This window comes from Thalassobacillus hwangdonensis (assembly GCF_042675915.1).
Lineage (GTDB): Bacteria > Bacillota > Bacilli > Bacillales > Halobacillaceae > Thalassobacillus_A > Thalassobacillus_A hwangdonensis.
In genome coordinates, this window is record NZ_JBHTKL010000001.1 from 689,156 (window position 1) to 746,826 (window position 57,671).

The 57,671-nt window shown below is 43.8% G+C and carries 57 protein-coding genes, 1 tRNA gene and 1 pseudogene (2 of these 59 running past the window's edge); 45 read left to right on the forward strand and 14 right to left on the reverse strand.

Annotated elements, in window-relative coordinates; translation table 11 throughout:
- Positions 1 to 566, reverse strand: the 5' portion of a protein-coding gene (locus tag ACFQ2J_RS03615) for a DUF421 domain-containing protein (protein ID WP_386056657.1). Its footprint begins 25 nt before the window's first position; only the first 566 of its 591 coding nucleotides appear in the window; it begins with the start codon at positions 564 to 566; its stop codon lies beyond the left edge, outside the window.
- A 109-nt stretch (positions 567 to 675) separates the two neighbouring features.
- Positions 676 to 1,299: a transcriptional repressor LexA gene (gene lexA, locus ACFQ2J_RS03620; protein WP_386056659.1), complete on the reverse strand. Its 624-nt coding sequence runs from the start codon at positions 1,297 to 1,299 to the stop codon at positions 676 to 678.
- A 305-nt stretch (positions 1,300 to 1,604) separates the two neighbouring features.
- Between lexA and ACFQ2J_RS03625 the strand changes: the two genes are divergently transcribed.
- The 6 genes from ACFQ2J_RS03625 to ACFQ2J_RS03650 all read left to right on the forward strand — a co-directional run bounded on the left by ACFQ2J_RS03625 (position 1,605) and on the right by ACFQ2J_RS03650 (position 6,381).
- Positions 1,605 to 2,264 (forward strand): YneB family resolvase-like protein, encoded by a 660-nt coding sequence (locus ACFQ2J_RS03625; RefSeq protein WP_386056661.1) that lies wholly within the window; start codon positions 1,605 to 1,607, stop codon positions 2,262 to 2,264.
- Positions 2,265 to 2,337: 73 nt separating this feature from the next.
- Positions 2,338 to 2,571, forward strand: coding sequence for a DUF896 domain-containing protein (locus ACFQ2J_RS03630; RefSeq protein ID WP_386056663.1), 234 nt, complete (start codon positions 2,338 to 2,340; stop codon positions 2,569 to 2,571).
- A gap of 214 nt (positions 2,572 to 2,785) precedes the next feature.
- Entirely contained in the window at positions 2,786 to 4,786 is a 2,001-nt protein-coding gene (gene tkt, locus ACFQ2J_RS03635; RefSeq protein ID WP_386056665.1) for a transketolase, read from the forward strand.
- Between the two features lie 193 nt (positions 4,787 to 4,979).
- The gene (gene sirA / locus ACFQ2J_RS03640; RefSeq protein WP_386056667.1) at positions 4,980 to 5,405 is read left to right on the forward strand and encodes a sporulation inhibitor of replication protein SirA; all 426 of its coding nucleotides are present in this window, start codon (positions 4,980 to 4,982) and stop codon (positions 5,403 to 5,405) included.
- A gap of 75 nt (positions 5,406 to 5,480) precedes the next feature.
- Positions 5,481 to 5,705 carry a YneF family protein gene (locus tag ACFQ2J_RS03645; RefSeq protein WP_386056669.1) on the forward strand — a complete coding sequence of 75 codons (225 nt, stop codon included), beginning with the start codon at positions 5,481 to 5,483 and terminating at the stop codon, positions 5,703 to 5,705.
- Between the two features lie 193 nt (positions 5,706 to 5,898).
- Positions 5,899 to 6,381, forward strand: coding sequence for a hypothetical protein (locus tag ACFQ2J_RS03650; RefSeq protein ID WP_386056671.1), 483 nt, complete (start codon positions 5,899 to 5,901; stop codon positions 6,379 to 6,381).
- Between the two features lie 96 nt (positions 6,382 to 6,477).
- Here the strand turns inward: ACFQ2J_RS03650 and ACFQ2J_RS03655 are convergent, their stop codons facing one another.
- A complete protein-coding gene (locus tag ACFQ2J_RS03655) occupies positions 6,478 to 6,696 on the reverse strand; it encodes a hypothetical protein (RefSeq protein WP_386056673.1) in 219 nt (72 codons plus the stop codon).
- Positions 6,697 to 6,931: 235 nt separating this feature from the next.
- On the opposite strand from ACFQ2J_RS03655, the gene ACFQ2J_RS03660 reads away from it, so the two are divergent.
- The 4 genes from ACFQ2J_RS03660 (at position 6,932) to ACFQ2J_RS03675 (ending at position 9,016) form a co-directional block, all read left to right on the forward strand.
- Positions 6,932 to 7,636: a cytochrome c biogenesis CcdA family protein gene (locus tag ACFQ2J_RS03660; RefSeq protein ID WP_386056675.1), complete on the forward strand. Its 705-nt coding sequence runs from the start codon at positions 6,932 to 6,934 to the stop codon at positions 7,634 to 7,636.
- A gap of 69 nt (positions 7,637 to 7,705) precedes the next feature.
- Positions 7,706 to 8,134 (forward strand): Na(+)/H(+) antiporter subunit B, encoded by a 429-nt coding sequence (locus tag ACFQ2J_RS03665; RefSeq protein ID WP_386056677.1) that lies wholly within the window; start codon positions 7,706 to 7,708, stop codon positions 8,132 to 8,134.
- Between the two features lie 21 nt (positions 8,135 to 8,155).
- Positions 8,156 to 8,515, forward strand: a complete 360-nt coding sequence (locus tag ACFQ2J_RS03670) for a response regulator (protein WP_386056679.1) — start codon at positions 8,156 to 8,158, stop codon at positions 8,513 to 8,515.
- Positions 8,516 to 8,545: 30 nt separating this feature from the next.
- Positions 8,546 to 9,016 (forward strand): CcdC family protein, encoded by a 471-nt coding sequence (locus tag ACFQ2J_RS03675; RefSeq protein ID WP_386056681.1) that lies wholly within the window; start codon positions 8,546 to 8,548, stop codon positions 9,014 to 9,016.
- A 46-nt stretch (positions 9,017 to 9,062) separates the two neighbouring features.
- Here ACFQ2J_RS03675 and ACFQ2J_RS03680 read toward each other — a convergent pair whose 3' ends face one another.
- Together ACFQ2J_RS03680 and ACFQ2J_RS03685 are read right to left on the reverse strand one after the other, a co-directional pair.
- Entirely contained in the window at positions 9,063 to 9,494 is a 432-nt protein-coding gene (locus tag ACFQ2J_RS03680) for a DUF2621 domain-containing protein (protein WP_386056683.1), read from the reverse strand.
- Between the two features lie 114 nt (positions 9,495 to 9,608).
- Positions 9,609 to 9,705: transfer RNA gene (locus tag ACFQ2J_RS03685), tRNA-Sec, on the reverse strand.
- Between the two features lie 119 nt (positions 9,706 to 9,824).
- Between ACFQ2J_RS03685 and ACFQ2J_RS03690 the strand changes: the two genes are divergently transcribed.
- The 5 genes from ACFQ2J_RS03690 (at position 9,825) to ACFQ2J_RS03710 (ending at position 16,283) form a co-directional block, all read left to right on the forward strand.
- Positions 9,825 to 10,928, forward strand: coding sequence for an ATP-binding protein (locus ACFQ2J_RS03690; protein ID WP_386056685.1), 1,104 nt, complete (start codon positions 9,825 to 9,827; stop codon positions 10,926 to 10,928).
- Positions 10,929 to 11,092: 164 nt separating this feature from the next.
- Positions 11,093 to 12,997, forward strand: a complete 1,905-nt coding sequence (gene selB / locus ACFQ2J_RS03695) for a selenocysteine-specific translation elongation factor (RefSeq protein WP_386056687.1) — start codon at positions 11,093 to 11,095, stop codon at positions 12,995 to 12,997.
- A gap of 274 nt (positions 12,998 to 13,271) precedes the next feature.
- Positions 13,272 to 14,018, forward strand: a complete 747-nt coding sequence (locus ACFQ2J_RS03700) for a metal ABC transporter ATP-binding protein (protein WP_386056689.1) — start codon at positions 13,272 to 13,274, stop codon at positions 14,016 to 14,018.
- Entirely contained in the window at positions 14,018 to 14,875 is an 858-nt protein-coding gene (locus ACFQ2J_RS03705) for a metal ABC transporter permease (RefSeq protein ID WP_386056691.1), read from the forward strand. Before ACFQ2J_RS03700 ends, ACFQ2J_RS03705 begins: the two co-directional genes overlap by 1 nt.
- Before the next feature lie 511 nt (positions 14,876 to 15,386).
- Positions 15,387 to 16,283 carry a metal ABC transporter substrate-binding protein gene (locus ACFQ2J_RS03710; RefSeq protein WP_386058337.1) on the forward strand — a complete coding sequence of 299 codons (897 nt, stop codon included), beginning with the start codon at positions 15,387 to 15,389 and terminating at the stop codon, positions 16,281 to 16,283.
- A gap of 55 nt (positions 16,284 to 16,338) precedes the next feature.
- Here the strand turns inward: ACFQ2J_RS03710 and selD are convergent, their stop codons facing one another.
- Complete coding sequence (gene selD, locus ACFQ2J_RS03715; RefSeq protein ID WP_386056693.1) at positions 16,339 to 17,391, reverse strand: selenide, water dikinase SelD; 1,053 nt, start codon at positions 17,389 to 17,391, stop codon at positions 16,339 to 16,341.
- Positions 17,392 to 17,565: 174 nt separating this feature from the next.
- On the opposite strand from selD, the pseudogene ACFQ2J_RS03720 reads away from it, so the two are divergent.
- Both ACFQ2J_RS03720 and selA read left to right on the forward strand, forming a co-directional pair.
- Positions 17,566 to 17,748: pseudogene (locus ACFQ2J_RS03720) on the forward strand (Rdx family protein); the annotation flags it as partial.
- 76 nt (positions 17,749 to 17,824) lie between these two features.
- Complete coding sequence (selA, locus tag ACFQ2J_RS03725) at positions 17,825 to 19,219, forward strand: L-seryl-tRNA(Sec) selenium transferase (protein WP_386056695.1); 1,395 nt, start codon at positions 17,825 to 17,827, stop codon at positions 19,217 to 19,219.
- Here selA and ACFQ2J_RS03730 read toward each other — a convergent pair.
- Positions 19,207 to 19,344, reverse strand: a complete 138-nt coding sequence (locus ACFQ2J_RS03730) for a small acid-soluble spore protein P (RefSeq protein WP_386058340.1) — start codon at positions 19,342 to 19,344, stop codon at positions 19,207 to 19,209. The genes selA and ACFQ2J_RS03730 overlap by 13 nt on opposite strands.
- Positions 19,345 to 19,418: 74 nt before the next feature.
- Here ACFQ2J_RS03730 and ACFQ2J_RS03735 point away from each other — a divergent pair, with 74 nt between their 5' ends.
- A complete protein-coding gene (locus ACFQ2J_RS03735; RefSeq protein ID WP_386056697.1) occupies positions 19,419 to 19,676 on the forward strand; it encodes a hypothetical protein in 258 nt (85 codons plus the stop codon).
- A 97-nt stretch (positions 19,677 to 19,773) separates the two neighbouring features.
- On the opposite strand, the gene sspO is transcribed toward ACFQ2J_RS03735, so the two are convergent.
- Positions 19,774 to 19,923 carry a small acid-soluble spore protein O gene (gene sspO / locus ACFQ2J_RS03740; protein ID WP_386056699.1) on the reverse strand — a complete coding sequence of 50 codons (150 nt, stop codon included), beginning with the start codon at positions 19,921 to 19,923 and terminating at the stop codon, positions 19,774 to 19,776.
- A gap of 196 nt (positions 19,924 to 20,119) precedes the next feature.
- Between sspO and acnA the strand changes: the two genes are divergently transcribed.
- From acnA to ACFQ2J_RS03785, 9 genes are all read left to right on the forward strand, one after another.
- Positions 20,120 to 22,816 (forward strand): aconitate hydratase AcnA, encoded by a 2,697-nt coding sequence (gene acnA, locus ACFQ2J_RS03745; protein WP_386056701.1) that lies wholly within the window; start codon positions 20,120 to 20,122, stop codon positions 22,814 to 22,816.
- Positions 22,817 to 22,954: 138 nt separating this feature from the next.
- Complete coding sequence (locus ACFQ2J_RS03750) at positions 22,955 to 23,617, forward strand: hypothetical protein (RefSeq protein ID WP_386056703.1); 663 nt, start codon at positions 22,955 to 22,957, stop codon at positions 23,615 to 23,617.
- A 5-nt stretch (positions 23,618 to 23,622) separates the two neighbouring features.
- On the forward strand, positions 23,623 to 24,213 hold the full coding sequence (locus ACFQ2J_RS03755; protein WP_386056704.1) for a TlpA family protein disulfide reductase: 591 nt from the start codon (positions 23,623 to 23,625) through the stop codon (positions 24,211 to 24,213).
- A gap of 60 nt (positions 24,214 to 24,273) precedes the next feature.
- Positions 24,274 to 24,414: an FbpB family small basic protein gene (locus ACFQ2J_RS03760; protein WP_386056706.1), complete on the forward strand. Its 141-nt coding sequence runs from the start codon at positions 24,274 to 24,276 to the stop codon at positions 24,412 to 24,414.
- Between the two features lie 116 nt (positions 24,415 to 24,530).
- Positions 24,531 to 24,674, forward strand: a complete 144-nt coding sequence (locus ACFQ2J_RS03765; protein ID WP_386056708.1) for an acid-soluble spore protein N — start codon at positions 24,531 to 24,533, stop codon at positions 24,672 to 24,674.
- 14 nt (positions 24,675 to 24,688) lie between these two features.
- Positions 24,689 to 24,916, forward strand: a complete 228-nt coding sequence (gene tlp, locus ACFQ2J_RS03770; protein WP_386056710.1) for a small acid-soluble spore protein Tlp — start codon at positions 24,689 to 24,691, stop codon at positions 24,914 to 24,916.
- Positions 24,917 to 25,041: 125 nt separating this feature from the next.
- Positions 25,042 to 27,306, forward strand: coding sequence for an AAA family ATPase (locus ACFQ2J_RS03775; RefSeq protein WP_386056712.1), 2,265 nt, complete (start codon positions 25,042 to 25,044; stop codon positions 27,304 to 27,306).
- A 6-nt stretch (positions 27,307 to 27,312) separates the two neighbouring features.
- Positions 27,313 to 27,732, forward strand: coding sequence for an acyl-CoA thioesterase (locus ACFQ2J_RS03780; RefSeq protein ID WP_386056714.1), 420 nt, complete (start codon positions 27,313 to 27,315; stop codon positions 27,730 to 27,732).
- Between the two features lie 3 nt (positions 27,733 to 27,735).
- Positions 27,736 to 28,035 carry a hypothetical protein gene (locus tag ACFQ2J_RS03785; RefSeq protein ID WP_386056716.1) on the forward strand — a complete coding sequence of 100 codons (300 nt, stop codon included), beginning with the start codon at positions 27,736 to 27,738 and terminating at the stop codon, positions 28,033 to 28,035.
- A 261-nt stretch (positions 28,036 to 28,296) separates the two neighbouring features.
- On the opposite strand, the gene ACFQ2J_RS03790 is transcribed toward ACFQ2J_RS03785, so the two are convergent.
- The 3 genes from ACFQ2J_RS03790 to folE2 all read right to left on the reverse strand — a co-directional run bounded on the left by ACFQ2J_RS03790 (position 28,297) and on the right by folE2 (position 29,847).
- A complete protein-coding gene (locus tag ACFQ2J_RS03790; RefSeq protein WP_386056718.1) occupies positions 28,297 to 28,587 on the reverse strand; it encodes a HesB/YadR/YfhF family protein in 291 nt (96 codons plus the stop codon).
- A gap of 91 nt (positions 28,588 to 28,678) precedes the next feature.
- Positions 28,679 to 28,906, reverse strand: coding sequence for a membrane protein insertion efficiency factor YidD (gene yidD / locus ACFQ2J_RS03795; RefSeq protein ID WP_386056720.1), 228 nt, complete (start codon positions 28,904 to 28,906; stop codon positions 28,679 to 28,681).
- Positions 28,907 to 28,917: 11 nt separating this feature from the next.
- Positions 28,918 to 29,847: a GTP cyclohydrolase FolE2 gene (gene folE2, locus ACFQ2J_RS03800; protein WP_386056721.1), complete on the reverse strand. Its 930-nt coding sequence runs from the start codon at positions 29,845 to 29,847 to the stop codon at positions 28,918 to 28,920.
- A 224-nt stretch (positions 29,848 to 30,071) separates the two neighbouring features.
- Between folE2 and ACFQ2J_RS03805 the strand changes: the two genes are divergently transcribed.
- The gene (locus ACFQ2J_RS03805; RefSeq protein WP_386056723.1) at positions 30,072 to 31,373 is read left to right on the forward strand and encodes a globin-coupled sensor protein; all 1,302 of its coding nucleotides are present in this window, start codon (positions 30,072 to 30,074) and stop codon (positions 31,371 to 31,373) included.
- Between the two features lie 39 nt (positions 31,374 to 31,412).
- Here ACFQ2J_RS03805 and plsY read toward each other — a convergent pair whose 3' ends face one another.
- Positions 31,413 to 31,997 carry a glycerol-3-phosphate 1-O-acyltransferase PlsY gene (plsY, locus tag ACFQ2J_RS03810; RefSeq protein WP_386056725.1) on the reverse strand — a complete coding sequence of 195 codons (585 nt, stop codon included), beginning with the start codon at positions 31,995 to 31,997 and terminating at the stop codon, positions 31,413 to 31,415.
- Positions 31,998 to 32,142: 145 nt separating this feature from the next.
- Between plsY and ACFQ2J_RS03815 the strand changes: the two genes are divergently transcribed.
- The 14 genes from ACFQ2J_RS03815 (at position 32,143) to ACFQ2J_RS03880 (ending at position 50,765) form a co-directional block, all read left to right on the forward strand.
- Positions 32,143 to 33,825, forward strand: a complete 1,683-nt coding sequence (locus tag ACFQ2J_RS03815) for a glycosyl hydrolase family 18 protein (protein ID WP_386056727.1) — start codon at positions 32,143 to 32,145, stop codon at positions 33,823 to 33,825.
- 94 nt (positions 33,826 to 33,919) lie between these two features.
- On the forward strand, positions 33,920 to 34,984 hold the full coding sequence (locus tag ACFQ2J_RS03820; protein WP_386056729.1) for an ABC transporter ATP-binding protein: 1,065 nt from the start codon (positions 33,920 to 33,922) through the stop codon (positions 34,982 to 34,984).
- Positions 34,984 to 36,507, forward strand: coding sequence for an ABC transporter permease/substrate-binding protein (locus ACFQ2J_RS03825; RefSeq protein WP_386056731.1), 1,524 nt, complete (start codon positions 34,984 to 34,986; stop codon positions 36,505 to 36,507). Before ACFQ2J_RS03820 ends, ACFQ2J_RS03825 begins: the two co-directional genes overlap by 1 nt.
- Positions 36,508 to 36,523: 16 nt before the next feature.
- Positions 36,524 to 36,940 (forward strand): CoA-binding protein, encoded by a 417-nt coding sequence (locus ACFQ2J_RS03830; protein WP_386056732.1) that lies wholly within the window; start codon positions 36,524 to 36,526, stop codon positions 36,938 to 36,940.
- A gap of 159 nt (positions 36,941 to 37,099) precedes the next feature.
- A complete protein-coding gene (gene parE, locus ACFQ2J_RS03835; RefSeq protein WP_386056733.1) occupies positions 37,100 to 39,097 on the forward strand; it encodes a DNA topoisomerase IV subunit B in 1,998 nt (665 codons plus the stop codon).
- 14 nt (positions 39,098 to 39,111) lie between these two features.
- A complete protein-coding gene (parC, locus tag ACFQ2J_RS03840; protein WP_386056735.1) occupies positions 39,112 to 41,562 on the forward strand; it encodes a DNA topoisomerase IV subunit A in 2,451 nt (816 codons plus the stop codon).
- 417 nt (positions 41,563 to 41,979) lie between these two features.
- Positions 41,980 to 42,615, forward strand: a complete 636-nt coding sequence (locus ACFQ2J_RS03845; RefSeq protein ID WP_386056737.1) for a TetR/AcrR family transcriptional regulator — start codon at positions 41,980 to 41,982, stop codon at positions 42,613 to 42,615.
- Between the two features lie 85 nt (positions 42,616 to 42,700).
- Positions 42,701 to 43,843, forward strand: coding sequence for an acyl-CoA dehydrogenase (locus tag ACFQ2J_RS03850; protein ID WP_386056739.1), 1,143 nt, complete (start codon positions 42,701 to 42,703; stop codon positions 43,841 to 43,843).
- Between the two features lie 36 nt (positions 43,844 to 43,879).
- Positions 43,880 to 45,520, forward strand: coding sequence for an AMP-binding protein (locus tag ACFQ2J_RS03855; protein WP_386056741.1), 1,641 nt, complete (start codon positions 43,880 to 43,882; stop codon positions 45,518 to 45,520).
- A gap of 17 nt (positions 45,521 to 45,537) precedes the next feature.
- Positions 45,538 to 46,893, forward strand: coding sequence for an acetyl-CoA carboxylase biotin carboxylase subunit (locus ACFQ2J_RS03860; protein WP_386056743.1), 1,356 nt, complete (start codon positions 45,538 to 45,540; stop codon positions 46,891 to 46,893).
- 12 nt (positions 46,894 to 46,905) lie between these two features.
- On the forward strand, positions 46,906 to 47,118 hold the full coding sequence (locus tag ACFQ2J_RS03865) for an acetyl-CoA carboxylase biotin carboxyl carrier protein subunit (RefSeq protein WP_386056745.1): 213 nt from the start codon (positions 46,906 to 46,908) through the stop codon (positions 47,116 to 47,118).
- 14 nt (positions 47,119 to 47,132) lie between these two features.
- Positions 47,133 to 48,038, forward strand: coding sequence for a hydroxymethylglutaryl-CoA lyase (locus ACFQ2J_RS03870; RefSeq protein WP_386056747.1), 906 nt, complete (start codon positions 47,133 to 47,135; stop codon positions 48,036 to 48,038).
- 96 nt (positions 48,039 to 48,134) lie between these two features.
- Positions 48,135 to 49,664, forward strand: coding sequence for an acyl-CoA carboxylase subunit beta (locus ACFQ2J_RS03875; RefSeq protein ID WP_386056748.1), 1,530 nt, complete (start codon positions 48,135 to 48,137; stop codon positions 49,662 to 49,664).
- 465 nt (positions 49,665 to 50,129) lie between these two features.
- A complete protein-coding gene (locus ACFQ2J_RS03880) occupies positions 50,130 to 50,765 on the forward strand; it encodes a hypothetical protein (protein ID WP_386056750.1) in 636 nt (211 codons plus the stop codon).
- 566 nt (positions 50,766 to 51,331) lie between these two features.
- Here the strand turns inward: ACFQ2J_RS03880 and ACFQ2J_RS03885 are convergent.
- Positions 51,332 to 53,290 carry an AMP-binding protein gene (locus tag ACFQ2J_RS03885; protein WP_386056752.1) on the reverse strand — a complete coding sequence of 653 codons (1,959 nt, stop codon included), beginning with the start codon at positions 53,288 to 53,290 and terminating at the stop codon, positions 51,332 to 51,334.
- A 220-nt stretch (positions 53,291 to 53,510) separates the two neighbouring features.
- Between ACFQ2J_RS03885 and ACFQ2J_RS03890 the strand changes: the two genes are divergently transcribed.
- Positions 53,511 to 54,659: an NAD-dependent epimerase/dehydratase family protein gene (locus ACFQ2J_RS03890; protein WP_386056754.1), complete on the forward strand. Its 1,149-nt coding sequence runs from the start codon at positions 53,511 to 53,513 to the stop codon at positions 54,657 to 54,659.
- Positions 54,660 to 54,671: 12 nt separating this feature from the next.
- Positions 54,672 to 55,829 carry a glycosyltransferase family 4 protein gene (locus ACFQ2J_RS03895; RefSeq protein WP_386056756.1) on the forward strand — a complete coding sequence of 386 codons (1,158 nt, stop codon included), beginning with the start codon at positions 54,672 to 54,674 and terminating at the stop codon, positions 55,827 to 55,829.
- A gap of 130 nt (positions 55,830 to 55,959) precedes the next feature.
- Here ACFQ2J_RS03895 and ACFQ2J_RS03900 read toward each other — a convergent pair whose 3' ends face one another.
- On the reverse strand, positions 55,960 to 56,838 hold the full coding sequence (locus ACFQ2J_RS03900; protein WP_386056757.1) for a LysR family transcriptional regulator: 879 nt from the start codon (positions 56,836 to 56,838) through the stop codon (positions 55,960 to 55,962).
- A gap of 103 nt (positions 56,839 to 56,941) precedes the next feature.
- On the opposite strand from ACFQ2J_RS03900, the gene ACFQ2J_RS03905 reads away from it, so the two are divergent.
- Positions 56,942 to 57,671: the 5' portion of a citrate/2-methylcitrate synthase gene (locus ACFQ2J_RS03905; RefSeq protein ID WP_386056759.1), read on the forward strand. 347 nt of this gene lie beyond the right edge of the window; only the first 730 of its 1,077 coding nucleotides appear in the window; the start codon lies at positions 56,942 to 56,944; its stop codon lies beyond the right edge, outside the window.

A 57,671-nucleotide genomic window follows, 5' to 3' on the forward strand; every position in this document is an offset into this window, starting at 1 on the left:
TGGTTATTTTCATAATTTATGATCTCTTCAAAGATATTAGCTCCGTTGCTGGAAGGCTGAGCATTACTTTGTTGCTGCTGATTCTGCACCATCATAAGTTTCTTGAATTCTCCGACTGTCAAAGGCCTGGCCTCAGGTATCAATTCATAGCCTAATTGCCCATTAGGCTCCAAAGTAGCGGTTTTGATATCTTTCATGTTGGAAATCCCTTGTTGTCGCAAGCGCATCTCCAATTGATCAACAGTAAAACGTAGTTTTTTCAAGTTATCAACATTAAGCTCGCCATTTTCAATTACGATCTTTGATTTTCCGGTGATGAATTTTTCAATAAAGTTGAACCGGACTTGTAAGTACTCCATAAGGATTAATGCCCCAACGAAAATGGAAGCAGCGATAATCGTCCGCCAGACACTGGTTTCAATAATCGGCTGGATGATTATTGATCCTATTGAGATCATGACAACGGTTTGAGCAAGTGTCATTTGAGAAATAGACTTTCTGCCGGCTATCCTAAGTAATAAAATTCCAGCGAATACCATGATGATCGATTGTAGTATGAAATTCATAATTGTCCTCCATATTGCATTTAATAAAAGTTAGTGTATCCAGCTGGGTTAAGAATATAAAACATGTAAAAAGCCCCCTGTCCGTATAGACAGGGGGCTTAGTTAAGATTTAATGAACAGTACGATATAAACCTACTACTTTTCCTAAGATGAATACTTCGTCGAGAATGATTGGATCCATAGTTGAATTCTCGGGCTGAAGTCTGAAATGGTTCTTCTCTTTGAAGAAACGCTTTACAGTGGCTTCCTCATCTTCTGTCATTGCAACGACGATCTCGCCATTCTGTGCAGTAGACTGCTGACGAACGATTACCATGTCACCATCTAGTATTCCAGCTTCAATCATACTCTCACCTTCGACTACGAGAACGAAGGTATTGTCTGATGCATCAGCCATCGTATCAGGTAATGGTACATATTCTTCGATGTTTTCAATTGCGGTGATCGGAGAGCCGGCAGTTACTTTACCAATTACAGGTGCATAAGTGGGTTCCGGTCTCGGAATACTTTGATCTTCTTCGAGGCTGAGTACTTCGATTGCTCTCGGTTTCGTAGGGTCACGTCTAATGAACCCCTTTTTTTCCAAGCGGGAAAGATGTCCATGCACCGTTGAACTAGAGGCGAGACCGACAGCCTGGCCGATTTCCCGAACGGATGGTGGATAACCCTTGGCCAATACTTCTTCTTTAATATATTCCAGAATTTCCTGTTGACGCTTGGATAATTTACTCATAATTGGACACCTCGTACATATGTTTTGTATTAAGGTCATTGTAACATGAACATTTTGCCAATACAAACATTCGTTCGAAAAAATACTTGACAGGAACCTATGTTCGTATTTATACTGAATTCAACAAATGCGAACAAAAGTTCTTATTCGGAGGGATTTCAATGTTTAATAGAATTTCAAAAGTGGACATGACATTCGGAGTACTTTTCGTTTTGAGCCTTACATTCCTATACGTATCCATAGCGATCAGCGGCTAATTCATAGTATGATGGTTTTCCAACGATACAGATAGAGAGGGACCCAACATGAACGTAATCATCTATTGCAGAGTCAGTACGGAAAAAGAAGCGCAGGTTACATCCCTGGAACGGCAGGAAGCAGAACTGACAGCGATGGCTGCTCAAGAAGGGATGGAAATCATACGGATCATTAAAGAAAAGGAAAGTGGCTACGACATCGAGCGGGAAGGTGTATTCGAAATGCTCGATCTTTTTTCAAGCGGGGAAGCGGATGCACTGCTCGTTCAGGATGAAACACGTCTTGGACGAGGAAACACGAAAATCGCGCTGTTCCATCAATTGCAGAAATCAGGCGTGAAAGTGCTGTCTTTGACAGATCAGGGGGAATTACAACTTTCAGAGTCTGATTCCATGGTTCTGCAAATCGTAGGAATTGTTGAAGAATACCAGAGGAAGATACATAACCTTAAGATAAGACGTGGGATGAAAAAAGCGATGGAGCAAGGGTATAATCCTGGAGAGAACCTTTCCAATCAGCATTTGGCACCAGGAAGAGAACGGAAGGCATTTCCGATCGAAGAGGTTGTTCGTTTAAGGAAAAACAACCTGACGTTTGAGGAAGTGGCAGCGACGCTCAGAGGATTGGGTTATGATGTATCCAGGGCAACAGTCCATCGCAGGTACAAGGAATACGCATCACTTGAAAAAGATGCAGACAAAAGTTAAAATAAGTGATAGACAAGGGTCAGGTGACACTTGTCTTTTTATTTACTACGTACCAAAAAGGAGTATGTTCCACATGCTATCTCAAAATAAATTGGACAGAATCAATGCGCTTGCAAAGAAATCCAAGAATGAAGGCTTGACTGAAGAAGAGAAAGAAGAACAGAAAGTATTGAGACAGGAATATCTCGGAAATGTAAGGAAATCGTTCAAAAATCAGCTGAAAGGTCTGAAAGTGGTTGATCCTGAGGGCAATGATGTTACTCCGGAAAAACTCAAGCAGATGCAGCGGAACGAAAAGAAGCATTAAGTAGTATGGAAAGTGAAAACGCGCTCATCCTATGAAGGAGGGGCGCTTTTTCATTGTTCAGGGAATAATGAGTCAGTCAGATCACCCTGACAAGTAACAATTCGAGCTGAAACTTCAGAATTTTTAAATTGTGATGACATCGCTTGTCTATTGGTTCGTTTCATTATAGGATAATAGGTGGTACATATACCTGTAGAAAGGGGTTTATTTAAACATGTCAACAATTGAACAGAAATCAATCAATACGATTCGTACACTTACAATCGATGCAGTTGAAAAAGCGAATTCAGGTCACCCTGGTATGCCGATGGGGGCTGCTCCGATGGCATATACATTGTGGACGGAATTCATGAATCACAATCCGAAGAATTCCAACTGGTTCAATCGGGACCGTTTCGTGCTTTCTGCAGGCCACGGCTCTATGCTTCTTTACAGCCTATTGCATTTATCCGGTTACAATGTGACGATGGATGATTTGAAGAATTTCCGTCAGTGGGATTCGAAAACACCTGGTCACCCTGAGTTCGGACATACCGATGGAGTAGAGGCAACTACCGGCCCACTTGGGCAAGGAATTGCGATGGCAACAGGTATGGCGATGGCAGAGCGTCACTTAGCTGCGAAATACAATACAGACGATCATGAAGTCGTCGATCACTATACCTTCACAATCTGTGGTGACGGTGATTTGATGGAAGGTGTCTCCCAGGAGTCCGCTTCCCTTGCAGCTCATCTTGGTCTAGGCAAGCTTATCGTCATGTATGATTCAAACGATATTTCGCTTGATGGTGATTTGGATCGCTCATTCTCTGAAAGTGTGGAGGATCGATATAAAGCCTACGGATGGCAGGTCATCAGAGTAGAAGATGGTAACGATATGAAGGAAATCCGTAACGCCATCAAAGAAGCGAAAGCAAATACAGATCAACCGACAATGATCGAAGTGAAGACTGTGATCGGTTACGGTTCTCCTAATAAATCCGGAAAATCCGCTTCTCACGGTGCTCCGCTTGGAACAGACGAAATCGTCGCGACTAAACAGCACTATAAGTGGGAACATGAGGAGTTCCACGTGCCTGAGGAAGTGTATCAGGACTTCAAAGATAAAGTTCAGGCGAACGGTGAAAAAGAAGAACAGGCATGGAAAGAATTATTCGATGCATACAAAACTGCGAATCCTGAACTGGCTGATGAGTTGGATCAAGCGATCAAAGGTGAACTTCCTTCCGGTTGGGAGAATTCTCTGCCTACATTTGAAGAAGGTGAGGACAGCCCAGCAACACGTGCTGCTTCTGGTGAAGCCATCAACGCACTTTCTGAAGCGATCCCTTACTTCTTCGGAGGAAGTGCAGACCTTGCTGGTTCGAATAAAACAGCTGTCAAAGGACAAGAAGACTTCTCTAAGGAAAACTATGCTGGTCGTAACATCTGGTTCGGTGTCCGTGAATTTGCGATGGCTTCCGCACTGAACGGAATGGCCCTTCACGGTGGATTGAAAGTTTATGGTGGCACATTCTTCGTATTCAGTGACTACCTGCGCCCTGCAATCCGTTTATCAGCATTGATGAACCTACCTGTGAACTATGTGTTTACACACGATTCAATAGCGGTTGGAGAAGACGGTCCTACACACGAACCGATCGAGCAATTACCTTCACTTCGCGCGATGCCGAACCTTTCCGTCATTCGTCCGGCAGATGGTAATGAAACTAGTGCAGCGTGGAGAGTCGCACTGGAATCTGATAAGACTCCTACTGCACTCGTACTGACTCGTCAAGGTCTACCGACGCTGAAAGGTACAGAAGAATTCGCCTACGATGGTGTGAAGAAAGGTGCATACGTAATCAGCCCTGCAAGTAAAGGGACTCCTGATGGGTTGCTCCTCGCAACAGGTTCTGAAGTGCAGCTTGCAATCAAAGCGCAGGCAGAACTGAAGTCCAAAGGCTATGATGTAAGCGTCGTAAGCATGCCATCATGGGATCGTTTCAATGCCCAGTCCGAAGAGTATAAAGAAAGTGTACTGCCGAAATCTGTTACGAAGCGTTTGGCGATTGAAATGGCATCCCCATTCGGTTGGGAACGTTACGTAGGATTGGATGGCAAGGTGATTGGTATTGATACGTTCGGAGCTTCTGCACCAGGGAACATTATCATGGAAAAGTATGGTTTTACAGTAGAAAATGTTGTGAACGAAGCAGAAAAGTTGTTCAACTGATTTACAGAATGAAAAAAACTGCGCTGCTGTCATTTTCAGCAGCGCAGTTTTTATGATTTTTTTTAATGTGAAAATGCTGTCGCTAACGGTTTCCGTTGAAATCGACAAAACTCGATGGAATATCCTACATGATTTGACAGACTAATCATGAAAGAATGTATATAATAGCCCTCAAATAGGAGGGAGATGTCCCATGCATTTATTTTATATATATTCTGTCAAAGATGAGGTCTCGATGGACTATTACTATAAAACGGAGCTATTGTTCCGCTTCTTCCAGGAATATCATAGGAACCCTTCGTCAAAATTATATCAGCTGCAATTCAAATTCATTACTAAACCATTTCCGGTCACTCAATTGACACGAGTGATGAACCGGCCGCATGTCCGTGCCATTTCGGATACGAAAAAACGTGCTCCGATCACAAAATGGGTCGATAAACATGCTATAATAGAAGTAACGAAAGAAATGTGTCTTATACAGTGTGACCATTTCATGGAAGCGGAGAAACTTTTGTTTCAGAACCTGCGCCTGATCGATCGGTATTTTTTCATTGCGGACTACAGAAATAAACAATTCGGTTGGATTTCTCCTCAGAAGAAAGAAATGCTTTTATGATCAAAGAGGCTATTGTGTTATTGAATCCATTTTACTATACTGTATGAGAGACAACATGAAGGAGGAAGACTTAGCATGACACTGGGTATTGTATGGGTCATCGTCATTGCCGTTCTGGCTTTGCTTGGTGGTGTGGCCCTAGGGTTTTTTATTGCGCGAAAATACATGATGAACTACTTGAAGAAAAACCCTCCGATCAACGAACAAATGCTTCGCACATTGATGATGCAGATGGGACAGAAGCCTTCCCAGAAGAAGATCAATCAGATGATGCGTGCCATGAACAATCAAACAAAATAACTGAGCCTTGGTACAGCAGGATTTTAAGCAACTTTGACCTGCCAAGGAAAACAACTACAAAGCAGACTGAACTCTTCAATTTTACTTGGAATATTCAGTAGAAGCTTACAAAAAGACCACTTTCTCTATTTATTGATGAATGAATCAATATTAAGGAGAAGGTGGTTTTTTTATTGGGAAGGGAATGAGATAAATGGATACTGTCATGCAATTACTCACGGACTTCATACCTGTAATAGCAGCACTTGGCGGAGCAATGGTTGGTGGTTATTTTTCGAGGAAGTCTCAAAATGATGCGATACAATTGCAGATCGAACGTGACAAGGAGATTGCTAAGAAGCAGGAAATGAATGAATTAATGTCCATCTATAATGATATTCTGAGAATAAATGGTGAAAAAATAATGGTGGCACACGTTGGAGGCGGGCACACAGAGTTGGATATAAAACTATATGAACAAGCAATCAGACCGTTGGTATATGAAAAATTTCATTTGATACATGAGAACGTTGCCAAGATAGTCGAGAAGATCGATCGCAAACTTGCAGAGTGTAATTTTCATGAAGAGATTACCCCTGAAAATCATCAATTTTTAGCTACTGCATATTGGGATTTGATCAACAAAATCAACGAACATTTAGCAGAATATAGAGAGTCGCGATTCAATTATAAGTAAGGTGATGAATATCAATATCCGAGAATCAAAAAACCTTCTGCCCGTAATAGGGAAGAAGGTCGATTTATTTAGTCACTATGTAAGCAGTGAATAGGATCATCGTTCGAATTGTGAGCCTCGTTCCTGGTACTTCTCTTCCATCAGGTATTTGATATTCGTCAGAAGTGTGAAGGAAAGGAAAAAGTTCATGGCCAGTACTGAGGCAAGGAGTCCATAGTCAGAAATGATGATCGGTCCTTTGATTGCTGTAATGATCGTTGTTTCCATTATGAATAATACTAAACTCATCACTGCTGAAATTCCGATACGTAGCATCTTTGAACCTCCTGTGAACTTCTTAGCAAGATTTTCTACCCCAAATATAATATAAATTCATAAAATGTTCAATTTTATTTTGAAGTACGAGCATAGAATATAACGAACAATAATGCCCATGTAATGCAGTTTTCAACCGTCTGTAGATGTGGAAGGCTTTTCAAAATCTATACTTCGTCTTTTTCCCTTTTGTCTGATAGAATAAACGGTGGAACTAGAAAGAGAGGTATGATTTATGTCTGATATCAATGTGTTCATCGCCTTCGGTGCTGGATTTCTTTCCTTCATATCACCCTGTGTTCTTCCGTTGTACCCAGCATTCCTTTCATATATAACCGGAATGAGTGTCAACGAACTGAAGCAGGATAATGGTATGCTGAATCGCAAAAGTATGCTACATACAATCATGTTCTTACTTGGCTTTTCGAGCATTTTCATCATGTTAGGGTTTACGGCGAGCTTTGTCTCTGAATTTTTGATGGACAATAGAGATGTGATAAGGCAACTTGGAGCGATCCTTATCATTTTCTTCGGATTGGTAATCATAGGTGTTTTGAATTTTCAATTCTTAATGAAGGACCGCAAAGTATCCTTCAAGAACAGACCTGCAGGGTTCATAGGTTCCTTCATCATTGGTATGGCATTTTCCATGGGCTGGACGCCATGTACCGGACCGATCCTTATGGTGGTGCTCAGCTTGGCAGCCACTGATCCGCAATCAGGGATGATCATGATGATCGCTTATTCCCTTGGATTCTCCGCTCCATTCCTTATCTTGTCCTTTTTCATCGGGAAAATGAATTGGATCAAGAAGCACAGTATGAAACTGGTCAAAGGTGGAGGGTATGTGATGATCTTTATGGGAATCGCTCTGTTTTTCGATTGGATGACGAAGCTCACCTCCTATCTTGCCGGACTGTTTAATTTTCAAGGATTCTAGAACAATGGAATTTTGAAGTGATTTGTATTATCATTATGGTATCTGAGGAATAAAAAGGAGCAATCTGACATGGTAAAGACTAACGATTTAATCCTGCGAACGACAACGACGTTGATTGCCTTTATCCTACTCGGCTTTTCAATGTATTTATTTTTTGCCGGCCATAATAAGCCAGGCGGTGGCTTCATCGGGGGATTGATGACTGCTGCTGCAATCGTGCTGATGTATATGGCTTATGGTATGGAAGCAGTACGTAAAATCATTCCGATCAATTTCCGTCATATGATCGCTGCCGGATTATTGATTGCTGTATTGACTGGAGCGGGCTCTTTCGTACTCGGTGAACCATTCTTGAGCCAAAGCTTCGCTTATTTCCAATTGCCTATCCTCGGCAAGACAGAATTAGCTACAGCTGTATTATTCGATCTCGGTGTGTATCTCACTGTAGTGGGAGTTACGATGACGATCATCCTGTCCATTGCGAATGATCGGAACTAATCGAAACAAGGGGGAGCAGGCATGGCAAAAATTCTAGTAGTGGATGATGCGAAATTCATGAGAATGACTTTGAAGAACATCCTTACTAATGGGGAACATGATGTAATCGGTGAAGCTTCGAATGGAAAAGAAGCGGTCGAGTTATATAAAGAACTGGCTCCTGATCTGGTAACGATGGATATTACGATGCCGGAAATGAATGGCATGGATGCATTGAATGAAATCGTAGCATCATCGGATGATGCACGTGTCATCATGTGTTCCGCCATGGGACAGCAAAAAATGGTAGTCGAAGCGATCGAACAGGGTGCGAAGGACTTTATTGTAAAGCCTTTTGATGAAGCTCGCGTTCTTGAAGCGGTCGCTCGTGTACTGCGTTAAGCATCAGGGTAAGGAAATGAGTGAAATGGTATGTTTTGGTTAATAGCAAGTACAGTGGTAGGAGCGATGATGGCGACTGGTATGATTTTCATACGGATGCGCGCGGCAAAGCGGCCTGCAAGCATCAGGAAAATCATCCTTCCTCCTCTATTCATGAGTACAGGAGCACTGATGTTTGTCCACCCTTTGTTCCGGGTGGAATGGCTGCAAGTGCTGGAAGCAATGAGTGTAGGTGTCCTGTTTTCATTTTTCCTAATAAAGACATCGAACTTTGTAGTAAGGTCAGGAAACATATACTTACAGCCATCGAAAGCTTTTATTTTCATACTTATCGGTCTTTTGGTATTCCGAATCATCTTCAAGCTGATCATCGGTCAGAATGTATCCTTCGGGGAAACGAGCGGCATGTTCTTTCTGCTTGCATTCGGCATGATTGTATCCTGGAGGATTGCGATGCTGCTCAAATATCTTAAGATTGAAAGAGAATTGCAGGAGTCGTGATTCCGAATCAAAAAGAGCGTTGCTGGTTATCCAGCAACGCTCTTTTTCATGCTTGTTCAAATAAAGATTGATAGGGGCGAAGATCGATGTTTTTCTCTTTTAACGTTTTGATCAGGAATTTGTGATCCCTTTTCGGAGTAGCGATGATATACCCTTCAATGATCGTATCACGGGTAATCTGCTTCTGCTTTTTGTTCAAAGCTACCTCACCGATTTTGCTGGCGATTTTCTGACGGGCGATGTCCCTGAACAGCTCGGGCACCGGGGATACCAGTTCTTCAAGGAACTGCTTTTCATCCTCTCCCCACATATGACGCGTCAATTCCAGGTAATGCTCTTCCCAGTCAAGAATCGATTTCCCATCTTCTTTAGGAAGCCGCTTCAGGAACTTGCGGAACATGAAGAAACCACCGATTGCAAGAAGGACGATCATGATGATCCCCCAACCGACGATAAATAATGAGAAGCTGCCTGACATAATACCACCTGTTTCATCATAGAATTATGAATAGATACCGATTCGCTGATATCTTATGTATTTCGACAAACATTTTGAATTTTTCGACGAATATAGTATGATAGTTGTAGATTTTGGCGGGACTGTGTGGGAATCGAACCCACCTGAGGCGACACGCGTCTCACGAACGGTTTTGAAGACCGCGGCCTGCACCAGCATAGCAACCAGCCCCAATATACTAATGACATATGTCATTATAAAAGCTATAAGCCGGAATGACAAGTAGTTGGATTAGAGGAAAAGTGTCAATCGTCAGCGACGGGTCAATATTGGGAAAATGGGAGGGTGGACATGGACAGTTATGAAATGGAAAACACAGAGTTGAACGGTGATGAGCATGCTGTTTCTTTTTCTGGGCCATTATCGGGTTTACCTGAAGAATCACTCTCATGGTTTGATCGATATGGTAAGGACTTGATTGTCGTACTGGATGAAGAAGGTGTAATCACGCATGTTTCGACGTCGGTGCTTCAGCTGCTGGATTATCACAGGGAAGAAATGGTTGGTACGACCATCACCGATCATCTTCATGATAAAGATTATGATAGAGTGGTAGGATTGCTCGAAGGAGCCCCTCAAAATGATCATAGTGCGAATATAATCGTTAAAGACAAGCATGGGCATTATAAATTGCTTAAAACTCACTTCTCAAAAAACAGCGATTCCAGCAAGGAAAATATTCTTTCTATCTCCCGCTTTATCATGGACCAGAATGAGATGGAACTGCAGATCGTCCGTTGTGAAAAAATGGCGATTGCGGGTCAACTTGCTGCAAGTGTAGCTCACGAGATACGCAATCCACTTACATCCATCAAAGGCTTTCTTCAATTGCTGCAGTCCGGTATGAACAAAAGTGAGGAATATTATAAGATCATGGAAGAAGAGCTTCAGAAAATGGAGAATGTGACATCGGAACTTCTTTATCTATCAAAACCGATGGCAGGAGATAAAGCAAATGAGTCTTTATATGAAATGGTAAGGGAAGTCATCCTTCTACTGAACACTTATGCCGCTGAGAAAGGGATCATGATTGTTCCTGATGTGGATCGGGAACTTCAGCTCAACTGCAATCGGTCCCAATTCAAGCAGATTCTCATAAATCTGGTGAAGAACTCGATTGAAGCAATGGAACAGCCTGGGGATATCCGGATCCATGCTAAAACCGATGGAGATCAAATCTATTTGGAAGTAGTCGATCAAGGACCGGGCATTCCCGACCACTTGATCCATAAAGTGAGTGAGCCTTTTTACACTACGAAGAAAAATGGCACAGGTCTTGGCTTGATGATCTGTAAGCAATTACTCGAAAAGCATGATGGAAATTTAGAAATCAGTCAAAATCATGGCAAGGGAAGTACGTTCAGGATTGTGCTTCCGGCCAGGGCAAATGTATGATGTGATCTCGAATGAACTGAGCGGAGCTCCGCTGTTCATTCGGGATATTTTTTTGAATTACACCTTAAAAGTATGTGTATAAGGTTGAATGTACATAGGAAGACGATTCATTCTGTTAAAATGAAGTTACTGATTGAACAGGATTATAGAGGAGGGGCAGTCAAGTGGAGGAACGTCATTACACGATCGGCCTTGCAGGTCATATCGACCATGGGAAAACCGCACTGACAAAAGCGTTGACCCAGATCGATACGGATCGGCTTAAAGAAGAAAAAGAGCGTAACATATCGATAGAACCCGGCTTCGCACCTTTACATTTAAAAGAGAAGGGGCTTAGAGTCTCTGTTATCGATGTGCCAGGCCATGAGAGGTTCATCCGTCAAATGATTGCCGGTGTAGCCGGTATCGATCTGGTGTTGGTCGTCATTGCAGGAGATGAAGGGATCATGCCGCAAACGAAGGAACATATGGACATCCTTTCTCTGCTAGGGGTCGAGAATGCGATGCTTGTCGTTTCAAAGAGTGATCTGATCGATGCAGAAATGAAAGAAATGGTCGAAGAAGATATAAGAAGCTATATTAAGGAGAAAAGTTATTCGGACGCACCTCTTTTTTTCGTGGACAGTGTGTCGGGAAGTGGCGTACAGGAATTGGAACACGCCATTGAACAGCGACTCAAGGATATACAGCCGAGAGATCCTGGCGGAGATTTCCGAATGCCGGTGGATCAGGTGTTTTCGATTAAAGGGCACGGCACGGTCGTACGGGGTACCATCTATGAAGGAAGGGTCAGAGATAGTGAAACTGTACACGTGTTACCTCCAGGAAAAGATGCACGGATCAGGCAAATTCAAGTACATCAGAAGCAAGCTTCCAGTGTGGTGGCAGGTCAGCGTGCAGCAATCAACCTGTCAGGCGTAGATGTGGGTGAGGTGAGAAGGGGGGATGTCCTTGTAAAAGGGAAATCTGCCATAGTAACTTCAACGATTGATGTAGTATTTAAGAATTTGAATGATTTGATTGCGCCAATTAAACAAAGGGGGCAAATCCGGCTGCACATCGGAACGGAAGAAGTGATGGGGCGGATTGTGTTTTTTGATCGTAATGAGATGGGTGATGAAGAAGATGAGGTTTATTGTCAGCTGCGACTAGAAAAAGAAATCGTCGCAAAAAAGGATGACAGGTTCATCATTCGGAGACCTACTCCTGTAGAAACGGTCGGTGGCGGAAAAATCATTGATCCAGCAGGTGCCAAATATAAGTACGGTCCTGATACGATTGAAATGCTCATGCAGAAAGCTGAAGGGACGAAAGAAGAATTGGTCCTTCAATCATTAGAAAAGAAATTATGGCAGAATCAGAACCAATTGCAGCAGCTCCTCGGAGCGGAAGGATTGAACATCGTAATTGAAGAAATGATTTCAACTGGACAGCTCGAGGCTGTGGCAGATGGATTTATGCGAGCAACAGACAAGGACAGGTTATTAGCTGAGGTATTGGATGCATTGGACGCATTTCATTTACAGCATCCATTAAGGACCGGCATGAATAAACCACAACTGTTACAGCAATTACCGGTTGATGCAGCGGTTGCGAATGTATTGATTGGGGCTTGGGTCCAGGAAGGGAAATTGAACGTCTACGGACCTTCAGTGGCCAAAAGTACGTTCACTCCTCATCTGCCTGATAACTGGAAGGTAAGGATGGAGAAAGTACTTGAGGTATGGAAGCAAGATGGATTGAAGGTGAGAGAATGGTATACCTATGGGGAAGAGCAGAACATACCAGAAGAATGGATGGAAGAGCTCAAATATTACCTCATCCACAATCGTACTGCGTGGGAAATAGATTCAAAACACTTGATATACAGACAAACAGTAAAGACTGCTTTTATGCAGCTCTATGATATAGAGCCGGAAGCATTTAAATTAGAACATGCAAAAGAAACTTTCGGTGTTTCTCGGAAGTATTTGATTCCTTTACTCGAAAAGAGTGATCGTGAGGGACTGACTGTAAGACAGGAGTCCTTAAGAAAATGGAGATTAACCCCTGATCAATATTTCAAATAAAAGTATTTGCATTCTGAACCTTTAGAGTCCCCGTTTGTATCCATCAAATAGATGGCTGCAGACAGGGGCTTTTTATTTTTACTGTGTAATCTTTAAAAATTAAATATAAAAATGTGTTGACATTGTTAGTCATTCGCATATAATTTGCACTAAGGAAACTTTTTTAAATTAAACTATATTCTTGTCTTTTGGGTAACATTTTTTGAATAGCTCACATAATCTGGCGTGTAATGATATTTCTATTCAACTATTTACAGTGAAGGAGGAAAAATTTATGAAGGAAACTGCAATATCCATAGAAAACCTTCATGTTTCCTATTATGGGAATGAAGCTGTCACAGGTGTCAGCTTGTCCGTCAACTGCGGAAACCTTGTTGGTATCATCGGACCGAACGGCGCAGGTAAATCGACCTTTTTGAAAGCAATGTTGAACCTCATACCAAAAGATAAAGGTGAGGTGAAGGTACTGGGAAGGTCGATTAAAGAAGTAAGAAAAAAAATCGCCTATGTACCACAGCGGAACGATATTGACTGGGACTTTCCAATAACGGTATTGGACGCGGTACTGTTAGGCACCTACCCTCATATGAAGCTCTTTCGCCGTCCTAAGAAAAAAGATAAACAATGGGCGTTAGAGTGTCTAGGTCGTGTGGGAATGGAGGAGTTCAGCAAAAGACAGATCGGCGAGTTATCCGGAGGCCAGCAGCAGCGTGTTTTCCTGGCACGAGCACTGGCTCAAAAAGCGGAATTGTTCTTTCTTGATGAACCTTTTGTCGGTGTGGACGTATCGAGCGAGGAAACGATCGTCAATATTTTGAAGGAGCTTTGCCAGCAAGGTAAGACAGTCATCGTCGTCCACCACGATTTAAGTAAAGCGAACGACTATTTCGACCAGCTGATTCTGCTGAATAAAGAATTGATCAGCTTTGGAGCGGTGGAGGAAGTCTTCAAAACAGATGTGATTGAAAAAGCGTACAAAGGACAGTTTGCGATCATGAAGAAGATGGGGGTGACGGTGTAATGGCTTTTATCGAAGCGGTGATGCAATATGGTTTTCTGCAAAAAGCACTGCTTACATCAATTATGGTCGGTATTATCTGTGGAGTGATTGGTTGTTTTATCATCCTTAGAGGGATGGCGCTGATGGGGGATGCGATTTCCCATGCAGTGCTGCCAGGTGTTGCGATTTCCTATATGTTCGGTATCAATTTCTTCTTTGGAGCTGTGTTCAGTGGTGTATTGACCGCAATTGCAATTGGATTTGTAAGCCAGAACAGCCGCATCAAGCACGATACGTCGATTGGTATCATGTTCACAGCTGCTTTTGCAGCCGGGATCATCATCATTACGATGCTGAAGAGCAGTACGGATTTATATCATATCCTGTTTGGTAACGTTCTTGCAGTCCGTTCTTCCGATATGTATATCACATTGGGGATAGGGTTGTTTGTACTGGCAGCTGTCTATTTGTTCTATAAGGAACTGCTGGTCACGTCGTTTGATGAAACGATGGCCGCAGCCTACGGATTACCAGTTCGTTTGATTCATTATTTTCTAATGACACTGCTTACCATGGTAACTGTTGCATCACTGCAAACAGTGGGAATTGTACTTGTCGTAGCCATGCTGATCACTCCTGCTGCAGCAGCTTATCTCCTAACGGAACGATTGTGGCTGATGATCTTCCTTGCTGCAGGTATTGGTGTGATTTCATCGATTGTCGGTCTATATTTCAGTTTCACTTACAATCTTGCTTCAGGAGCAACCATCGTTATGGCAGCGACAGCTATCTTCGTGCTCGTTTTCCTTTTCTCTCCGAAGCATGGATTGATTTGGAAAACACTGCGAGTCAGAAAAAAGCGTGCTTCTTTAGTTTAGCTCTTGTAGGCAAATCAGGAGAAAGGGTGGCGGGGAAACTACTCGCTTTCCTGTGGGGGAGCTGGCGAGCCTCCTCGGTCGTTTCACTTCCTGTGGGGTCTCGCCTAGGTCCTTCTCCCACGGGAGTCTCGCAGTTTCCCCGCCACCCTATGTGATATTGGTGAACTCCCTGGTTTTGCATGGTTTTCGAAATCTAATTTACGAGTACATTCAAAACAACTTCGCTTAGATTTAAGAAGAGTAAATCGCTGTTTCCGTAGCCTGACAAAAGCAAGTAGGTCAGGGAAATTGCGAGACTCCGGTGGGGTGAAAATGAGCGGTGAGATCCCGGAAGGCGAAGCCTGAGGAAGCTCACCACATTCCCACGGAAAGCGAGTAATTTCCCGGACCTCTTGAGGCTCTTAATCGCACGGAAACAACTTATCAAGACATATAAGTATAAAATTAAGATGGAGGGGAAAACGGTATGATTAAAAAGAAATTGTTATTATTTGCGGTTTCGATCATGGCCATGGTTCTCATGGTTGCATGTAGTGAGGATGACGCAGGAAATGAAGCTTCAGGTGAAGGGAAAGTACAAGTAGTAACCACCTATTCGATCGTGTATGACATCGTCAAAAACGTTGGGGGAGATCACGTGGAAATCCACAGTTTGGCTCCGATCGGTTCCAATCCGCATGAATATGATCCGCTTCCTGAAGATGTAAAGAAGACGACAGATGCAGATGCCGTATTTTATAACGGATTGAATCTTGAGGCTGGTAATGCATGGTTTGATAAACTGATGGAAACAGCCGGTAAAGACGGAAAGGATGCTCCTGTCTTCTTAATGAGTGAAGGTGTAGAAGCGATGTACCTGACCACGGAAGGTAATGAAGGGGAAGAAGACCCACACGCATGGCTTGATATCAGAAATGGTATCAAATATGCAGAAAATGCGCGGGATGGCTTAATTAAAGTCGATCCGGAAAATAAAGAAGTGTATGAAAAAAATTCTGAATCATATATTTCAGAACTGCAGAAGCTGCATGATGATGCAGTAGCACAATATAATGAAATCCCGGAAGAAAAACGAGTACTTGTTACAAGTGAAGGTGCGTTCAAATATTTCAGTGAAGCATATGGCTTCCAGGCAGAGTATATCTGGGAGATAAACCAGGAGAACCAGGGAACGCCTGATCAAATAACGAGAATCGTCGACATCATCAATGATAAGGGACTCAAAGGCTTGTTTGTGGAAACGAGTATCGATCCTCGCAGTATGGAAGCAGTATCCGATGAAACCGGTGTACCGATCCGAGGGACTGTATTTACTGACTCGCTTGCCAAACCAGGTGAAAATGGGGACACTTACATCTCCATGATGAAGTCCAACATTGAGACGATCAAAGAAGGTTTGATGGAATAAAATCGATTTTGTAATAGAAACAAATGAAAGCTCCCCGAAGAATGGGGAGCTTTTGTCATGTTACTTTTATCCAGTTATTTTTGAAAGGAATTACTTTTCCAATGATAGCTGCAGGGATTGCCTGAACTTTTTGCAATTGTGAAATGTACGCCTTCGCATCTTCTTCTGGTAACGAGACGAGCAGTCCACCTGAAGTGATTGCATCACACAAAATGTATTGGTCATTAAGAGTAACGGAATCATGATACGTAACTCTATCCTTCAACCACTGGTGATTGGCTTTTGAACCGCCTGGCAGAATTCCATCCTGAATAAGTGTGTCCGTACCATCGAGAACAGGAACTTTTTCGCTCTCGATTTGTAAGCTTACGTTGCTTCCCTCGGCCATTTCACTCGCATGTCCTAAAAGTCCGAAGCCGGTAACATCGGTTACAGCGTGGACATCGAAATGTGAAAGCAACTCAGATGCCTGTTTGTTCAGATGAGCCATGACGCCGATCACCCTGTCTACCGAACCAGAATCCAGAATGCCACGCTTGATAGCGGTGGTTTGGACTCCAACCCCGAGTGGTTTCGTAAGTACGAGTACATCTCCCGGTTCAGCAGCTGAATTCCGGTAGATCTTATCTGGGTGGGCGATTCCTGTGACTGCCATCCCGAATTTCGGCTCCTGGTCATCGATGGAATGGCCACCGATGATTTCACCACCAGCTTCCTCCATCTTATCCTGTGCGCCCTGGAGGATTTGAGCCAATACTTCTGAGCCGAGTTTTTTGATTGGATAACCCACAATGTTAAGCCCGGTTTTCACTTCGCCACCCATGGCATAAATATCACTCAATGCGTTGGCAGCGGCTATTTGTCCAAAGGAGTAAGGATCATCAACAATCGGAGTGAAATAATCGACGGATTGGATCATCGCAATCTCATCCGTCAGTTTATAGACACCCGCGTCATCATGCGTACCGGACCCTACAAGAACATGATTGCTGGGCTTTGATGTAATGATTTGTCGCAGCACGTGCGACAGGTCTTCAGGACCTATTTTGCATCCTCAGCCGGCTTTTGTAGATAAAGCAGTCAGACGGATCTTTTCTTCTTTACTCACGCTCGCCACCTCCTTTATGTGTAAATATAGTATAGCGTATCAAAGGATGTGAATGCTAAAAGTTGCTTTCTTACAGTTGGTTTTCTACAATTAAATTAACAGTGAAATAGAGGAGGAGCCCAAATGGCTATGAAAGTATCGATTGAATTTTGCATGCAGTGAAACTACGCACCTAAAGCTGCGAGTTGCGCAGAAAAGTTATTCAGCCATTTCCGTCATGAGATTGAATCGCTAGAGCTAGTATCGAGTTCAGGCGGAGCATTCGAAGTCATTGTAAATGAAGAAAAGATCTATTCGAAATTGGAGATCGGGAAATTTCCTGATGTGGATGAATTGATTCAGAAAATGAAAAATTGATTCACAAAATACCGTCTCCCCACCAAAGGGGACGGTATTTATATTATGTAAACTTATATGAAGTGAGTTGAAACCAATGCATCAGCTTTTACGATCCATTCCTGCTATCCACGGCATGTTAAATGATCCGCAGTTCAGAAATGTAAAAGAAACATATGGGTTAAGTGATCAAGTGCTTACCAGCCTGATTCAGCGAGCTGCAGATGCTCTAAGGCAGGATCTGATAGCAGGGATAAAACCTGTAAATTCATCTATGAAATCAGAAGTGCTGGAACGTACAAACGCCCTTGCCAAGAAATGGGGAAAGAATCAGCTCACACGTGTCATCAATGGTTCAGGAACGGTATTACATACGAACCTCGGGAGAGCCAGGTTGAGCGAGCGTGCGGTGGAACATGTCACAGAGATTGCAAGCTCGTACTCTAATTTAGAGTACAGTATCCATGAAGGAAAAAGGGGATCCCGCCACACCATCGCTGAGAATCTGATTCAGGAAATTACAGGCGCTGAAGCTGCAATGGTTGTGAACAATAATGCGGCAGCAGTGTATCTGATACTGAAAGGGCTTGCCAAAGGGATGGAAGTCATTGTTTCAAGAGGGGAGCTTGTTGAAATCGGCGGGAGTTTCCGTGTTTCCAGCATTATGGAAGAAAGTGGTGCACAACTAAAAGAGGTTGGTACTACAAATAAAACGCATCTTTATGATTATGAGGAAGCAATCAATGAGCATACCTCAATGATCATGAAGGTGCATACGAGTAATTTTTCAATTCGAGGATTTACTACCTCTCAATCACGGAAAGAATTAGTGCCAGTAACTGATGCGCATGAATTGATCTATTATGAAGACTTGGGCAGTGGGTCCTTGATTGATTATCAAAGTGCGGGGATCGGGGATGAGCCGACTGTCAAGCAAGTCATTGAAGCTGGAGCTGATCTCGTTTCATTCAGTGGGGATAAACTTCTTGGTGGTCCTCAGGCAGGAATCATTGCCGGGAAAAAGAAATGGATCGACAAATTGAAAAAACACCAGCTCGCCCGGGTGCTCCGTACGGATAAGATGACCCTTGCAGCGCTTGAAGCAACGTTACTGCACTATTTGAATCTTGAAGCGTTGGATGAACTTCCGGTGTATCGGGATATTAATATTTCTGCATCAGAGGTAAAAAGGAAAGCTGAACATTTCATGAAAAGAATGTCCCACTTGGGTACCATTACATTCACATTGAAAGCATGTACCTCCCGGATCGGGGGAGGTACCATGCCTGAAGTGGAGTTGGCAAGCTTCGGATTGCATTGTCAATTAGATAGCTACGCTCCACATGAATTAGAAAAAAAATTGAGGTTAAGTGAACCTGCAGTGGTCGGCCGCTTCCTTGAGGAAAAATTCTTTCTCGATTTCAGGACACTCACAGACAAAGACATCGATGACCTGGTCATCATTTTTGAAGCATTGGATCAAAGGTCATGAGAAGCGTGCTTTTTTTGACGTGAATGGTTTTGGTTTTTCACTTTTTTCGAACCCTTCATCGGCTGGTTCGGCTGTTTTTCTTTGTTTGATTTGGTCATGATTCTCTCTCCTTTCTTCCTTAGGATGTGTGCGGTTGAAGCTCGTATGTATGGAAATGTGTAGGAGTGTGCATGCTAGGAAGAAAAAAAGAGGTGGAAGCATGAGTTATTATCAGAATAAGCAAGAAGCGTTCCAGCACGCTTCCAATAAAATGAAACAAGTGGAAGATTCTGCTGCCCATGTTCTTGAATCGATCCACGAAGCAGATTATGGGACAGAGCTTGCTCACCTGCAAGAGGAAATCAACCAGGCATACCAGCAGGTTGAAAAAGCACTGACGGTATCCTCCGAGCATCAGGAAAAGCAATTGCAATCCTATAAAGCACAGCTGGATAAGATCAAAGGTCAACTGTCTTAATCACTTTTCCTATCTGCATAAAGGAAACGTCTTAAATGAATGCACAACATTCATTAATAAGACCCGGACAAATTTGTCCGGGTCGTTTTTTATCTTGTTACTGATTCTTCTTTTTCTTTTTGTTGAACATGCGTTCTTCCGCAGTCATCGGCTCACGTGGAGACTCCTCCTGGTATCCTGCGCCGCCACCTTGAGCATCTGCTGCATTCATACCAGGACGAACATGGTTCGCTTTTCTGTTTTGCATCGTGATTCCACCTCCTCCATGTTGATTAGTATGACAAAATTTGCACCGAAATATTTTACTTATAAATCGTTTTCATTTACAATATTAGTTGGTGATTTGCGAACTTTTGCAACAAAAGTGACAAATGACGCAATTGGGGAGTGGAGATGCTCGATGCATCGCCATTTATATTTCAGATGAGGGGGTAAAAGTAATTATGGCTTACAATGCAAAAAAGCAATTTGAACTTAATGGTAAAACTTACAATTACTATCAATTAAAAGCATTGGAAGATGCGGGACATGGTAAGATTTCTCGTCTACCGTTCTCCATCCGAATCCTGCTTGAATCCTTACTTCGTCAACACGATGGTCGTGTAATCAAGGATGAGCATGTAGAAAGCCTTGCAAAATGGGGCACGAAGGACAGCAAAGGGGAAGATGTACCTTTCAAACCTTCACGTGTTATCCTACAGGACTTCACAGGGGTACCTGCAGTCGTGGACCTTGCTTCACTTCGTAAAGCAATGGTAGACATGGGAGGAAGCCCTGACAGCATCAACCCGGAAGTTCCCGTCGATCTAGTAATCGACCACTCCGTACAGGTAGATGCATATGGCACAGAAGATGCACTTCGTGTGAACATGGAATTGGAATTCGAACGTAACATCGAACGTTATGAGTTCCTGAACTGGGCACAAAAAGCATTCGATAATTATCGTGCTGTACCACCTGCAACAGGTATCGTACACCAAGTAAACTTGGAATACTTAGCTAATGTGGTTCACGCTGTTGAAAATGAAAATGGCGAAACCGAAACATATCCGGATACCTTAGTTGGAACGGACTCTCATACAACGATGATCAACGGTCTTGGAATCCTGGGCTGGGGTGTCGGTGGAATCGAAGCTGAAGCAGGCATGCTAGGTCAGCCTTCTTATTTCCCAGCACCTGAAGTAATCGGTGTGAAGTTGAACGGAAGTCTTCCGAATGGTACAACTGCTACTGACTTGGCACTTAAAGTGACACAAGTCCTTCGTGAGAAGAAGGTAGTTGGAAAGTTTGTTGAGTTCTTCGGACCAGGCCTGAAAGATATGCCGCTTGCAGACCGTGCGACGATTTCCAACATGGCTCCTGAATATGGTGCTACATGCGGATTCTTCCCGGTAGATAACGAAGCCCTTGAATACTTGCGTCTGACTGGACGCAGTGAAGACCACATTTCACTTGTTGAAAACTATTGTAAGGCAAATGATCTTTGGTACTCACCGGATCAGGAAGATCCAGAATTCACAGAGCTTGTTGAAATTAATCTTGATGAACTGGAGCCTAACCTTTCCGGTCCAAAGCGCCCACAGGATTTGATTCCACTTTCTCAAATGAAAGAATCCTTCAATAAAGCATTGACTGCTCCTGCAGGCAATCATGGATTCGGACTTGATGAGAAGGAAATCGATAAAGAAGCGAAGATTGAGCACCCTAATGGTGAGACTTCACTTATGAAGACAGGTGCGCTTGCAATCGCAGCGATTACTTCCTGTACGAACACCTCCAACCCGTACGTAATGCTCGGGGCTGGACTGGTAGCTAAGAAAGCTGTTGAAAAAGGTCTTGAAGTACCAGCGTATGTGAAAACTTCATTAGCTCCAGGTTCCAAAGTTGTTACACGCTACCTTGAAGATTCAGGTTTGATGCCATACCTTGAAAAACTTGGCTTTAACCTTGTCGGATATGGTTGTACGACTTGTATCGGTAACTCAGGTCCATTGGCACCTGAAATTGAAGAAGGAATTGCCAAGAACGATTTGACTGTTTCTTCTGTATTGTCCGGTAACCGTAACTTTGAAGGTCGTATCCATCCATTGGTAAAAGCGAACTATCTAGCTTCTCCTCCATTGGTAGTTGCCTATGCACTGGCAGGAACAGTGGATGTTGATCTAAGAGATGAGCCATTAGGAAAAGATAAAGATGGTAAAGACATTTTCTTCAATGATATTTGGCCGACTATGGATGAAATCAAAGCGGAAATTGCTCGCGTCGTTACACCTGAAATCTTCCGCAAAGAGTATGAAAATGTATTCAACTCTAACGAAAAATGGAACGAAATCGATACGACAGATGAGCCGCTGTATGACTGGAATGAAGATTCCACATATATTCAGAACCCGCCGTTCTTTGAAGGTATGTCCAAAGATCCTGATACCGTTAAACCATTGAATAACATGCGTGTAATCGGTAAGTTCGGTGATTCTGTAACGACGGACCACATATCTCCAGCTGGTGCGATTCCGAAAGATATGCCGGCAGGTCAATATTTGCAGGACAAAAATGTATCACCACGTAACTTCAACTCATATGGTTCCCGTCGTGGTAACCACGAAGTGATGATGCGCGGAACATTCGCCAACATCCGTATCCGTAACGAGCTGGCTGCTGGTACAGAAGGTGGATTCACTACTTACTGGCCGACAGAAGAAGTCATGCCTATCTACACTGCTGCTATGAAATACCAGCAGGATAATACTGATCTGATGGTTATCGCTGGTAAGGATTACGGTATGGGTAGTTCCCGTGACTGGGCTGCTAAAGGTACTGACCTTCTTGGTATCAAAACAGTCATCGCGGAAAGCTTCGAGCGTATTCACCGTTCAAACCTTGTTATGATGGGCGTTCTACCGCTTCAGTTCAAAGAGGGAGACACTGTTGAATCTCTTGGTTTGACTGGACGCGAAACGTTCAACGTTGAAATCGGTGAAGACGTTAAGCCTCATGATCTAGTTAAAGTGACTTCAACAGATGAAGAAGGCAATAAGAAAGAATTTGAAGTTGTTGCTCGTTTCGATAGTGAAGTGGAAATCGATTACTATCGTCATGGCGGAATTCTTCAAATGGTACTTCGTAACAAGCTAAACTAAATTAAGTTTAAAGACCACATGGCTCTATGCGATGTGGTCTTTTTTATTGCAAACTCATACACCCATGCAGGTATCTTTACAATTTGAACGGCAGCAATTATGATGGTCATAGTATCAAAGCTGGAATGGAGAACTGAAATGAGAGATACACTGGCAATAGGTCCACTTAACATTTATGTACCGTACCTCATGGTAGCGGTAGTGCTGTTGATCGGGTATGGATATATATTTTTGCTTTTACATACACATAATAGGAAGAATAAGAAAATCTTAGCAGGTGAATGGGTGCAAATGATGCTTTTAACCATTCTCATATGGAAATTCAGCAACGCGCTTTTTCATCCGATCCAGGCGATCAATAACCCTGCAAGAATTCTCTACCTGAATGGCGGAACCTATGGATGGGTGCTCGGGTCAGTCATTGCAGGGCTGGTCTTTCTTAAAAATGGAAAGCACCACCACATTTCCATTCATGCGATGTCGCTTATTACCATAGCACCAACAATACTTGCCATCGGGTTTTATGGATTGTTGAAAGGCTGGGTAGTTCAATACCTTCCTTTGACAGCAATAATGTTGTATAGTTATCTTGTCTTTCTAAGTTTCGTTGTACTGTACAAGAAAGTCGATCATCATTGGCTTACTTCGCTGCGCATCCTCCAGTGGGCGTTGATCGGAACCGTGCTTTATTTTATTGCACTAGGACAAGCTACCTGGAACTTTGATGCTCTATGGATTGTAGCAGTGTTATCGATAAGCATCCTCATCATCGATTATAAACAGGCACATCAAAGGAAGTGAAACAAATGATAAGAAGATTGACCGCAACCGCGTTGTTGCTTGTGCTTTTCAGTGTTGTACTTTTCAATGTCAATGCTAAAGAGGAACAGGATGGACCGAACGAATACAATGTTTCCGGAAATACAGAACAGACAGGTACTGCAATCACGCCCCCTAATGCGGCTTCCGGGCTCCAGGTTGGAGATGTCGCCCCTGATTTCACACTGGAAAACCTGGAAGGGGAAGAAGTCACTTTGTCTGATTTGAAGGGAAAAAAAGTGTTTCTGAACTTCTGGGCTACATGGTGCCCACCTTGTAAAGTAGAGATGCCGGAGATGCAGGAATTCCATGAAAAGTACGGGGATGAAGTGGAAGTGATTGCGCTTAATGCCACTGCATCAGAAAAGAAACAAGAAGATGTTTTCAAGTTCATTGAACAAAACGGATATTCTTATCCGGTTCTTCTTGATCCGACTAATCAAGTGAACGACGAATACCAGACAATCACCATTCCTACTACGTATTTCATCGGTACAGATGGGAAGATCCAGCAACCGAGACATATCGGACCGATGACGTTCGATTTCATGGAAGATATGAAAGATAAGCTCGATTAGTATACAATTCTGTCAATTGGGAATCCTTAATAGTAAGTAGTAAAATAAGGAGCGATTCCCATGAGTAACAAAAGAAAACCAAGTTTCACCCAGCTGGTAACACAGAACAGAAAGCAAATCTTATCTGACCCTGCACTACTGGATCAGATCGAAACGAAAATCGAATTGCGTCATCAGCAGAAATTGAAATCTGTCCAGTGAAATGGATGAAAAAACCGCTTGGAGCGATCAACCTCCAAGCGGTTTTTCTTATACATAAGGCATATTTCCAACTGGATTGCAGATATTATCAATGACCGCGAAAAGGAGGGACTAGAGTGGGAAATCCGAAAAAGAATTCAAAACGGTTTACCCCTGATCACTCAGGGACGCAGTCACGTGAATCGGATGTCAATAAAGGCAAACAGATGGAAATGAAAACAGATAAAGCACCAAAACTTATTCAGACTAAGGGCAAATGACAGGAGGCATCATCATGAATGAACGAAATCAAGCAAAACCAGATGACCGTAGTGACAATGTAGACAAGCTGCAGGAAATGGTTCAGAATACTATTGAAAATATCGAAAAATCCCATGAAACGTATCAAATGGCGGATGAGAAAGATCGCCAGGATATCGAAAACAAAAATCGCAAACGTGAAGCATCCATCGATGCCATGCGTAATGAAATCAAAGACGAAGTACGTAATGAGCAGAAATAATGGTTTTAAAGAAGCGTCCCTTTTGTAAAGGGGCGTTTTCCTTTAGAGAGGTGCAAGTTCATCTACATCTAAGTATGTGTATGATAAAATGATAGCGTACATAGGAGAGGGAGTGAGGGTGTAAGATGAAACACGAATTGAAACTACAATTGCAGCAATGGACTTCCATCGACCAAGCACCTCCCATAACTGAAATGGAAGCATTGAAATACTTTGATGAAACAGACATGGAGACTGATGAAGTGTCAGCAACACTTTATGCAGTGTTGGCATGGTACCGGATCAAACGGAGGCCGGATCAGGACCAACTTGTCGAATTTTTTATTAAACAGGCATATGAATCGAAAGAAAATGATCCACTTATCTCTCAGTTGTTTGATGCTAAGCAGATGGCAAAATCGTATCACCAGATGAAAAAAGTACAGCCCGAGCAGTGGCTGATGCATGAAACCGATCATGATTCTGCGAAAATGAAAAAAGCAAAGACGGTGAGTGTTGAAATCGAAGAACTGCTACTGCATTGGGATCGTGAGCTTGCAGAGAAGACGCTTGTCGACGCATCGTCCAGATTGAAAGCTTATCAGCTCGTATATTACCATCTCAATGAGCTGAAATCCCTGTTGGCTGAAGCGATTGAAACGATTGAGAACAAAAGGATCCGTGTACCTGTGAAAACGATCAATGAGTCGATCCGCTCCTTGTCTGATGCGATGGATAGCCTTGCCGGACAACTGCCGTCTTTCTATGAGAAAGAAGCAAGCGGAAATGCGTTGGAGGCATTCGATCAGATGATCGGGCTTGAAGATGTCAAAGGTTACATCCAACGCTATTACCATTACTTGAAATACCAGCAGTCAAGGAAAGAACTTGGATTTTCCATGGTGGATGAGCCTGGGCTCCACATGATCATCACAGGAAACCCTGGAACTGGTAAGACGACGATAGCCAGATATTTAGCAAATATCTATCACGAGTTAGGTATATTGGAAACAAAAGACGTCATCGAAGTGAACCGGTCGCATCTTGTCGGAGGCTATGTCGGACAAAGCGAAGAGAATACGATGAATTACATCAAGCAGGCAATCGGTGGTGTACTGTTCATTGATGAAGCATACAGCTTGAAAAGGGAAGGGCAGACAGGCAATGATTATGGACAGGCTGTCATTGATACGCTCGTCTCTGCAATGACCAGTAAAGAATACGGTGGGAAATTTGCAGTCATCCTTGCGGGTTACCCGGAAGAAATGCGCCAATTCCTCTGGTCTAACCCTGGATTAAGAAGCAGGTTCCCGGAACAGAATCACATCGAACTCCCGGATTATAATATGGAAGAACTTGTGCAGATTGCAGAATCGACTGCGCTTTCGAATGATTATTTTTTCACAGACGAAGCACTGAACAAATTCGAGGATCTGATTGATCAGTATCGGGTCGATGATACCTTCGGAAACGCGAGGACCGTCAAGAACCTAGTGTTGAAAACAATCTTCAATAAAGGTGCATACGAAGCGGATAAACAGCAGGTTTCCTGGCTCGATCATATGCGCATTGATCGTCAAGATCTTCACCTTTTGGAAAAGAAGGACGATAACGAACAAACACACGTCGGGCGATTGGAGCAATTGATCGGACTGAATAATGTGAAACAAGAAGTCAAGAAGTTGTCTTCTTTTGTAAAGGTACAGCAGGAGAGAAAGGATAACGGGCTACCTCACGTACCGATCCAGTTACACTCTGTATTTACCGGAAACCCTGGAACAGGGAAAACGACAGTAGCAGAAATCTATGCAGGAATCTTGAAAGAGTGTGGGCTGCTGAAACGGGGGCATATGATCGTCTGCTCAAGGAGTGACCTAGTTGCCGGATACGTTGGGCAATCTGCTATCAAGACGAAGAAAAAAGTCAGGGAAGCCCTTGGCGGTGTGCTTTTCATCGATGAGGCTTACGCGTTGTATAACGGGGGGAGAGATGATTATGGAAAAGAAGTCATCGAAACTCTTGTCGATGAGATGACAAGACATGATGATAATCTAGTCATCATTATGGCCGGGTATGAGTCGGAAATGCGGGAATTGATCGAAAGTAATCCAGGCTTAAGCTCCCGTTTCAAAAAATATTTGCATTTTCCTGATTATGACGCTGAACAACTCATGGATATGAGTATCTTTCAGGCGGATCAATACAAGTATGAACTGGCGAAAGATGCAAAGGAGTTTTTATTATCCAAATACAAGGATCATGCAATCAGAGGGAATGGCCGGTTTGTCGGTAATCTGATCATGGAAGCCATCCAGTTCCATGCATTACGGACAGAAGGGACAGAACCGGACAATAGTGTATTGAAGGAAGAGGATGTCAATCAAGCTTGGCATGCAGTCAGAGGGGAGTAGTAATTAATGAAAACAAACACACCGATACGAGTACGATATCAGGAAACAGATCAGATGGGGGTTGTCTATCATGCCAACTATCTTGTCTGGTTCGAACTGGGACGCACGGATTTCATCGAGGCATTGGGATTCCATTATCATGAAATTGAAAAACAAGGCGTGCTTTCTCCAGTGATCGATGCAAACATCCATTATGGAAAGCCGGTGCGCTATGGAGAAAAAGCTACTGTGGAAACGTGGCTGGAAGCATATGATGGGTTGCGGATCACCTATGGTTACAGGGTGTTGAAAGAAAATGGGGAGGAATCTGTCTCAGGTAGTACGAAGCACGTCATCGTAAAAGAAGACAGCTTCCGTCCTGTATCAATCAGAAGGTCATTCCCGGAATGGCATGAAGCGTATCAGTCAGCACTTGAGGAGGAGTGATCGATGGCTTTCGGGCTGGATCGCAAAGAACTGGTTCAATGGAAAAATCAAGTAAAGAATGGCGAAATCGCTTTATTGACCCACTATTGGATCGATGAACGATTCCCAGGCTGCACAACCGTAACGAAAGTAGGGTGTGCCGATATATCTAAGCTGAAAGCATGGGGGAAAAGGTACAACCTCGAACCCGGATGGATCCATAAAGATGATCAATATCCCCACTTCGACCTGTTCGGCAAACATCAAAAATATGTACTCGAACAAGAAGGGAAATGGGATCAAATAGAAAAATTCAACTTGTAAACAAAATTGTTTTAATTAGGAATGAACATTAATTTTCAAATGCATGAACACTTGATTAGGTAGCGTAGTCCACATACGAAGACTCCAGAGGGAACAGCACGCATCCGAAGAACCCGGAGGAAAGCGGTTTTTTGCCTTTCGAGGAGGCTGAGGTCGTGCCCGCGGAAAGCGAAGGATGTGGACGAAGTGGTAATTTCACAATATGACAACATCAAAAGACCCGAGCATTTAATTGCTCGGGTTTTAGCATTTAAGAAAACTTTATTTTTCGTAATGAAAATCGGGTTCTTCCCATTTTTCATTATAATCGACCTTCAATGAATGGTCATCAAAATACCAATCGTCTTCCGATTCAATAAAGAAACGAATGCCGTTCACCTCTGTATCCGCAACCGGCTCTCTCGGTTCATCCATTTTGATGCCTAAAGAAAAACCAGGCTGAATGCCTCCAACTCCTCCGTACCTGACGAAAAAGCGGATGGCAGTTCCGGCTTCGATTTCGAGTTCGTCTTTGTACCATGCTGCTGCTTGTTCAGTTACTGTGACATTCATAAGATCCTACTCCTTATCAGGTTTCTTCTTCCCGTACCAATACAGTTTCCTTCAACTCCAATGATTAAACATCAGCGTTGATACGATGAAGTCAATTTTGCTTTTTTGGTGGGACGGGGTCAAAACCCCCGGGATGAAATGGTTGGCACTTCAGGATCCGTTTCACCGTCAGGTATAATCCTTTGAAAAAACCGAATCGCTGAAATGCTTCTAACCCGTATTGTGAGCAGGTAGGGTAGAACCTGCAGGTCGGTGATGGCTTCAAGGGACTGATGAACTTTTGATACACACGTATAATCCCTATGAATAGATGCTTCATTCAGACCAGCCTTATCTTTCTTCCCGTTTGTCGTAGCTCAATGTAGCAATCGCATCGTGCAGGTGGATGGATTCTTCATTGCGGCAGGTGATCTCGAATTTCTCTACAAATGCGTATTCATAGAGATCGGCAGCGACTAGACGTACGATATCTTCGACGAATCTAGGATTTTCATATGCCTGCTCTGTCACCATCTTTTCATCCGGTCGTTTCAATACAGGGTGGATGCGTGCGCTTGCATTACTTTCTGCCGCTTCAAGTAAAGCAGCCTTCCAGTCCACTTTATTTTCATCAAAGTCCTCACTCAATTTCACCGACATGGACACATTACCACGCTGGTTATGAGCACTGTACTCGCTGATTTCCTTCGAGCAAGGGCAAAGCGTCGTAATGGTGGCTTCAAGACCGACTTCCATATCGAAACCTGATTCCTCATGATAGGATACCGTAACTGTTGCATCTGCGTGGTTCATTCCTGCCATCTGTGAGGCTGGGCCTTTACGCTCGAAAAACCAAGGGTATTCCACAGTAACAGAAGCATCCGATTGCTTCAATCTGCCTGCAAGCTCTTTCGTGAACTTCTTCAACGTTTCCAGATCGACAGCGAATCCTTCCTGGTGATAGGCATCGAGCTGCTGGGTGAAGCGGCTCATATTCGTACCTTTACTTTCCATATTAATGGACGATCCGAAAGCGAAAGTTCCGATCGTCGTCTGGATTTCAGGTGTCATCGTGCTTTGGATACGGATAGGATGCTTCACATTGGAAATCCCAACAGTATCAATTTCGAATAGGAAATCTTTCTTTGAATTTTGAAGATCTACCATTTGCTCTTTTTCAACTGGTTTTGTTCTCGGTCCAGGTGTGACGGATCCGAATAATTTATGGCGTTCCTGTTTAGAAGGTAGTTGTTTTTTATTCTTCATCTGAGTTTTATTCATAACGGAGACTCCTTTCAAGCCATGCATAACTCTCATTCTCACCCCAAAGTATACAATAAGGTGCCTCTATTATACAATTTATTGCCTGTATAATGTGCTTTCGCAAAAATCTTTTACTCCGCTAAGTCAATTTTTGTCATGATTTAGCCATACTTTGGTCCTGATCCGATATACACATCATGGTATGCTATTTTTGAAAATACACAAATAAAGGGATGAAGCCAATGGCAATTCTATTGAAAAAAAGGAATAAACGTGGGAAGAGCTGGATTGACCAAGCTGAAATGGAAGAGAGTTTGATCCAAGTCTCTGATGCGAAGATAGAACAGCAGTTGATGATGATTCACCTCGGAATGGACGAATTGAAGCTGCTCAAATCCTTTCAACCGGTAGTAGAAGATAATATACATACGCTGGTTACTGACTTCTACCGGATTGTACTGCAGGTCCCCCATTTATCCTCGATCATCGAACATCATAGTTCAGTCGAAAGCTTGAGAACCTCTCTTGAGCCACATTTGACTCGAATGTTTTCGGGCGTTATTGATGATGCATACGTACACCAACGGCTTAACGTGGCAAAAGTGCACTTTCGTATTGGACTAGAACCTAAATGGTATATCGCTTCCTTCCAATCCGTTCTTCATACATTCTTTCAATTGATTGAACAGCATATCGATATGGAACATGAAAAATACGCCTATATCAACGCAGTTACAAAAATTCTTAACTTTGAACAACAGCTGGTGCTTGATGCATATGAAACAGAGCATGTGAACCAGAGGGAACATGACTATCAATCAGTAAAAACAGAGATCAAACGTTCATTGCTGTTGATTTCATCCGAACTCCTTGCATTAGCAGAACAAAATGATGCTGCTGTCCAAGAAGTCATCTTCAATAGTGAGAATGTGAACAGCGCCGTTGAAGAGCAGAAGCAAATGTCCCTTCATATTCAACAACAAGCACGTAATGGCCAAAAGATCATGAGTCAGCTGGTCGATCAGGTCCACTCCATCCTTCAGGAGACTCATAAAGTGGACCACGTAATTGAAAGTCTGGATCAATCGTTTAAGCAGATATCTACATTCGTGCACCTGGTGCAGGATATTGCAGACAAAACGAACCTGTTATCATTGAATACGGCGATTGAAGCTGCGAGGGCTGGTGAGCATGGGAAGGGATTTGCTGTAGTGGCAGAAGAAGTCAGGAAACTATCCGCTCAGACAAAAAAGTCGATAAAGGAAATTGAATCCATCGTTTCAACCTCCAATGGCCGCATGAAGGAAGCACTTACTTCCATACAAGCGGTCAATGAACTCGTGGACAATGGAGAAAAGACTACTAGATTGACGGGTGAGGCTCTAGCGAATATTGCAGCATCGGTAGATGATCGAGTGAATGATTTCAACGATCTACATAACGATATCCAGCTATTGAACGGAATCATCCATGATATAGGGGCTGCGACAAAACAAGTGAGTGTATCAGCTGAACAACTGAATGATACAGCATCAACGCTATAAAAAAAGGGAGTGCCTTTTATTGAGGCACTCCCTTTACGTTTACATCCATTTGATTTTAGGTTCGGTTTTATTTATGATCCGGATTATATTGGCCCGATGTCGGTAGATCACGAATACCGTAAGCAGTGTGATGACGATAAATAGACCGATGTCATCTGAAATCAATAACGTGACAATCATGGAAATGATACCAGTCAACATCGAGGATAACGAAACATATTTCGTCAAATAGAGTCCAAGAAAGAATGTAGCAAGCATGATGACGAATAACAATGGATTCACTCCAAGAATGACTCCTCCCGATGTTGCCACCGCCTTACCTCCGCGGAACCCTGCGAAAATCGGATACATATGGCCGAAAACAGCTACAATTCCAATTGCCAGTGGATAAACTTCAGCTGCAAATAGAATCGGCAGGACAGTTGCGACCGTTCCCTTAAGGATATCTGCGATCGTTACGATCATCCCTGCTTTTTTTCCTAAAACACGGAAAGTGTTCGTGCCACCCAAGTTTCCGCTTCCGTGCTCGCGGATGTCGATGTTGTAACCAACCTTACCTACGATGAGGCCGGATGGAATCGAACCAATCAAGTATGCTATAAGTCCAAAAATTAAATATTCCATTCAATTAACCCCTCTAAAGCTTTTGTTCTATTATTCTATCATGAAGTTGTCCGATTCAGTACGTAATTTCCGAAAGTTCTTCGTTGCAAAAAATCCTTTACATGCGTATGGTGTTGATAGATATCAAGAGAAAGTAGGAAAGTGAATGCGACGAAAATCGTTCATCATCCTGATCATCCTCCTCACTATCATAATTGCAGCAGGCTACTTCATCTTCCAGCCATCTGATGAAAAAATTAAATATTCCACTGAAGATGAATACTTAACCTACAACAATAAGAGTCATCCTGCAGCTGAAATCATAAGAAAAGGTAACATTCCCTACCTTCGTCTTACGGATGCAACTGAGATTCTCGAACTTAATGGAACCTATGATTCTGAATCAGATTCCGTAATCTTTACTACCCCGAAATCCGTCTATCAACTAAAGGTAGGTCAAGATTCCGCATTTAAAAATGGAGACCCCCTGGACACTGACGTTCTACCATCCGTAAAGGAGAATGATCGTATCTTTATTGCAATTGACTGGATTGTGTCTCATTTTCCATATGAAAAATTGGAAGGGGACACCGCTCGTACTACTTTCCTTTATGCTGATGGATATACGATCCAACAGGCAACGTTCAAGGAGGGTCTTTCTGTTGATGAGCGGAGGCTCAGATCGGAAGCGACACTGACTGCTCCGTTTTATGAAACGATGGAGGAATCGGAATCCTTTTATATTTTGAATGACGAGGGGCGTTATGTCAAAGTTACGACGAAAGATGGAATAAGCGGTTACGTGAAGGCTTCAGTGATCGAGCTGAATGAGAGTACGGTGATCAGTACGAAAGTGAAGAAAGAGAAAGGTGATTTTCCTTTGCCTTTTGACAAGCGGTTCATTGTCGCATGGGAAGGGATTTATTCACGTGAAGCGAATCAGAACGGTGCCCAGGATTTAACTGGTGTCGATGTTTACGCTCCTACATGGTTCGAGCTTACAGATGATGCTGGGACGGTTTCCTCACTTGCCACACGAGATTATGTCAAAGCAGTCAAGGAAAGTAATGCACAGGTGTGGGCATTGTTTTCCAATGTCTTCGACCCAGAACGTACGAACAAGGTAATCGGCTCCTATGAGAAAAGAGCATTCATGATCGAACAGCTTATGGAGTACGCAGAATCTTTTAAACTGGATGGAATCAACATCGATTTCGAAAACGTGCTACCGGAGGATGGACCTTCTTTTACCCAGTTTATTCGGGAATTGGTACCCTACGCGCATGAGCAGGGGCTTGTCATTTCTGTCGATATCACCTTCCTGTCCAGCAGCGGAGAATGGTCGGGATTTTATGAACGGGCGAAACTTTCTGAGCTCGCTGATTATATCATGGTGATGGCATATGACGAACACTGGGCGAATTCTCCTGTGGCAGGGAGTGTAGCCAGTCTTCCATGGGTTGAGCGTAACTTGGAAAGGCTGCTTGAGGTCATTCCGAATGATAATCTCATACTTGGTATTCCTCTTTATGCGAGGTTATGGACAGAGGAAAAGATTGAAAGTGGTGGTGTGTCATTGACATCCAAAGCGTTGACGATGAATGAAGTGGAAACCTTTATCGATACTTATGGTCTCCAGCCGGTGCTGGATGAAGACACCGGTCAGTATTACGTTGAGTACGCTGAAGAAGACACCAGCTATCAACTTTGGATTGAAAATGAACATTCCTTGAACCAGCGACTCAACCTTGCAAAAAAGGAGGACCTTGCAGGAATCGCTGTTTGGAGCAGTCATTTTGCTGAAGATGAAGTGTGGCCATTTCTAGACAGTGAACTACAGAAGGAGTGAACACATTCAGCGCCATTGCAAACGATTCACGATGTTTTTCATGACAGATGAATGGGAATAGTATAGGTGATGTGATGAAAAAGGGGGAATGGTGATGATTGAATTCAAGAATGTGACGAAAACCTATCCGGACGGGACAACGGCGATCAAGGACATGGACCTTTCTGTAAAAGAAGGCGAACTGCTCGCATTAATCGGCCCTAGTGGATGTGGGAAGACGACGACGATGAAAATGATCAATCGTCTGATCGAGCCGACTTCAGGGACCATCTTGATACATAACAAGAAGATCAGTGAGTACAAGATTAATGAATTGAGATGGAACATCGGGTACGTATTACAGCAGATAGCGTTATTTCCACATATGACAATCGAGGAGAATATATCGGTTGTCCCCGAAATGAAAAAGTGGAAGAAGAAAGACCTTTCCAAAAGAATTGATGAACTGATGGACATGGTAGGCCTTGATCCGGAGACGTACCGTAAACGGAAGCCGAGTGAACTCTCGGGCGGACAGCAGCAACGCGTAGGTGTTATCCGGGCTTTGGCTGCAGATCCTGATATCATTCTGATGGATGAGCCATTCAGTGCACTTGATCCGATCAGTCGGGAGCAATTGCAGACGGACATCCGTGAATTACAACAGAAAATCAGGAAGACGATCGTGTTCGTCACCCATGATATGGATGAAGCACTGGCATTGGGAGATCGTGTGTGTCTGATGAAAGAAGGCGAAGTCGTGCAACTGGATACGCCTCAGAATCTGATCATGCAACCGAAAAATGCATTCGTGAAGGATTTCATCGGGGAGAGGAAGTCTCCTTGGCAGACAGCAGTTGATGTAATGGTCGATGCTTCGGCAAGCAGGATCATTTCCCAAAAACAATATAGTGAAGGTGATTTCCCGAAACTTGGTGTTTACAGCATCAAAGGAGAAGATGGCTCCTACCAAGGATCAATCAAAGACGGAGCAGCCATTGAACTTCCCGTACTGGAAAACAGCATGACATTGAAGAAAGCAGCAGACACCTTCGAGCATTCTGATGAGTCAGTACTTCCGGTCGTCAAAGGAAATCAGCTCGTTGGTACACTATCTTATAGAGACATCGTAGTTTATCTGAAAAGCAAAGTCTCTACAGATAACGGGGTGGTGCAGTGATGGGAGACTTCTGGAATGTACTTGAACAAAGGCAGGATGTATTATTCGAAAAAATATGGGAGCATCTGCAGATTTCCATCATTGCACTCGTAATTGCAGCATTGATTTCCGTACCGTTAGGACTTCTATTGACGAGATACCAGCGGACGGCAGAGCCGATCATCGGTGTAACAGCAATATTACAGACGATTCCAAGCCTTGCTGTCCTCGCATTTCTGATTCCATTCTTCGGAATTGGACAATTGCCGGCGATCATAGCGTTGACAGCTTATGGTCTTTTGCCGATTTTGAGAAATACGTACACAGGGATCAAGGAAGTCGACCCTGCATTGAAAGAGGCAGCTACAGGAATGGGTATGAGTTCATTCCGTCGCTTGTCCAAAATCGAACTTCCATTGGCAATGCCGGTCATCATGGCGGGAATCCGTACCTCTATGGTACTGATTGTCGGAACGACGACGATCGCTGCATTGATCGGAGCAGGCGGACTAGGAGATCTGATCCTTCTCGGGCTCGATCGTGGTGGCGACGTGAATTTGATTTTACTTGGAGCGATTCCCGCAGCGCTACTTGCAATTATCCTTGATCTGATCCTGCGCATGTTCGAACGGACTTCAGCTAAATCAGGCTTCCGTTCTCTTGTGTCCTTACTGGTCATCGCAGCATTGATTGCAGTTGGACCGCTTGCATTCGGAGGCGGCAAAAAAGCAGATTTGACAATTGGAGCAAAGCTTAATGCAGAGCCGACCATTTTGATCAATATGTATAAGCTTCTGATTGAAGAGGAGTCGGATTTAACTGTAGATTTGATTCCGAATCTCGGTAAGACAGATGTCGTGTTTACTGCTCTACAGGAAGGGGATATCGATATTTATCCTGAATTTACAGGAACCGTCCTTTTCCAGCTACTTGAAGAAGAACCAGAAAGCTATGAAGCAGAAGCGGTTTATCAACAGGCGAAAGAAGGCGTCGCAGAAATGTATGACATGGCATATTTGAAGCCGATGCAATACAACAATACTTATGCGGTCGCTGTCAAAAAAGAATTCGCTGGAAATAATGACTTGAAAACGATTGGTGATCTAAGGAAGATTCAGGATCGGATTACAGCTGGTTTTACCCTGGAATTCAGTGATCGTCAGGATGGTTACCTCGGTATGCAGGAGTTGTACAACGTAGAATTTGCAAATGTGAAGACGATGGACCCTGGCCTCAGACAAGGAGCCATCAGGAACGATGAAGTCCAGGTCATCGATGCCTATTCGACGGACAGCTACATGATCGAAGAAAATCTTACTGTGCTTGAGGATCCTGAGAATCTGTTCCCGCCATATCAAGGTGCTCCGTTATTACGAAAGGAAACGTTGGATAAGTATCCGGAACTTCAGGAGATTTTGAATCAGCTCGCCGGAAAAATCACGGATGAACAGATGCAGGAAATGAACTATGAAGTCGACTATAACGACGCAGATCCAGAAGATGTAGCGCGTGAATTTTTACAAGAAGAAGGTCTGCTTGAATAATGAAGGAGGGAGAAAAATGGCGTATCAGAATCCAGATCAGGATACGATCAGACGTGTGCTTGAGGAGTCTAAGACAATTGCAGTTGTAGGGTTATCCGATAAAGCCCACCGGACTTCCTATCAGATTTCCAAAGTCATGCAGGAAGCAGGATACCGCATCATTCCGGTGAATCCGAACGTGGACGAAGTACTTGGGGAGAAGTCCTATCCGAATCTAAAAGCGATTGATGAGCCGATTGATCTCATCAATGTGTTCAGACGCTCGGAATTCTTACCTGAAATCGCACGGGAAGCAGCTGAAACAGACGCTGATATCTTCTGGGCGCAGCAGGGTGTCGAAAATGAGGAAGCTGCCAAGTTTCTGAAGGAACGGGATTTCACCGTTATCATGGATATGTGCATAAAAGTCGCACATGCGGTATTATTAAGATAGAGCAAAGTTGAAAAATGACGAAACAATTAGAAAAATCCCTGTTATGGCAGGGATTTTTTCTGGTTTGTGGAAAAAGAATAGTTGCGTATTAGTTCAAAAAAGCTAAAATAGAACAAGCGGTTCATTTCAAGTACGTTTACATATCAGAACGCTTGTTCTATGATTAGAGAAAGAAGCACCATACGAGAAAGGGGTCGACAAAAGTTGGTCAAACAAACGCAAACATACTCAGATGATTCCATACAGGTATTAGAGGGGTTGGAAGCAGTACGCAAGCGCCCGGGGATGTATATCGGCAGTACCGATCACCGGGGACTGCACCATCTCGTCTACGAAATAGTCGATAATGCAGTAGATGAAGCTTTGGCCGGCTTCGGAGAGCGGATCGTCGTCAGTCTTCATCCGGACGGAAGTGTTTCTGTCAAAGATGAGGGCCGCGGCATGCCGACCGGAATGCATAAAATGGGCAAGCCCACACCGGAAGTGATTCTCACAGTCCTCCATGCTGGGGGTAAATTCGGACAAGGCGGATACAAGACGAGCGGTGGTTTGCATGGTGTAGGTGCGTCGGTTGTCAATGCCCTGTCAGAATGGCTCGAAGTCACGATTCACCGTGATGGACAGACCTACTACCAGCGCTTTGAAAAAGGCGGAGTACCAGTCACTTCACTGGAGAAGAAAGGGAACACTAGAAAAACTGGTACGACCATCCGGTTCAAACCGGACCCGTCGATGTTCACGACAACCACATACAATTTCGAGACGCTTTCCGAGCGTCTCCGTGAAGCGGCATTCCTTTTGAAAGGTGTAGAAATACAGCTGCATGATCTTAAAAATGACCAGGAAGAAAGCTACCGCTTTGATGATGGTCTCGAAGCTTTCGTCCGTTATTTGAATGAGGATAAAGAAGTCCTGCATGATGTCGTCGCTTTTGAAGGTGAACACCAGGGAATCGAAATCGATTTCGCTTTCCAGTTCAATGACGGGTTCGCAGAAAGCATCCTTTCCTTCGTCAATAATGTCCGTACCAAGGACGGAGGTACACATGAATCCGGCGCTAAAACAGCGATTACAAGAATTTTCAACGAGCATGCAAGAAGGACCGGGCTATTGAAAGAGAAAGATAAGAACCTTGAAGGAAATGACATCCGTGAAGGTTTCACAGCGATTGTCGCTGCCCGCATCCCTGAAGAATTGCTTCAGTTTGAAGGTCAGACGAAGAGCAAGCTGGGTACATCGGAAGCGCGCTCTGCAGTCGATGCGATCGTTTCCGAGAAGCTGTCCTATTTCCTTGAAGAAAACCCGGATATAGCTTCATCACTGATCCGTAAAGGGATCAAAGCGAAGGAAGCACGTGAAGCAGCCAGAAAAGCAAGGGAAGACGCACGATCTGGTAAGAAGCGTAAACGGAAGGATACGATGCTCAGCGGGAAACTTACCCCTGCACAATCGAGAAACCCGAAAAAGAATGAACTGTACCTGGTTGAGGGAGATTCTGCGGGAGGGTCAGCGAAACAGGGCCGTGACCGGAAATTCCAGGCAGTCCTGCCGCTAAGAGGTAAAGTCATCAATACAGAAAAAGCGAAAATTGCCGATATCTTCAAAAACGAAGAAATCTCCACGATCATCCATACGATCGGGGCAGGAGTAGGTGGTGACTTCAATCTGGAAGACTGTAATTACGACAAAATCGTGATCATGACCGATGCGGATACCGATGGTGCACATATCCAGGTGCTATTGCTTACCTTCTTCTACCGCTATATGCGGCCGCTTGTCGAAGCAGGTAAAGTATTCATCGCTCTTCCTCCGCTCTATAAAGTTTCCAAAGGGAAAGGCAAAAAAGAGCAGGTCGAGTACTCATGGGATGAAGATGGCATGAAGAAATCAGTGAATAAGTTCAAGAATGGATACATGATCCAGCGATATAAAGGTCTTGGGGAAATGAACGCAGACCAGTTATGGGAAACGACGATGAATCCGGAAACCCGTACACTGATCCGGGTTACGATCGATGATTTGGCAAGAGCAGAGCGGCGAGTGACCACTCTGATGGGTGACAAGGTTGAGCCAAGAAGAAAATGGATTGAATCCCACGTCGCTTTCGGATTAGAAGACGAAGCCAACATTCTGGAAAACGATAAAATTCAAGCTTAGAGGGGGATTTTCTTTTGGCTGAGACAGAGAAGTTTTTAGACTTACCACTCGAAGAGGTCATCGGTGACCGCTTCGGAAGATACAGTAAATATATTATCCAGGAACGCGCCCTCCCAGATGCAAGGGATGGCCTGAAACCTGTACAACGTAGGATCCTGTATGCAATGCATCAGGAAAAGAATACACATGATAAGAATTTCCGTAAATCGGCAAAGACCGTCGGTACAGTAATCGGTAATTTCCACCCGCACGGGGATACATCCGTCTATGATGCAATGGTGCGCCTCAGTCAGGGCTGGAAAGTGCGGAAGAACCTTGTCGAAATGCACGGAAACAACGGTAGCGTCGACGGGGATCCACCAGCAGCGATGCGTTATACAGAGGCACGATTGTCGAGTATTTCATCAGAGTTATTGCGTGATATCGAAAAGGAAACCGTCGATTTCATCCCGAACTTCGATGATACGATCTACGAGCCTGTCGTGTTACCAGCAAAATTCCCGAACCTGCTCGTAAATGGATCAACAGGTATTTCAGCAGGCTATGCGACAGACATCCCGCCTCATAATATCGGTGAAGTGATCGATGCTGTCATCAAAAAAATCGAAAAGCCTACTGCTACAGTCGATGAACTGATGCAGCACATCAAAGGACCTGACTTCCCGACAGGGGGAATCATACAGGGGCTGGATGGAATCAAAAAAGCATATGAGACTGGTAAAGGGAAAGTGATCCTTAGGGGACGGGCCGAAATTGAATCGCTTCGCGGCAGCAAACAGCAGATCGTGATCGACGAAATCCCTTATGAAGTGAATAAGGCGAACCTCGTCAAGAAAATGGATGAGCTTCGAATCGACCGGAAAGTGGAAGGGATTGCCGAGGTGCGTGATGAAACGGACCGTACCGGTCTTCGAATCGTCGTCGAACTGAAAAAAGATGCCAATAGTGAAGGTGTTTTGAATTACCTTTATAAAAACACCGACCTGCAGGTGACGTATCACTTCAACATGGTAGCGATCAAAGATAAGACGCCTACGCTTTTGAATTTGCATCAGATCATGGATGCTTACATTTCGCACCAGAAGGAAGTCGTTACACGTCAGTCCAAGTACGACTTGAAGAAAGCTCGAGCTAGGGCACATATCGTAGAAGGTTTGATCAAAGCGATTTCCATCCTCGATGAAGTGATTGCGACCATCCGTGCTTCGAAAGATAAGCAGGATGCGAAAAACCGTCTGATCGCTTCTTATGATTTTACGGAAGAACAAGCAGAGGCGATTGTTACGTTGCAGCTTTACCGCTTGACGAATACGGATATTACATCGCTTGAAAAAGAAGCGGATGAACTACGGAAGCGTATCGCTTACCTTGAGGACATCCTTGGCAATGAAATGAAGCTTTTGAAAGTCATCAAAGACGACTTGAAAAAGATGAAAAAGCAGTACAATGATGACCGCCGTACGAAAATTGAAGATGAAATCGAAGAGCTTAAAATCAATCTTGAAGTGACCGTGGCCAGCGAAGACATCGTCGTAACCGTCACAAGAGATGGCTATGTGAAACGGACGAGTCTACGTTCTTATGCAGCCTCGAATGGAAAAGATTTTGCGATCAAAGATGGCGATCATCTGTTGAGGCTATATGAGATCAATACGACCGATAAACTGCTTCTGTTTACGAATAAAGGGAATTACATCTATCTTCCGGTTCACGAAATGCCGGATATACGTTGGAAGGATCTTGGTCAGCACTTGGCGAATCTGGTTCCAATCGACAAAGATGAAAAGCTTGTGGAAGCTTATCCGGTCCGGGACTTCAAAACCGATGAATATCTGCTCTTCTTTACGAAAAACGGCATGGTCAAGAAAAGTGAATTGTCTCTATATGAAGCACAACGTTACTCCAAACCGCTCGTGGCTGTTAAGCTTAAGGGCGATGATGAAGTGACGAATGTGTTTATAACGAAAGGACACTCTGACATTTTCCTAGCGTCCAATACAGGATATGGCTTGTGGTACCACGAAAGTGAAGTGAATGCTGTCGGACAACGTGCAGCGGGAGTAAAAGCGATGACACTGAAGGATGGAGAACATGTTGTAGGCGGACAGGTTTTCGATGACCTATCCGACCCATCAATTGTAATCATCACCCATCGTGGCGCTGTCAAACGGATGCGGTTGAAAGAGTTTGAACAGACGTCCCGGGCGAAACGTGGTGTCGTCATGCTGCGAGAATTGAAATCGAACCCACACCGACTGATCAATATGCACCTGACCGAATCAGGCCAGGAAGTAGTGATCATGACGGAAAAAGAGACGACAGAAACGATCAACCCGATGGACTATAAGGCGAACGATCGCTATAGCAATGGTTCCTACGTGGTCGATACGGATCAGAGCGGAACTGTCATCGAGTCGTGGATCCAACCTGTCTATGAAAAACCATATACCGAAGAAGAAAATTAGATTTTATGTAACGCCCAGATTCTTATCTGGGCGTTTTTTTGTTGGCTCTCATAATGCGATTTTGAGGATACTTTAGGGTCCTTGACGAATAAGTAGAAAGCGTGGCGGGGAAACTACTCGCTTTCCTGAGGGGATGACGGCAAGCCTCCTCAGGCTTCGCCTTGTGGGGTCTTGCCAGTCATTCCATTCCCTCGGGAGTCTCGCAGTTTCCCCGACACCTTTGTAGATGTGGTGAAAACTCTGGCCCTACATGATTTTAAAAAATAAAGTCCAGGTAACGAACACGCTCAAGGAACTTTTCTTTTAATAGGAGGATCCGGAATCCACGACAAAAATCGTTTGTATTTTCAGAATACTGTGATAAAATAATCTCTGAACAGCAATTGTATGTCATGTTTCACAGAAAGGGGATGGTGTATGTCTCAGCTAAGGGAGAACATCATCAGAACATCACTCGATCTTTTTGAAAAACACGGGTTCCACGGAGTGACCGTCAATCAGATCGTAGCGGAATCGAACACATCCAAGGGTGGATTCTATCATCATTTCCACTCGAAAGATGAGTTGCTCTTTGTCATTCACGACACCTTCATTACATATGTATTGAAAGAAGCGAAAGCAGCCAACGAAATTCATCAGACGCCCACCAAGAAAATTCAATCCATCATCAAAGCATTCGTCAGAGTATTCGACCTCTATAAAGCCCACATTTCAGTATTCTATCAGGAAAGCATATATTTGAAGCCTGAATATGAAGAGCAGATCAAGCGTAAGCGAGATGAATTCAAGTTCATGATTTTTCGAGTACTGGAAGAAGGACAGCAGACCGGACATTTCAGAAAGGAATTGCCGACTGAAATTACTGGTATGGCAATCCTCGGTATGGTCAACTGGATTTATAAATGGTACCGGAAAGACGGTGTGAACAGTATCGAAGAAATTGCAGATGTTTATGTAGACCTCATTCTACATGCGATTTTACCTAAGGAGCACGGACAGTCCCAGGACTTTGCTTCACTGTTACTGGATCGGCCTTTTTTTTACGAATCATAGGAAACCGCTTACATTTATTTTTTTGGCTTGGACAGACCAACCAGTCGGTCTTTTATGAAAGGCTGGATAATTAGGAGGATGCGGAATGAATTTAGAACTGACGAAAGAACAGGAAATGATCAGGAAAATGGTGCGTGATTTTGCAGAAGACGTTATTAAACCTCGTGCAATCGACATCGATGTAAATGCTGCCTTTCCAGAAGATATATTCAAGGAGATGGGGAAACTCGGGATGCTGGGCATTCCTTTCCCTGAAGAATATGGCGGATCTGGAGGGGATACGGTCTCATACGCGCTGGCTGTCGAGGAAATCGGACGGGTGTGTGGATCGACAGGGCTGAGCTTTGCTGCAGCCGTTTCCCTCGGTTCAAGCCCGATCTATTATTTCGGAACGGAAGAACAGAAGCAGGAGTATCTCGTTCCGCTTGCAAAAGGTGAAGGGCTCGCTTCCTTCGGACTGACCGAACCGAATGCAGGATCAGATGCAGGAGGGACACAGACGAAAGCCGTGCTTGATGGAGATCATTATGTGATCAACGGAGAGAAGTGTTGGATTACCAATGCAGAATATGCAAGATCGATCACAGTCACAGCTGTTTCCGGTAAGCGTGAGGATGGTAAGAATATCATCTCAGCATTCATCGTCCCGAAAGATACGCCTGGTCTTAAAATAACCAGCAACTACGACAAGATGGGTGTCCGCGGTTCGAACACTTCCGAAATCATTTTGGAGGATGTGAGGGTACCGAAGGAGAATATTTTAGGTGACCCGAAAAAAGGTTTCAGCCAATTCTTATATACGCTCGATGGCGGCAGGATTTCCATCGGTGCTCTCGGAGTCGGCATCGCACAAGCTTCTTTGGATAAAGCACTCGCTTATGCAAAAGAACGTAAGCAGTTCGGGCAACCGATCTCCAACTTCCAGGCTATCCAGTTCAAGCTTGCAGATATGGCGATGGAAGTGGAACTTGCCAGGGATATCGTCCTGAAGTCTGCATGGTTGAAGGATCAAGGTAAACCTTTCACGAAAGAATCAGCATATGCGAAATTGTTCGCGTCTGAAACGGCCTTCCGTTCTGCCAATCAGGCAATCCAGATCCATGGTGGTTATGGCTACATGCGCGAATATGAAGTAGAGCGCTATTTACGTGATGCGAAATTGCTCGAAATCGGTGAAGGTACATCAGAAATCCAGCGTCTTGTCATTGCCCGTCAGCTTGGTTGCTGATGGAACTGAAATACCACTATATCGAGGAGGTACCAGATGACCCTTTTGAAAGCTACTGTCGGTGAATTGTTGGAGGAGAAAGTCAACGCACACCCGGATCATGAGGCATTCGTATATCCAGAGTTGAACTTGAGGAAGACTTACAGAGAATTTGACGACCTTGTCAATCAGGCAGCTAAAGGTTTAATGTCACTTGGAATTGAAAAAGGTGAGCACGTTGCAATTTGGGCTGACAACAAACCGGAATGGCTCATATCCCAGTTCGCAACCGGAAAAATGGGTGCGGTACTTGTCACCGTGAATACGAACTACCGTGCACAGGAATTAGAGTATCTTCTGAAACAATCCGATGCAACGACACTGATTCTTACGGAGAAATTCAGAGATGCATCGTATATGGATATTCTTAAGGAAGTTTGTCCGGAGCTTGAGCATTCGCAAAAGGGAGAGGTGGATTGTGACCGTCTGCCGCATTTGAAGAACATCATCGTCCTCAGTGACCGACAGCATAACGGCTGTTATAGCTGGAACGATGTCATGGAAAAAGGAAAGGATATTTCCAATGAAGCACTCCAGCAACGGAAAACATCTCTCTCCTCTGAAGATGTCATCAATATGCAATATACATCAGGTACGACAGGTTTCCCTAAAGGTGTCATGCTGTCCCATTACAACATCGTCAATAATGGAGACAAAGTGGCCGATTGTATGAAACTGACCAAAGATGACCGCCTCTGCATCCCAGTTCCGTTCTTCCACTGCTTCGGTTGTGTTCTCGGGACGATGGCTGCCGTATCCAAAGGGGCGACGATGGTGATTCTCGAACAATTCCATCCTGCTAAAGTCCTCAAAGCAGTACAGGATGAAAATTGTACAGGACTCCACGGGGTACCAACGATGTTCATTGCAGAACTGAATGACCCATCTTTTAAAGAGTTCAAGTCTACGAAGCTTCGAACCGGGATCATGGCCGGTTCTACCTGCCCGATGGAAGTGATGAAGGATGTCATCAATAAAATGGGAGCTTCCGAGATTACCATTGCTTATGGCCAGACGGAGTCTTCCCCTGTTATCACCCAGACGAAGACGGATGATCCGATCGAACGTCGGGTCGGGAGTGTCGGCAGATCCCATGACGATGTGGAAGTGAAAATCGTCAATCCTGCTACAGGAGAAGAACTTGACCCAGGTAACCCTGGTGAACTGTGCACGAGAGGCTATCTCGTTATGGCAGGTTATTACAAGAATCCAGAAGCCACCCAAACTGCAGTTGACGAAGATGGCTGGCTTCATACCGGTGACATCGCGGTGATGGATGAAGAAGGGTATGTAGAGATTACCGGAAGGATCAAAGATATGATCATCCGGGGAGGAGAAAATGTCTATCCGCGCGAAATTGAAGAATTCCTATATCAGCACCCGGATGTCCTTGATGTGCAGGTGATCGGTGTCCCGGATAAGAAGTATGGGGAGGAAATCATGGCGTGGATCATCCCGAAGGAAGGCACCTCTCCGACGCAAGAAGACATCCGTTCGTTCAGTGAAGGGAAAATTTCAAAACATAAAATACCGAGATACATCCAGTTCACCGATGAGTATCCGATGACTGCAAGCGGAAAAATTCAGAAATTCAAGCTTCGCGAAGATGCACTGGATGTTCTGCAAACCAATCAATAACCGAGGAGGGATTACTTGTGTTCAACAAAATTTTGATCGCTAACCGTGGAGAAATCGCTGCACGCGTCATTCGTACATGTAAGCGGATGAACATTCATACAGTCGCTGTCTATTCTGAGGCGGACCAGAACGCGCCTTTTGTCGAGCAGGCGGATGAAAGCTACCTGATCGGTAAACCGAGGGTGAATGAATCCTATTTGAATATCGAAAAGATCATCAGTGTCGCTAAGGAATGTGGCGCTGATGCCATCCACCCCGGCTACGGACTGTTAAGTGAAAATGCTTCTTTTGCAAGAGCTGTCAGGGAGGCAGGCATCACCTTTATCGGACCAGATGCAGAAGTGATGGCGAAAATGGGGGATAAAGTCGAAGCGAGAAATGAAATGAAAGCAGCAGGCGTACCGATAGTACCTGGTACAGACGGGGCCCTTGCAGATGTGGCGGAAGCGAAAGAAGTAGCAAAGGATTTCGGTTACCCGGTGATGCTTAAGGCATCAGCAGGCGGTGGGGGAATCGGCATGCAAGTGTGCAACAATGAAGCGGAGCTTGAAAAGGCATATGAAGGAAGCTCCAAACGTGCCCAGGCATTTTTCGGAGATGGCACGATGTTCTTGGAGAAGCGGATCATCAAACCAAGGCATGTTGAAATCCAGGTACTTGCGGATTCCCATGGCAATGCTGTACATCTTTTTGAACGGGAATGTTCAATTCAACGGAGACATCAGAAAGTCGTCGAGGAAGCTCCTTCTCCATTCATTTCTGAAGAAACTCGGGAAAAGATGGGGGAAACAGCATTGAAGGCTGTGCGTGCACTAGGTTACGTCAATGCGGGAACCATCGAATTTCTTGTTGATGAGAATCAGGATTTCTACTTTCTTGAAATGAATACGCGGTTGCAGGTCGAGCATCCGGTCACTGAAGAAATAACCGGACTGGACCTTGTTGAACAGCAGATTAGAGTGGCCGATGGTGAAGCGTTGACGTTCAGTCAGAAAGATTTGACGATCAACGGTCATGCTATCGAGGTCAGAATTTACGCAGAGGATCCGAATACTTTCTATCCTTCACCAGGGCAGCTGAAAAAGATGGAGCTTCCTGAAGGCGAGCGTATCCGGCATGAACTTGCAGTCAAAGGCGATTCGATGGTATCCCCTTTCTATGATCCAATGATTGCTAAACTGATCGTTTCCGGTGACTCAAGGGATCATGCAATCGAGTTAATGACAAAAGCGCTTCATCAGTACGAAATAGAAGGAATCAAATCCAACTTGACGATGCTCAAGCGTGTCATTACGCATGAGAAATTCAAAGCTGGTGAAACACAGACAGATTTTGTAGAAGAATACTATTTACCAACATTGACGAACCATTAAGGAGGAAGAACGATGACAGAAGTAAAAGCAAGCATGGCAGGAAGTGTATGGAAGATTGTAGTGGCAGAAGGTGACACCGTTACGGATGGACAGGATATCGTCATCCTTGAATCGATGAAAATGGAAATCCCGATCCCTGCTGAAGCTGGCGGAACGGTAAAAGAATTGAAAGTGAACGAAGGTGACTTCGTCAACGAAGGCGACGTCATCGCAACGATCGAATAACAGGAGCGGATTGCATGCAATTACCAGAATCAGTCACGATCAAAGAAGTTGGACCAAGGGATGGGCTTCAAAACGAAGCCTCCCTGATTTCTACGGAAGATAAAGTCGAATGGATCAATCTATTATCAGCTTCTGGCTTCAGTTATATTGAATTCAGTTCATTCGTCCACCCGAAATGGATTCCACAGCTGGCTGATGCCGTCGAGGTTGCAAAAAATATCACTCGGAATCCGGATATTACTTATGCGGCCCTCGTTCCGAATCGAAAAGGTCTGGAGCGGGCACTAGAGGTGGACGTCGATGAAGTATCCATTTTCATGTCTGCCAGTGAAGCGCACAACAAAAACAATATCAACAAATCAATTGATGACACCTATCCGGTACTAGATGAAGTAGTCAGAGATGCAAAGGCTGCCGGTAAATCGGTGAGGGGATACGTCTCCACCGTTTTCGGCTGTCCTTACGAAGGGAATGTGCAGGTCGATCAGGTCATACGGGTGTGCGACAGCCTTTTTGAAATGGGAATTGATGAGTTGTCGCTGGGTGATACGATCGGTGTTGCCAACCCTAAACAAGTCGATCAGTTTCTCGACGAAATAAAAGGACGTTTCGACTTATCAAAGTTAGCGATGCATTTCCATGATACGAGAGGAATGGCGCTTGCTAATGTACTTGTCTCTCTTCAGCATGACATAAGGACTTTTGATAGTACCGTCGGTGGACTTGGGGGATGCCCATACGCAAAAGGTGCATCAGGTAACCTTGCTACTGATGACCTCGTCCATATGCTTGACGAAATGGAAATTCGAACAGGCGTCGATGAGGAGAAATTGATCAAGGCTGCATCGTTTATTGGAAGCAAGCTTGATAAGCAGCTTCCTAGCCACCAGATGCAAATGATCCACAAAGCTGGACAGTAATGGAGTAAGTCGTGTATTCACGTGACCACAAAAGGTAGATAAAGAGACTTACATGAGGTCAGTCGATCGAGAGAATAGAAACAGGAGGGACGTAACATGTCATTGAACCAGACACTACAGGAACGCGTAGAAAAAATTGCTCAAGGCGGAGCAGAAAAATATCACGAAAAAAATGCCGAAAAAGGTAAGTTGTTTGTAAGGAAGCGGCTGGAACTGCTATTTGATGAAGGAATGGACATCGAGGATGCATTCTTTGCCAATTGCATGGATGATTCACTGCCATCAGATGGCGTCGTCACTGGAATTGGCAAAGTGAATGGTCAGAATGTATGTGTGATGGCCAACGATTCCACAGTAAAAGCTGGTTCCTGGGGTGCGCGTACAGTTGAGAAGATCATCCGTATCCAGGAAACAGCAATGAAACTTCAAGTCCCTATGCTTTATCTGGTAGATTCTGCAGGTGCTCGTATCACCGATCAGGTAGAGATGTTCCCGAACCGAAGAGGGGCAGGAAGAATCTTTCACAACCAAATCAAACTGTCCGGTCGTGTCCCGCAAATTTGTTTGCTGTTCGGACCTTCCGCAGCGGGTGGCGCCTACATACCTGCATTCTGTGATATCGTCGTGATGGTAGAAGGGAATGCTTCCATGTACCTTGGCTCACCACGAATGGCGGAAAAAGTAATCGGAGAGAAAGTGACGCTCGAAGAGATGGGTGGAGCGCGGATGCACTGCTCTGTTTCCGGTTGTGGGGATGTTTTGGCGAAAACTGAAGAAGAAGCGATCACTTTCGCGCAGAAGTATTTAGGTTATTTCCCTGCAAACTATTCAAAACCTGCTCCTGAAAGAGAAGCGAAAGCTCCTAAAGAAGCGGAAAAGACGATTTCTGAATTAATTCCTGAAAATCAGAATGCGCCATTTGATATGTATCAATTCATCGATCGATTGATTGATGAAGATTCATTCTGTGAAATCAAGAAGTTATTTGCTCCTGAACTCGTAACTGGTCTTGCTCGAATCAATGGACGTCCTGTAGGCATCATCGCCAATCAGCCTAGAGCTAAAGGTGGGGTGCTCTTCCCGGATTCAGCAGATAAAGCAGCTAAATTCATGCAGCTTTGTGATGCGTTCAATATTCCACTGCTATTCTTAGCAGACATTCCAGGCTTCATGATCGGTACAAAAGTGGAACGTGCAGGAATCATCCGTCATGGTGCGAAAATGCTGTCTGCCATGAGTGAAGCGACGGTTCCTAAGATATCAGTAGTTGTGAGAAAAGCATATGGGGCCGGGTTATATGCTATGGCAGGGCCAGCCTTCGAACCGGACTGCTGTCTAGCGCTTCCTAGTGCACAGATCGCAGTTATGGGACCAGAAGCGGCGGTCAATGCCGTCTATGCCAATAAAATTGCCCAGCTTCCGGAAGAGGAACGCCCAGCATTCATTAAGCAAAAGCATGAAGAATACCGAGAAAACATCGATATTTATCGTCTTGCTTCCGAAATGGTCATCGATGCAATCGTCCAACCGGAAGATTTACGTAAAGAATTGATCAACCGTTACGAAGCTTATACAACAAAAGATGTCGTGTTCACTGAAAGAAAGCATGGTGTTTATCCAGTATAAATAAAAATATAAAGCCCCCGCTTTAGAGTTACAGGTTCAGTACTAGGAGAGAAAATAATAAATAACACACTAAATAGGAGTACAATTCGCCCAGCGTTTAGTACTCCTATTTTTAATGATTTAAAACATTTATTAATTTTCAGCAGCTAAATTCACAATTACAATTAGCACCTTTTTAGCAAACGTACATAGATTCATGTTCAATGCGCAATTAAGGTGCTAAAACGAGTGTAAAAAAGCTATGATATTTTAAATGTGATGTGATGCTCAAAATAGTTGGCTCTATAATTCGAAAGGTTTTCTGGAATTTTATGTTAAAGTATAGAGGGAGAAACAGAGTGAACTTATTCAACTAACGGTGCAGAATAGATTAAAAAGAAGGGGAATAGAGTTTTCTAATCGAAATTCTGAAGTTGGAGAGATGTTTCAGTAGATTGTTATAACAGGTATCTTGGAGGAGAATTGATGAAACGATTAATTATGGTATTACTATTAGTTGGCGTGATTGTTGGAGGATTCATTCTAAATAGTGAGAAGGGGACACTTACCTTACACGATTCAAAAATGGCGGCTGCCATACAAACCCTCGCCCGTGATAAAGTAAGTGTGCTTCAAACGAACAAACTTGGTGACAAATCAGCCATTGCCTTCTTTAGCGTCAAAAGTGAACAATACGGAGAGATGTACGGTTTTGCATTGCTAGAGAAAAAATGGAACGGGAAGTATCGAATTCCACCCATCACAGAAAAAAACGATTGGATGGTCCAGTGGGGGGCAAATGATCTGACAGCAAGTGTCATCGAAACAGAAGATGGATTAAGTCAAATCCTATACGGAAAACGAATTAATGAGTTATACAGGAATGTACCGATTGCAAGCGTCGTGTTACAAGCACAACAATTTTCTGTCACCAATCAAAAATATGTTACATCACACATCAAAACAACCGTTTCTGTTCCAAAGGACAAAGACGCTTTCTTCATCGCTAAACCTGTCCCAAAAGACCTGTCACTACCGTACTTTAAAGGCGACAGAGCCAATCAAATCGGTGTAACATTTAAGTTATTCGATGAAAGTGGAAAAGAAATTAACGTTAGGTAAGAACTGATTTAGTTCTACTTGTGTGATCACTAAATGGAGGTAGGAAATTTAAAGTGATTTAATCTCTTGAACTAACGGGGGCTTTTCTTTGTATTTTTGCCTCATTCAATGAGTTAACTTCCAGGAGTGACAAAATAAGATGGATATCTTTCTATTTTTAGCTGTACATATAATAATCGGCGTAGCGTTGATTTATTTCATAGAGAAATTGCCAAAACCAATAACTGCTTTTTCTATTGTATTTCTAAGTATAAGCTTCTTATATTTCGGCTCAATACTGTTAAGATAAGCACACTGATCCTAATACTGAGTTTTAAACTAACGGGGGCTTTAGTTGAAGAAGGAAATTAAATATCACGTTAAGAAAACGCTCAGAATATTTTCTGAGCGTTTTAGTTTGCTATATATACTGCGAAATAGTGTTCGGAAAGAATGCTAATTATTATGTTATTGTAATTAGTATTTTTCTCTCCCGAAACTGAACCCGTTAATGTTAGTGTGGGGGCTTTATTCTTGTATAAAGTTCCTTCTTTGGAGATTACGTTAGGAGACGCCTTGTGCTTTTGTTATGAAAGGCTTTCTTGTTTTCCTAACGAACGAATCTCTTCCACCGCATGAGGGTTTTCCAGTGCACTCAAATCACCGGATTCTTTATTCAGGTAACCGGATTTGATCGCTCTTCGCATCACTTTCGCATTCCTTGTTTTCGGTAAATCGGAGACAGAATAGACTTTACTAGGCGCTAGTGCTTTGCCAAGCATATCTGTCAAATGCTGTTTAATGGAAGCCATCAGTTCATCCGATGCTTCAAACTTAGGGTTCAAAACGACGAATGCAACTGCTTCTTCTCCTTTGACTTCATGGGGAATACCGATTACTCCGGATTCCACGACTGCTTCATGTTCGACGAGGACAGATTCCACCTCGGCAGGACCAAGCCGTTTTCCTGCGACATTCAACACATCATCGGAGCGGCCGGTGATGGTGTAATAGCCTTCATCATCATGGATGACCCAATCCCCATGAACCCAGGTATCTTTGAAGCGGCTCCAGTAGGATTGCTCATATCTTTCATTTTCCTTATAGAACCCGTTAGTCATACCTACCCACGGCTGTCTGATCACTAATTCTCCGACATCATTTTGCACTGTATTTCCTTCATCATCATAGACGCTGACATCCATTCCTGGAAGCGCAGCATTGAATGTGACCGGCTGGATCGGTTTAACGAGCACGTTTCCGAAAATTCCACCTGATATTTCTGTTCCTCCAGAATAATTGAAGATCGGTACCCTCGATTTACCAGCATGTTTATATAACCATTTCCACGGTTCAGGGTTCCAAGGCTCTCCTGTAGACCCGATCATTTTGAGGGAAGATAGGTTGTGAGCCTCGATCCAAGATTCTCCGTGTTTCATGAGCGAGCGTATCAATGTAGGGGAGATGCCTAGGTGAGTTACTGTGTACTTATCTACAAGTTCCCAGACACGGTCAGGGTTCGGGTAATCCGGTGTTCCTTCAAACATTACGATGGAAGCGCCATTGACTAAGCCTCCATAGACGAGGAAAGGGCCCATCATCCATCCCATATCCGTATACCAGAACAACGTATCGTCCTTCTTTACATCCATGCAAAGACCAGCATCGAACGCAGATTTCACCGGGAATCCCGCATGGGTATGGACAGCTCCTTTAGGTCTTCCGGTGGTGCCGGATGTATAAATGAGCATGAACGGATCGTGAGCATAAGTTTCTTTCGTTGTGTAATCGCTTACATTATTAGCTACAACATCCCAATGAATATCACGATCGTTATTCCAAGCCACATCTTCTCCAGTCCGATTGACGACAATGACATGTTCGACGGATGGGGATTTATCTGCAGCTTTGTCTGCTTCTTCTTTCATCAGAAGTTTCTTTCCACGACGGTAGAACCCATCAGCTGTGATGATCGCTTTTGCTTCCGCTGCGTTAGCACGGGTCGCCACTGCATCCGCTTTATAACCTGAGAATGCAGGTGCAAGGATTGCGCCTATCTTTGAAATAGCAAGCATTGCGACCAATGTTTCAGGGAGCATTGGCATATAGATCAGGACAACATCCTTTTCTTTTACGCCTATACGTTCCAAACCATTGGCTGCAGCATTTACTTTTTCCAATAGTTCCACGAATGTATATGTAACTTCATCTCCATTGTCGCCTTCCCAATAGAGTGCAGTTCGGTTCTTGGAAGCAGGATCAGCTGCCCATTTATCTAGGGCATTATGAGCGACGTTGGTTTTTCCACCGACGAACCAGTGAGGGTATTGGATACCTTTTGATAGATCAAGTGTTTCTTCATAATTCTGATACCATTCCCACCCAAGTTCTTTCACTGCTTCATCCCAGAACCAGGAAATGTCATCAATGGACTTCTTATGAAAGTCATCATAGTTATCGAAACCGTATTTTTTCATCCATTGATATAGTCGTGTCGAGTGTTTCAATTCTTCTGAAGGTGTCCAGGCAGGTTGCAATTCAGCCACGTGTAGTTCCTCCTTTTAATGACGAGAATTTTCTGAATGTTCCTTCTACATTATACCTTATTTATGATAGGGATTAAACACATCGCATTATTGTGCAGGTTTTAACACATTCTTAACGCTAAAGTGTCAGAATATTAAGGTTTTCGTTACCATACTTTTTAAGAAGAATGTTATTCTGAATATGTAGAGAAATTAGATTGAGGTATTTAGGAGGGGAATTATGCGCATAGTAGTAGCAGGAGGAGATGGTTTCTGCGGTTGGCCGACCGCATTATACCTATCCAAACAAGGACATGAAGTTACGATTCTCGATAACCTGGCACGAAGGAAGTGGGACGATGAATTACGTTCCAATTCTGTAACGCCGATCGCTACACTGGAAGAGAGAGTAGCCAAGTGGAAAGAGCTTACGGGCAAAGAAATCCGAACATTCGTAGGAGACCTGAACCACTATGATTTTCTAAGAGAAGTGTTCAGGCAGACCGAACCGGAAGCTTTCGTCCATTTTGCTGAACAGCGTTCCGCACCTTACTCGATGATCGACCGTGAACACGCAGTATTTACTCAGGCGAATAATGTTCTCGGTAATCTGAATGTACTCTACGCTATCAAAGAACTCGCACCGGATTGTCACTTGATCAAGCTTGGGACAATGGGAGAGTACGGGACCCCGAATATCGATATTGAAGAAGGATATATAGAAATTGAACATAAAGGAAGAAAAGATCTACTGCCATATCCTAAGCAGCCAGGATCTTTTTATCACCTATCTAAAGTGCATGACAGCCATAACATCATGCTCGCATGCAAGATTTGGGGGATTCGGGCAACTGATTTGAACCAGGGTGTCGTCTATGGTTTACATACAGACGAGACGAGGATGGATCCGCTTTTGGTCAACCGTGTGGATTACGACGGGGTATTCGGAACAGCGCTCAATCGCTTCTTGATTCAGGCAGCGATCGGTCACGATCTGACTGTCTATGGATCTGGAGGACAGACGAGAGCATTCCTGAACATCCAGGATACTGTCCGTTGTATTGAAATTGCTGCCGAAAATCCAGCAGAACCAGGTGAGTTCAGAGTCTTCAACCAGTTTACCGAGTATTTCTCAGTGAAAGACTTGGCGCAGATGGTGAAGAAGGTTGCTGAAGAAGAAGGGTTGACCACTGAAATCGCACATTTAGAAAACCCACGTGTTGAAGCTGAAGAACATTACTACCACGCAGTAAATACGAAATTGAAAGACTTAGGCTTGGAACCTCATCTGCTTACAGATGAAGTGCTGAAGGATATACTCAAAGTGGCACTTGAACACAAAGACCGCGTAATCAAGGAGAATGTACTACCATCAATTTCTTGGAAGTAAGGGGCATCTGTTTTGAAAATCGCCATCATAACCGAAACATTTCTACCATCCACTGATGGAGTCGTAACTAGACTGAAAGAAGCGATCAAACATTTAATCGAAGAAGACAATGAAGTCATCGTCATTGCGCCGGATATGGGTGTGACCGAGTACGAAGGTGCGGTTGTGGAGGGTGTCAAAACGACAAAGCTGCCATTTTACCGGTATCGGGAATTTTCCTTACCACAGAAAAAAGTGAAGTACCTGTTGGAAAAATACCAGCCGGACATCGTGCATGTAGTCAATCCTGCGCTTGTGGGGGTGTCCGGTGTGTATTATGCAAATAAACTGGATTTCCCGTTACTTGCTTCCTATCATACACATGTACCGAAGTACTTGGATTTTTACCGGCTTTATCCTTTCAAGCCGCTTGTGTGGTGGTATTTCAAGAAGCTGCACAGCTTTTCTGATCTGAACCTATGTACATCGAATGCCGTCCAGAAGGAATTGACTGGGCACGGTTTTCCGAATGTACACGTATGGGACCGGGGTGTTGCAATTGAGAACTACCACCCTGATTTCAAGTCAGAGGCTATGAGGGATCGCCTGTCAGGCGGTAAACCGGAGAACAAGCTGCTCGTGTTTGTAGGCAGGCTTGCTGCGGAGAAGGAAATCCATAAGTTAAAGCCAGTACTGGAGAAACGATCGGACATATCATTGGCTTTAGTAGGAGATGGTCCAGCGAGGAAAGAGCTTGAAAAGACTTTTGAAGGTACGAATACGATATTTACAGGCTTCCTGCATGATAAAGAGCTGTCTGAAGCGTTCGCCTCTGGAGATGCATTCATCTTTCCATCTGTCACAGAAACACTTGGGCTGGTGATATTAGAGGCTATGGCGTCAGGACTTCCTGTCATTGCTGCAAAGAGCGGACCGACGATGGAACAGGTGGAGGATGGCAGGACAGGCATTCTGTATGAAAATGAAAATACCGAGAGTCTCATCCAGGCGATTGAAAAGCTGGAAGATGAAAATTACTATCGATCGCTTTGTAAAAATGCAAGGAAAGAAGCAGAGAAATTCAGCTGGAAACGTCCATCTGAACAAATTCTAGAATATTATGAACAAACGCTGAAAGCCTATCAGAACAAACAGGTAAAAGCTCAAAAGAAGATGAAAGTCACAGAGTGAACGCACTCTGTGACTTTTTTAATGGAAGTCTTCCAATTTAGTTCCTATTCATACTTAGTAGCAACTCCGAACACTGCATGAAATATTTGTCTTTTAAGACAAGTAAAACATCTTGACAGTACTTAGTGAACTATAGCATATACTTACTGATAAAATCCAGGAATGTTTTTTCTTTTTTGTTTAATGATTGTGCGAGGAAGTAGGTTTCTGCGAATGGCAGTGAAATGAAATCGACCGGCACCTCCAGCAATCTTCCTTCCATCAGTTCTCGACGTATGATGGACGTGGGAAGGAAGGAGACCCCGATATCTTCAAGAATGAAACGTTTAACGGCATGCGACTGAGTGACTGCCATCATCTTATAATGGGGCAGATGGTATTGGAGAAGAGACTTCAATTCAGTCCAATAACCAGGATGGTTATCAGTCAGAATCAGTTTCGTTTGCAGTAGATCCAAAGCATCGATCGGCGGTGCTGATTCCAAATCATACCCATCATGTGAACGGACGAGCGTCACTTTTTCCTTATTGATAAGCTCAGTATGAATATGTTTATTCTGCGCTGGCAGGCAGGAGAGGGCGACATCAATAGCCCCTGACTCAAGTTGCTGGATGATTAGATCCGAGTCCATCACACGTATTGTAAGTTCGATATGCGGATGCTGTTCAATGAATTGACGTAAAATACTCGGGAAAGTCGCTTCAGCATAGATGGGGGAGATAGCGACTGTCAGTGATTCACTGAATCCCTGATTAAGCTGATGCATTTTATGTATGCTGTCGTGGTAGGTGCAAAGAATTTTGACTGCCTCAGGATAAAATTGCTTACCGAATGCACTTGGTTGAATATTTCTTCCTTGCTTTTGAAAGAGAGGAGCACCCAATTCTTTTTCCAATTGGCGCATTTGAGATGTCACTGCAGGCTGGGTGAGGTATAACATTTCTGCAACCTTCCTTAGATTTTGGACTTCTACAGCTAATTTGAACGTCTTTAAAAGCTTAAGATCCACTGAAGAACCTCCTCCGATAAAAATAATTTATGATTTCAATAAAAATTACTAAATTTTATTAATTGATAAAAAGGAATACTATTACTATATAGGAGGGGTAACTATGTTTCAACCAGGGTTGAAAGGAATTACAGCAGTAGAAACTAAATTAAGTGAGATTGATGGGGGAAATGGCCATTTATCTTATCGAGGTAAAGAAATCGGAGAACTTATGCAGGGAAGATCGTTTGAAGAAATCGCATATTTTCTTCTTAATGGAAGCCTACCGAATCCAAGTGAATACATCAGCTTTAAAGAGAAGCTTCAAGCCTCAAGAGCGTTAGAACCTAGATTGTTAGATTTGATTCGCCAATTACCTAAAGATCAGCCGATGATGAGTGTGTTGAGGACGGCTATTTCCGCAATGGAAGACAGTGGTGAATCGTGGCCACTTTCTGCAGATGGAGCAATAAAATGGATAGCGAGGCTTCCAAGTATCATTGCACACCGTTATCGTTGGGTAAAAGGCTATGAAGAAGTGTCCGAACGAAAAGACCTTAACCATACAGCGAATTTCCTTTATATGTTATTTGGCGAAGAAAAACGGGAGGAGGAGGTCAAAGCGCTGGAAGGCTACTTGATCCTCACAATGGAACATGGATTGAATGCATCGACCTTTTCCGCACGAGTTACAACGTCTACACAGGTAGGCTATGCAGGAGCTTTGACTGCAGCACTAGCTACGATGCAAGGGCCATTGCATGGAGGCGCGCCTGGAGGTGTAATTGATTTACTTGAAGAAATCGAGCATGAAGATCGGATACATGAAGTGATTGAGAAGAAAATCATGAACG

Coding starts and splice junctions, on each gene's coding strand:
- yidD (WP_386056720.1), bottom strand. CDS start 28,906: ATGAAGCATCTATTCATAGGGATTATACGTGTGTATCAAAAGTTCATC.
- ACFQ2J_RS03825 (WP_386056731.1), top strand. CDS start 34,984: ATGGGAGACTTCTGGAATGTACTTGAACAAAGGCAGGATGTATTATTC.
- plsY (WP_386056725.1), bottom strand. CDS start 31,997: ATGGAATATTTAATTTTTGGACTTATAGCATACTTGATTGGTTCGATT.
- ACFQ2J_RS03680 (WP_386056683.1), bottom strand. CDS start 9,494: ATGTCAGGCAGCTTCTCATTATTTATCGTCGGTTGGGGGATCATCATG.
- ACFQ2J_RS03665 (WP_386056677.1), top strand. CDS start 7,706: ATGGTAAAGACTAACGATTTAATCCTGCGAACGACAACGACGTTGATT.
- ACFQ2J_RS03755 (WP_386056704.1), top strand. CDS start 23,623: ATGATAAGAAGATTGACCGCAACCGCGTTGTTGCTTGTGCTTTTCAGT.
- selA (WP_386056695.1), top strand. CDS start 17,825: ATGCATCAGCTTTTACGATCCATTCCTGCTATCCACGGCATGTTAAAT.
- ACFQ2J_RS03675 (WP_386056681.1), top strand. CDS start 8,546: ATGTTTTGGTTAATAGCAAGTACAGTGGTAGGAGCGATGATGGCGACT.
- ACFQ2J_RS03780 (WP_386056714.1), top strand. CDS start 27,313: ATGAAAACAAACACACCGATACGAGTACGATATCAGGAAACAGATCAG.
- ACFQ2J_RS03700 (WP_386056689.1), top strand. CDS start 13,272: ATGAAGGAAACTGCAATATCCATAGAAAACCTTCATGTTTCCTATTAT.
- ACFQ2J_RS03830 (WP_386056732.1), top strand. CDS start 36,524: ATGGCGTATCAGAATCCAGATCAGGATACGATCAGACGTGTGCTTGAG.
- ACFQ2J_RS03760 (WP_386056706.1), top strand. CDS start 24,274: ATGAGTAACAAAAGAAAACCAAGTTTCACCCAGCTGGTAACACAGAAC.
- ACFQ2J_RS03690 (WP_386056685.1), top strand. CDS start 9,825: ATGGACAGTTATGAAATGGAAAACACAGAGTTGAACGGTGATGAGCAT.
- sspO (WP_386056699.1), bottom strand. CDS start 19,923: ATGCAAAACAGAAAAGCGAACCATGTTCGTCCTGGTATGAATGCAGCA.
- lexA (WP_386056659.1), bottom strand. CDS start 1,299: ATGAGTAAATTATCCAAGCGTCAACAGGAAATTCTGGAATATATTAAA.
- tlp (WP_386056710.1), top strand. CDS start 24,689: ATGAATGAACGAAATCAAGCAAAACCAGATGACCGTAGTGACAATGTA.
- ACFQ2J_RS03820 (WP_386056729.1), top strand. CDS start 33,920: ATGATTGAATTCAAGAATGTGACGAAAACCTATCCGGACGGGACAACG.
- ACFQ2J_RS03645 (WP_386056669.1), top strand. CDS start 5,481: ATGACACTGGGTATTGTATGGGTCATCGTCATTGCCGTTCTGGCTTTG.
- ACFQ2J_RS03735 (WP_386056697.1), top strand. CDS start 19,419: ATGAGTTATTATCAGAATAAGCAAGAAGCGTTCCAGCACGCTTCCAAT.
- acnA (WP_386056701.1), top strand. CDS start 20,120: ATGGCTTACAATGCAAAAAAGCAATTTGAACTTAATGGTAAAACTTAC.
- ACFQ2J_RS03785 (WP_386056716.1), top strand. CDS start 27,736: ATGGCTTTCGGGCTGGATCGCAAAGAACTGGTTCAATGGAAAAATCAA.
- ACFQ2J_RS03775 (WP_386056712.1), top strand. CDS start 25,042: ATGAAACACGAATTGAAACTACAATTGCAGCAATGGACTTCCATCGAC.
- parE (WP_386056733.1), top strand. CDS start 37,100: ATGATTAGAGAAAGAAGCACCATACGAGAAAGGGGTCGACAAAAGTTG.
- ACFQ2J_RS03865 (WP_386056745.1), top strand. CDS start 46,906: ATGACAGAAGTAAAAGCAAGCATGGCAGGAAGTGTATGGAAGATTGTA.
- ACFQ2J_RS03705 (WP_386056691.1), top strand. CDS start 14,018: ATGGCTTTTATCGAAGCGGTGATGCAATATGGTTTTCTGCAAAAAGCA.
- ACFQ2J_RS03710 (WP_386058337.1), top strand. CDS start 15,387: ATGGTTCTCATGGTTGCATGTAGTGAGGATGACGCAGGAAATGAAGCT.
- ACFQ2J_RS03870 (WP_386056747.1), top strand. CDS start 47,133: ATGCAATTACCAGAATCAGTCACGATCAAAGAAGTTGGACCAAGGGAT.
- ACFQ2J_RS03625 (WP_386056661.1), top strand. CDS start 1,605: ATGAACGTAATCATCTATTGCAGAGTCAGTACGGAAAAAGAAGCGCAG.
- ACFQ2J_RS03670 (WP_386056679.1), top strand. CDS start 8,156: ATGGCAAAAATTCTAGTAGTGGATGATGCGAAATTCATGAGAATGACT.
- ACFQ2J_RS03790 (WP_386056718.1), bottom strand. CDS start 28,587: ATGAATGTCACAGTAACTGAACAAGCAGCAGCATGGTACAAAGACGAA.
- ACFQ2J_RS03650 (WP_386056671.1), top strand. CDS start 5,899: ATGGATACTGTCATGCAATTACTCACGGACTTCATACCTGTAATAGCA.
- ACFQ2J_RS03660 (WP_386056675.1), top strand. CDS start 6,932: ATGTCTGATATCAATGTGTTCATCGCCTTCGGTGCTGGATTTCTTTCC.
- ACFQ2J_RS03805 (WP_386056723.1), top strand. CDS start 30,072: ATGGCAATTCTATTGAAAAAAAGGAATAAACGTGGGAAGAGCTGGATT.
- ACFQ2J_RS03850 (WP_386056739.1), top strand. CDS start 42,701: ATGAATTTAGAACTGACGAAAGAACAGGAAATGATCAGGAAAATGGTG.
- folE2 (WP_386056721.1), bottom strand. CDS start 29,847: ATGAATAAAACTCAGATGAAGAATAAAAAACAACTACCTTCTAAACAG.
- tkt (WP_386056665.1), top strand. CDS start 2,786: ATGTCAACAATTGAACAGAAATCAATCAATACGATTCGTACACTTACA.
- ACFQ2J_RS03845 (WP_386056737.1), top strand. CDS start 41,980: ATGTCTCAGCTAAGGGAGAACATCATCAGAACATCACTCGATCTTTTT.
- ACFQ2J_RS03750 (WP_386056703.1), top strand. CDS start 22,955: ATGAGAGATACACTGGCAATAGGTCCACTTAACATTTATGTACCGTAC.
- ACFQ2J_RS03655 (WP_386056673.1), bottom strand. CDS start 6,696: ATGCTACGTATCGGAATTTCAGCAGTGATGAGTTTAGTATTATTCATA.
- ACFQ2J_RS03875 (WP_386056748.1), top strand. CDS start 48,135: ATGTCATTGAACCAGACACTACAGGAACGCGTAGAAAAAATTGCTCAA.
- ACFQ2J_RS03630 (WP_386056663.1), top strand. CDS start 2,338: ATGCTATCTCAAAATAAATTGGACAGAATCAATGCGCTTGCAAAGAAA.
- ACFQ2J_RS03880 (WP_386056750.1), top strand. CDS start 50,130: ATGAAACGATTAATTATGGTATTACTATTAGTTGGCGTGATTGTTGGA.
- ACFQ2J_RS03890 (WP_386056754.1), top strand. CDS start 53,511: ATGCGCATAGTAGTAGCAGGAGGAGATGGTTTCTGCGGTTGGCCGACC.
- sirA (WP_386056667.1), top strand. CDS start 4,980: ATGCATTTATTTTATATATATTCTGTCAAAGATGAGGTCTCGATGGAC.
- ACFQ2J_RS03815 (WP_386056727.1), top strand. CDS start 32,143: ATGCGACGAAAATCGTTCATCATCCTGATCATCCTCCTCACTATCATA.
- ACFQ2J_RS03855 (WP_386056741.1), top strand. CDS start 43,880: ATGACCCTTTTGAAAGCTACTGTCGGTGAATTGTTGGAGGAGAAAGTC.